This window comes from Streptomyces sp. NBC_01267 (assembly GCF_036241575.1).
Lineage (GTDB): Bacteria > Actinomycetota > Actinomycetes > Streptomycetales > Streptomycetaceae > Streptomyces.
This window is the reverse complement of sequence record NZ_CP108455.1, coordinates 1,012,501-1,070,171: the sequence shown is the minus strand read 5'-3', so window position 1 is coordinate 1,070,171 and position 57,671 is coordinate 1,012,501. Positions and strand designations below refer to the sequence as shown.

At 71.3% G+C, this 57,671-nt stretch carries 44 protein-coding genes (2 of these 44 only partly in view); 24 read left to right on the top strand and 20 right to left on the bottom strand.

Annotation, left to right across the window (positions count from 1 at the left end; all coding sequences use genetic code 11):
• Together OG709_RS04975 and OG709_RS04970 are read left to right on the top strand one after the other, a co-directional pair.
• Positions 1-967 carry the 3' portion of a glycosyltransferase family 87 protein gene (locus tag OG709_RS04975; RefSeq protein ID WP_329164977.1) on the top strand. Its footprint begins 467 nt before the window's first position, so 967 of the gene's 1,434 nt are visible here — the last part of the coding sequence; its start codon lies off the left edge, out of view; its stop codon occupies positions 965-967.
• A gap of 535 nt (positions 968-1,502) precedes the next feature.
• Positions 1,503-5,030 (top strand): discoidin domain-containing protein, encoded by a 3,528-nt coding sequence (locus tag OG709_RS04970; protein ID WP_329164975.1) that lies wholly within the window; start codon positions 1,503-1,505, stop codon positions 5,028-5,030.
• Between the two features lie 158 nt (positions 5,031-5,188).
• On the opposite strand, the gene OG709_RS04965 is transcribed toward OG709_RS04970, so the two are convergent.
• On the bottom strand, positions 5,189-8,887 hold the full coding sequence (locus OG709_RS04965) for a beta-galactosidase (RefSeq protein WP_329164973.1): 3,699 nt from the start codon (positions 8,885-8,887) through the stop codon (positions 5,189-5,191).
• A 550-nt stretch (positions 8,888-9,437) separates the two neighbouring features.
• Between OG709_RS04965 and OG709_RS04960 the strand changes: the two genes are divergently transcribed.
• Entirely contained in the window at positions 9,438-10,079 is a 642-nt protein-coding gene (locus OG709_RS04960) for a TetR/AcrR family transcriptional regulator (RefSeq protein WP_266644054.1), read from the top strand.
• Between the two features lie 77 nt (positions 10,080-10,156).
• On the opposite strand, the gene OG709_RS04955 is transcribed toward OG709_RS04960, so the two are convergent.
• Positions 10,157-11,422: a glycoside hydrolase family 18 protein gene (locus tag OG709_RS04955; RefSeq protein WP_266644055.1), complete on the bottom strand. Its 1,266-nt coding sequence runs from the start codon at positions 11,420-11,422 to the stop codon at positions 10,157-10,159.
• A 304-nt stretch (positions 11,423-11,726) separates the two neighbouring features.
• Here OG709_RS04955 and OG709_RS04950 point away from each other — a divergent pair, with 304 nt between their 5' ends.
• The 3 genes from OG709_RS04950 (at position 11,727) to OG709_RS04940 (ending at position 15,612) form a co-directional block, all read left to right on the top strand.
• A complete protein-coding gene (locus OG709_RS04950; RefSeq protein ID WP_250306517.1) occupies positions 11,727-12,899 on the top strand; it encodes an acyl-CoA dehydrogenase family protein in 1,173 nt (390 codons plus the stop codon).
• A gap of 411 nt (positions 12,900-13,310) precedes the next feature.
• Positions 13,311-14,435, top strand: coding sequence for a hypothetical protein (locus tag OG709_RS04945; RefSeq protein WP_250306518.1), 1,125 nt, complete (start codon positions 13,311-13,313; stop codon positions 14,433-14,435).
• A 40-nt stretch (positions 14,436-14,475) separates the two neighbouring features.
• A complete protein-coding gene (locus OG709_RS04940) occupies positions 14,476-15,612 on the top strand; it encodes a phosphotransferase family protein (protein ID WP_329164969.1) in 1,137 nt (378 codons plus the stop codon).
• Here OG709_RS04940 and OG709_RS04935 read toward each other — a convergent pair.
• The gene (locus tag OG709_RS04935; protein WP_250306520.1) at positions 15,568-15,969 is read right to left on the bottom strand and encodes a hypothetical protein; all 402 of its coding nucleotides are present in this window, start codon (positions 15,967-15,969) and stop codon (positions 15,568-15,570) included. The two genes, OG709_RS04940 and OG709_RS04935, sit on opposite strands and share 45 nt — an antisense overlap.
• 203 nt (positions 15,970-16,172) lie before the next feature.
• On the opposite strand from OG709_RS04935, the gene OG709_RS04930 reads away from it, so the two are divergent.
• The 4 genes from OG709_RS04930 (at position 16,173) to fxsA (ending at position 20,235) form a co-directional block, all read left to right on the top strand.
• Positions 16,173-16,613 (top strand): Lrp/AsnC family transcriptional regulator, encoded by a 441-nt coding sequence (locus OG709_RS04930; protein WP_250306521.1) that lies wholly within the window; start codon positions 16,173-16,175, stop codon positions 16,611-16,613.
• An 89-nt stretch (positions 16,614-16,702) separates the two neighbouring features.
• Positions 16,703-18,343, top strand: coding sequence for an amidohydrolase (locus OG709_RS04925; protein ID WP_266644062.1), 1,641 nt, complete (start codon positions 16,703-16,705; stop codon positions 18,341-18,343).
• Between the two features lie 508 nt (positions 18,344-18,851).
• Entirely contained in the window at positions 18,852-19,619 is a 768-nt protein-coding gene (locus tag OG709_RS04920; protein WP_250306523.1) for a polyprenol monophosphomannose synthase, read from the top strand.
• Between the two features lie 46 nt (positions 19,620-19,665).
• Positions 19,666-20,235, top strand: coding sequence for an FxsA family membrane protein (fxsA, locus tag OG709_RS04915; protein WP_250306524.1), 570 nt, complete (start codon positions 19,666-19,668; stop codon positions 20,233-20,235).
• 159 nt (positions 20,236-20,394) lie between these two features.
• On the opposite strand, the gene OG709_RS04910 is transcribed toward fxsA, so the two are convergent.
• From OG709_RS04910 to yczE, 4 genes are all read right to left on the bottom strand, one after another.
• On the bottom strand, positions 20,395-20,769 hold the full coding sequence (locus OG709_RS04910) for an RNA polymerase-binding protein RbpA (RefSeq protein WP_161311542.1): 375 nt from the start codon (positions 20,767-20,769) through the stop codon (positions 20,395-20,397).
• A gap of 255 nt (positions 20,770-21,024) precedes the next feature.
• On the bottom strand, positions 21,025-22,374 hold the full coding sequence (locus OG709_RS04905) for an MFS transporter (protein ID WP_250306525.1): 1,350 nt from the start codon (positions 22,372-22,374) through the stop codon (positions 21,025-21,027).
• A 17-nt stretch (positions 22,375-22,391) separates the two neighbouring features.
• Positions 22,392-23,156 carry a glycerophosphodiester phosphodiesterase gene (locus OG709_RS04900; RefSeq protein ID WP_250306526.1) on the bottom strand — a complete coding sequence of 255 codons (765 nt, stop codon included), beginning with the start codon at positions 23,154-23,156 and terminating at the stop codon, positions 22,392-22,394.
• On the bottom strand, positions 23,153-23,800 hold the full coding sequence (gene yczE / locus OG709_RS04895) for a membrane protein YczE (protein ID WP_442815334.1): 648 nt from the start codon (positions 23,798-23,800) through the stop codon (positions 23,153-23,155). The genes OG709_RS04900 and yczE overlap by 4 nt, the downstream gene beginning before the upstream one ends.
• A 102-nt stretch (positions 23,801-23,902) precedes the next feature.
• On the opposite strand from yczE, the gene OG709_RS04890 reads away from it, so the two are divergent.
• Entirely contained in the window at positions 23,903-25,402 is a 1,500-nt protein-coding gene (locus tag OG709_RS04890) for an SCO1417 family MocR-like transcription factor (protein WP_250306527.1), read from the top strand.
• 7 nt (positions 25,403-25,409) lie between these two features.
• Here the strand turns inward: OG709_RS04890 and OG709_RS04885 are convergent, their stop codons facing one another.
• Both OG709_RS04885 and OG709_RS04880 read right to left on the bottom strand, forming a co-directional pair.
• Complete coding sequence (locus OG709_RS04885; RefSeq protein ID WP_250306528.1) at positions 25,410-27,017, bottom strand: ATP-binding protein; 1,608 nt, start codon at positions 27,015-27,017, stop codon at positions 25,410-25,412.
• A 37-nt stretch (positions 27,018-27,054) separates the two neighbouring features.
• Positions 27,055-27,249 (bottom strand): hypothetical protein, encoded by a 195-nt coding sequence (locus OG709_RS04880; protein WP_250306529.1) that lies wholly within the window; start codon positions 27,247-27,249, stop codon positions 27,055-27,057.
• 225 nt (positions 27,250-27,474) lie between these two features.
• On the opposite strand from OG709_RS04880, the gene OG709_RS04875 reads away from it, so the two are divergent.
• Positions 27,475-27,867 carry an ankyrin repeat domain-containing protein gene (locus OG709_RS04875; protein WP_250306530.1) on the top strand — a complete coding sequence of 131 codons (393 nt, stop codon included), beginning with the start codon at positions 27,475-27,477 and terminating at the stop codon, positions 27,865-27,867.
• Positions 27,868-28,066: 199 nt separating this feature from the next.
• Positions 28,067-29,485 (top strand): HEAT repeat domain-containing protein, encoded by a 1,419-nt coding sequence (locus OG709_RS04870; protein WP_329164963.1) that lies wholly within the window; start codon positions 28,067-28,069, stop codon positions 29,483-29,485.
• 49 nt (positions 29,486-29,534) lie between these two features.
• On the opposite strand, the gene OG709_RS04865 is transcribed toward OG709_RS04870, so the two are convergent.
• Genes OG709_RS04865 through OG709_RS04855 form a run of 3 tightly spaced genes read right to left on the bottom strand, consistent with a single transcriptional unit; the run spans position 29,535 to position 31,806 of the window.
• A complete protein-coding gene (locus tag OG709_RS04865; protein ID WP_329164961.1) occupies positions 29,535-30,419 on the bottom strand; it encodes a biotin-dependent carboxyltransferase family protein in 885 nt (294 codons plus the stop codon).
• On the bottom strand, positions 30,416-31,036 hold the full coding sequence (locus OG709_RS04860; protein WP_266644071.1) for a 5-oxoprolinase subunit B family protein: 621 nt from the start codon (positions 31,034-31,036) through the stop codon (positions 30,416-30,418). Before OG709_RS04860 ends, OG709_RS04865 begins: the two co-directional genes overlap by 4 nt.
• Complete coding sequence (locus tag OG709_RS04855; RefSeq protein WP_443068531.1) at positions 31,033-31,806, bottom strand: LamB/YcsF family protein; 774 nt, start codon at positions 31,804-31,806, stop codon at positions 31,033-31,035. Before OG709_RS04855 ends, OG709_RS04860 begins: the two co-directional genes overlap by 4 nt.
• Positions 31,807-31,922: 116 nt before the next feature.
• On the opposite strand from OG709_RS04855, the gene OG709_RS04850 reads away from it, so the two are divergent.
• The 3 genes from OG709_RS04850 (at position 31,923) to OG709_RS04840 (ending at position 39,516) form a co-directional block, all read left to right on the top strand.
• Positions 31,923-33,449 (top strand): hypothetical protein, encoded by a 1,527-nt coding sequence (locus OG709_RS04850; RefSeq protein WP_250306534.1) that lies wholly within the window; start codon positions 31,923-31,925, stop codon positions 33,447-33,449.
• A gap of 229 nt (positions 33,450-33,678) precedes the next feature.
• Positions 33,679-34,587, top strand: a complete 909-nt coding sequence (locus OG709_RS04845; RefSeq protein ID WP_250306557.1) for a hypothetical protein — start codon at positions 33,679-33,681, stop codon at positions 34,585-34,587.
• 120 nt (positions 34,588-34,707) lie between these two features.
• Positions 34,708-39,516 carry a hypothetical protein gene (locus OG709_RS04840; RefSeq protein WP_329164958.1) on the top strand — a complete coding sequence of 1,603 codons (4,809 nt, stop codon included), beginning with the start codon at positions 34,708-34,710 and terminating at the stop codon, positions 39,514-39,516.
• A gap of 156 nt (positions 39,517-39,672) precedes the next feature.
• On the opposite strand, the gene OG709_RS04835 is transcribed toward OG709_RS04840, so the two are convergent.
• Positions 39,673-40,089, bottom strand: coding sequence for a hypothetical protein (locus OG709_RS04835; protein ID WP_250306536.1), 417 nt, complete (start codon positions 40,087-40,089; stop codon positions 39,673-39,675).
• Between the two features lie 388 nt (positions 40,090-40,477).
• Here OG709_RS04835 and OG709_RS04830 point away from each other — a divergent pair, with 388 nt between their 5' ends.
• The 4 genes from OG709_RS04830 to OG709_RS04815 are packed head-to-tail and all read left to right on the top strand — an operon-like array spanning position 40,478 to position 44,621.
• Entirely contained in the window at positions 40,478-43,192 is a 2,715-nt protein-coding gene (locus OG709_RS04830; RefSeq protein ID WP_326695247.1) for a sensor histidine kinase, read from the top strand.
• Positions 43,189-43,626 (top strand): roadblock/LC7 domain-containing protein, encoded by a 438-nt coding sequence (locus OG709_RS04825; protein WP_250306538.1) that lies wholly within the window; start codon positions 43,189-43,191, stop codon positions 43,624-43,626. The genes OG709_RS04830 and OG709_RS04825 overlap by 4 nt, the downstream gene beginning before the upstream one ends.
• Positions 43,627-43,636: 10 nt before the next feature.
• Positions 43,637-44,035 (top strand): DUF742 domain-containing protein, encoded by a 399-nt coding sequence (locus tag OG709_RS04820; RefSeq protein ID WP_250306539.1) that lies wholly within the window; start codon positions 43,637-43,639, stop codon positions 44,033-44,035.
• On the top strand, positions 44,016-44,621 hold the full coding sequence (locus OG709_RS04815; RefSeq protein WP_250306540.1) for a GTP-binding protein: 606 nt from the start codon (positions 44,016-44,018) through the stop codon (positions 44,619-44,621). Before OG709_RS04820 ends, OG709_RS04815 begins: the two co-directional genes overlap by 20 nt.
• A gap of 45 nt (positions 44,622-44,666) precedes the next feature.
• Here the strand turns inward: OG709_RS04815 and OG709_RS04810 are convergent, their stop codons facing one another.
• The 4 genes from OG709_RS04810 to OG709_RS04795 all read right to left on the bottom strand — a co-directional run bounded on the left by OG709_RS04810 (position 44,667) and on the right by OG709_RS04795 (position 47,650).
• Entirely contained in the window at positions 44,667-45,857 is a 1,191-nt protein-coding gene (locus OG709_RS04810) for a lipid-transfer protein (RefSeq protein ID WP_266644078.1), read from the bottom strand.
• On the bottom strand, positions 45,854-46,315 hold the full coding sequence (locus OG709_RS04805; protein ID WP_250306542.1) for a Zn-ribbon domain-containing OB-fold protein: 462 nt from the start codon (positions 46,313-46,315) through the stop codon (positions 45,854-45,856). The genes OG709_RS04810 and OG709_RS04805 overlap by 4 nt, the downstream gene beginning before the upstream one ends.
• A gap of 51 nt (positions 46,316-46,366) precedes the next feature.
• Complete coding sequence (locus tag OG709_RS04800) at positions 46,367-46,714, bottom strand: DUF962 domain-containing protein (RefSeq protein WP_250306543.1); 348 nt, start codon at positions 46,712-46,714, stop codon at positions 46,367-46,369.
• Positions 46,715-46,840: 126 nt separating this feature from the next.
• On the bottom strand, positions 46,841-47,650 hold the full coding sequence (locus OG709_RS04795; protein WP_266644080.1) for a M15 family metallopeptidase: 810 nt from the start codon (positions 47,648-47,650) through the stop codon (positions 46,841-46,843).
• Positions 47,651-47,731: 81 nt separating this feature from the next.
• On the opposite strand from OG709_RS04795, the gene OG709_RS04790 reads away from it, so the two are divergent.
• A complete protein-coding gene (locus OG709_RS04790; protein ID WP_266644081.1) occupies positions 47,732-48,286 on the top strand; it encodes an NUDIX domain-containing protein in 555 nt (184 codons plus the stop codon).
• Here the strand turns inward: OG709_RS04790 and OG709_RS04785 are convergent.
• On the bottom strand, positions 48,277-50,628 hold the full coding sequence (locus OG709_RS04785; protein WP_329164952.1) for a glycoside hydrolase family 31 protein: 2,352 nt from the start codon (positions 50,626-50,628) through the stop codon (positions 48,277-48,279). The two genes, OG709_RS04790 and OG709_RS04785, sit on opposite strands and share 10 nt — an antisense overlap.
• A gap of 215 nt (positions 50,629-50,843) precedes the next feature.
• Here OG709_RS04785 and OG709_RS04780 point away from each other — a divergent pair, with 215 nt between their 5' ends.
• The gene (locus OG709_RS04780; protein WP_250306547.1) at positions 50,844-52,820 is read left to right on the top strand and encodes an acetoacetate--CoA ligase; all 1,977 of its coding nucleotides are present in this window, start codon (positions 50,844-50,846) and stop codon (positions 52,818-52,820) included.
• A gap of 36 nt (positions 52,821-52,856) precedes the next feature.
• Here the strand turns inward: OG709_RS04780 and OG709_RS04775 are convergent, their stop codons facing one another.
• On the bottom strand, positions 52,857-54,176 hold the full coding sequence (locus OG709_RS04775) for an aminotransferase class I/II-fold pyridoxal phosphate-dependent enzyme (protein WP_250306548.1): 1,320 nt from the start codon (positions 54,174-54,176) through the stop codon (positions 52,857-52,859).
• Positions 54,177-54,221: 45 nt separating this feature from the next.
• Between OG709_RS04775 and OG709_RS04770 the strand changes: the two genes are divergently transcribed.
• Positions 54,222-55,496: an MFS transporter gene (locus OG709_RS04770; protein WP_284350360.1), complete on the top strand. Its 1,275-nt coding sequence runs from the start codon at positions 54,222-54,224 to the stop codon at positions 55,494-55,496.
• A gap of 22 nt (positions 55,497-55,518) precedes the next feature.
• Entirely contained in the window at positions 55,519-56,403 is an 885-nt protein-coding gene (locus OG709_RS04765; RefSeq protein WP_266644085.1) for a hypothetical protein, read from the top strand.
• 88 nt (positions 56,404-56,491) lie between these two features.
• On the opposite strand, the gene ptsP is transcribed toward OG709_RS04765, so the two are convergent.
• A protein-coding gene (gene ptsP / locus OG709_RS04760) for a phosphoenolpyruvate--protein phosphotransferase (protein ID WP_329164946.1) crosses the window boundary here: on the bottom strand, positions 56,492-57,671 show its 3' portion. Its footprint extends 491 nt past the window's final position; 1,180 of the gene's 1,671 nt are visible here — the last part of the coding sequence; its start codon lies beyond the right edge, outside the window; it ends in the stop codon at positions 56,492-56,494.

Genomic DNA, 57,671 nt, shown 5'->3' with positions numbered 1-57,671 from the left:
CACCCGTCTCAACCGCCCGGCCGTGCACACCGTCTACCCGCCGGTCGCCGAGGCGTACTTCTACGGAGTCGAGCAACTCCCCCCGTCCGGTGCCCGGTTGAAGCTCTTCCAGATCGCCGGAGCGCTGCTCTCCGTCGCGGTCACCGCTGCCCTCGTCCTGATCTCGACCCGGCTGCGGCGCGTCGGTCCGCTCACTGCCGCCTACTGGGCCTGGTGCCCGGCCGTGCCGGTCGAGGCGGTGAACAACGCACACGTGGACGTACTGGGGGTGCTGTTCACGGTCGTGGGGCTGGGACTCCTGGCCGCCGGACGCCGACTCTCCGGCAGTGCCTTCCTGGGCGCCGCCGTGGCGACCAAACTGATGCCCGCCGTGGTCCTGCCCGGGGCGCTGTCCGGCGTGCGGAGGGTGCGAGACGCAGCCGCCGTGCTCGTGCCCGTCACCGCCGTCACGGTCCTCGCCTACGTCCCGTACGTCCTGGCCTCCCACGCCTCTGTCTTCGGCTACCTCGGCGGCTACGTCCAGGAAGAAGGCTACGAGGACGCCACCGCCCGCAACCGCTACGCGGTGCTCCGCCTGCTCCTGCCCGAGGCGTGGACCGTCCCGGCCCTGGTGGTGATCATGCTGCTCGTGACCGGGTACGTACTGTGGCGGGGCGACCCCGAACGTCCTTGGAGCGGTGCTCTCCTCGTCACCGGTACCGCGTTCCTGCTGCTCACCCCCGCCTACTCCTGGTACGCACTGCTGCTCGTCGCCCTGGTCGCCCTGGACGGCCGCTGGGAGTGGCTGGCCGTAGCGGCGGCGGGAGCCGTCACGTACGTCACCAGCCACGCTTTCGACGACGGGGCGACGGTGAGTACCACCGCCTACGCGGTCGCTGCCGCCGCCGTACTCACCGGCTGGGCATGGCGCCGTCAGACGAGGGCTACGTCCTTCGGCGGGGGCCTCGCCACGTACGACCGGTCCTGACTCCGTCCAGGGCCGTTGTGCGGACGCCGGAGGGGACAGCGCCCGCAGTTGCAGGCCCGCTCGGAAGCTCGGGACCTCTGGAGGTTCTGGACTTCTCCCTTCTGACTTCCATGCGGTCGGAAGGCCGATGGATCCGGCGGATACCGAGTAGCTGACGGGATGTTGACTCGTGACACCTGTTGACCTACGTTGCAAATGGATGTCGGTTTCTGGGAGTTTCCGTTTCTTTCGCTGTTCCGATTGCGCCACCTGATTCCGGGCTCTCGCCAGGCGGCGAGCAGTTCGCCCTCATTTCTGCTGACTGATGTGGTCCCTCGCCCTGCCTCGGGCCCGCTCCGGCCCGTTGGGTGCCGGGACGACGACGGACAACGATGTCAGCTTCTTCAGGGGCTCGGGTAGTGCCGTCGGCAGCACAGTGACGTTCGAGTCGAACTGCTCCGAACCGGACAGCCGTCAGAACAACCGCTGCAACTGGATCGAATACCAGATGAGGTCGCGGAGGACGCGCCTCACGAGACGGAAGAGGTCACTGCAGATGGGCGGGAACACGGGCGACCCCGGACGCCGCAATGTACTGATAGCGGGCCTCGCCGGCGCCGGCATGACGCTGGTACCCGGTGGGTTGGCGAGTGCCGCATCGCGGGGAAGTGCGAACAGGGCACCAGGGCGGCGCACCCTCAACCTCGACACGGACTGGGCGTTCTGGCGCGACGATGTCCAGGGCGCGCAGGAGCTGTCCTTCGACGACTCCGCCTGGGCGGGTGTGTCGATTCCGCACACCATGCGGCTGGAGCGCAAGGAGCCGGTCGTCTACGACGTCTTCGCCGGTATCGGCTGGTACCGGCGGTACTTCCGCCCGGATCCCGGGGACAGGGACCGCCGGGTGGTGATCCGCTTCGATGGCGTGCAGACGAACTGCCAGGTGTACCTCAACGGTGAGAAGCTCGCCGAACACCATGGTGGCTATCTCGGCTTCTCCGTGGACGTCACCGACAAGCTCCACCGGGACAGCGACAATCTTCTCGCCGTGCGGGTCTCGAATCTCGATGATCCGCAGACGCCCCCCGGTAAACCCCGAAACCAGCTCGGGTTCCTCACGTACGGCGGCATCTACCGCAACGTCACGGTGGAGACGACCGGGCGCATCCACATCACGGATCCGCTGGAGGCCGACCGCGTAGCCGGTGGCGGGGTGTTCGTCACCTACCCGCATGCCGACACCGGGCGGGCTGTCGTCCAGGCCAGGACCAACGTGGTGAACAGCTCCGATGCGTCTGCCGTCATCCGGCTGCAGACGACGATCCGCGATCCTCGGGGAGAGATCGTCGCCCGGGAGAGCCGGACCGCGACGATCGCGAGCGGCGCCCCTCACGACTTCGAGCAGAGTCTGGAGGTGATCCGTCCGGACCTGTGGCACCCGGACAGACCGCACCTGTACGAGCTCGTCAGCGAGGTCTTCCACCGTGACCAGGTGCTGGATTCACTCACCACGCGCATCGGGATCCGCCGCATCGAATATCGGGCGGACGGTCTCTACATCAACGGTGAGCGCCTCTTCCTGCGCGGGGCGAACATCCACCAGAACTATGCCTACGTCGGCGACGCCGCACCGGCCTCGATGAAATGGCGCGAGGCACTCAGGCTGAAGCTGGGCGGGTTCAACGCGGTACGTGCCGCGCACTATCCGCACGATCCGGCATTTCTCGACGCCGCCGACGAGCTCGGACTGCTCGTCGTCGCATGCGCACCGGGCTGGCAATTCTGGAGCGATGACGAGACGTTCGTGAATCGCACCTACGCGGACGCCGTGCAGATGATCCGCAGGGACCGCAACCGTCCGTCGATGATTCTCTGGGAAACCGCGCTGAACGAGACGCAGTACCCGGAGTGGTGGTCGAAGAAAGTCACCGCGCTGGCCCACGCGGAGATTCCCAACGACCAGATGTTCACCGCGGCCGACTACGGGTTGTGGGGTGAGCAGTACTACGACGTGAACTACAAGGTCGTCAACTCGGACGGTTCGGACCCCGATCCGGAAAAGCCCTTCTTCACACGGGAATGGGGCGACTGGGAGGACCCCGGCCGGGTGGGCCGCGAGAGCGGCGAGGGTGCACTCGTCCGGCAGGTGGAGACCCGGCAGCGCTACCTCAACGGTTCCGGGTACTGGGACTGGGGCGGGCTGGACGCCAACCCCCGGATCGGTGGCTATTTTCTCTGGGTCTTCGAGGACTACGGAACGAACTCGCCCTATCAGAAGTCCGGGGCCGTGGACATCGACCGGTACCCGAAGTACTGCTACTACTGGCTCAAGGGGATGCAGTCGCCGGAGAACCCCAACCACGGCGGCCCGATGGTGTTCATCGCCAGCAGCTACTCGGCGGAATCCAGCCGGGAGGTAACGGTCTTCAGCAACACCGATCACGTGAAGCTGTACCAGAACGGCACCCTGGTCGGTGAGAAGAGCCGGAGCCAGAACGCCGGCACCGCCAAGAACATCGCCGCGAAAGGCGGCAGTCCCTCTTACTCCTTCTCGCTGGATTCGTTCGTCGCGGGCGAGCTGAGGGCGGAGGGCTGCATCGACGGAAAGCCGGCCGCCACTCAGATCGTGAAAACCCCCGGAGCCCCGCACCACATCCAGATCGAGATCGACGACGCGGGTGTCCGGTCGGCACTGCGAGACCTGCTCGCGTACTACCTGGGGAACGTGTCACCGGTTGCGGTGAAGGCCGCTGCTGCGCTGGCCGACGAAGTGCAGCCCGGTACGGTCGAATCGTTGATCGGGAAGCTGAGCGCGAAGCGTGGCAGTCCGCTGCCCGCAGTGGCGGCCGATACGCTCCGCCGTTACGCGCGTGCGCGCACGCGGATCCAACCGGTGGCCGACGGCTCGGACCTGATCCCCGTATACATCAAGGTCGTTGACGTGGACGGCACCGTCATTCCGACGTCGACCGCGGAAATCGAGCTCGCGGTGACCGGGAAGGGCAGCCTCGTCGGCCACGACATCCCCCGTCTCGCGGTACAGACCCAGAAGGCCAGGGCCGGCATCGGCTACGCCCTGCTCGCGGTGGACACGGAGCCGGGCGACATCACGCTCACCGCGACGGCCGACGGGCTGGAGTCCGGCAGTTGGACGGTGGCGACAAGTCGCTATTCCGGCAGGTACATGCCCGACGGGCGTCATCCGGAGTGGAAGGACATCTCGACGCTGGAGTCCCAGGGTGCGCAGAACATCGCTCTGAACATGCCGGCCACCGCCTCCAGTTTCCAGGAGGGCAACATCCCCGGCAACGCTGTCGACGACGACTCGGATTCCAAGTGGGTCGCGAGCGGCGACATTCCTGCCTGGTGGCAGGTCGATCTCGGTCAGCCGTCGGACATCTCGGAGTTCCAGATCGTCTGGGAGTCCGACCAGGCGACCTACCGGTACGCCGTCCTCACATCGGACGACGCGACGAACTGGACCAAGGTGGTCGACGAGGAGTCGAACACCACCACGGGCGGCACCGCCGACCACCGCGTGTCCGTGAAGGCGCGGTACGTGCGGGTGAACGTGCTGTCGGGCGGCGGGTGGTGGCCGAGCATGCGCGAGTTCCGTGTCGTTCCGCCGGGTGGCACGGGCGGGGGTCAGCCGGCCGACCCCGGGCCGAAGGTTCCCCGCGGCCAGATCGGTGAGGTGAGCGCCTCCAGTCACGCGAGCGGCTTCGAACCCGCCAAGGCGTTCGACGACGACATCACCTTCGGTACGGGATGGGTCGCCGAGTCGGCAGCGCTGCCGCAGACGCTGACCGCGCAGCTGCCGGCCGCCCACGACCTGGTCGGAGCTCTCATCCACTGGGGCAAGGACAGCAGTTGGTACACGTACGACCTGCAGGTCTCCGGGGACGGGAATGCATGGACAACGGTGCTTCCCGGGCTGACCCGCGGCGGCCAGTACACGCTGCCGGAGACCTTCACCGCACCAGGCGCACGGTACGTCCGCATCAACATCACCGACGTCGTCGGCGGCGGCGCGCAGTCGGTCGCGGGCATCGCCGAGGTGACCCTGTACGGCTCGCCGAGCTGATCCGGTCTCGGCCGGTGTCTGGACCGGTGTCTGTCCGGGCCGGCCGTCACCGGCCCTGACGACACGGAACCCACCACGGACGACGACGGCCTGTACGACCCGAGCGGGGTCGTACAGGCCGTCGTCGTGCAGCCCCTGGATCTACCAGGAGTACCCGCTCAGCCGACGTTGATCTCGGCCGCCGAGGTGTACGGATTGCCGTTTACCTCGCTGAGCGCGCGAAGCCGGACGTAGTGCGCGCCGACCGGGGTGAAGCAGGCCTTCTGTTCCGCGGAGGTGTTGGTCCAGGTTCCGGTGGCGACCGGGTTGCCCCAGGTGGCGCCGTCCTTGCTGGTGTACACCTCGTACGTGGCGATGCGGCCGTTGGCGCCGTCCTGGCGTGGCAGGTAGTACAGGCAGGACACGGTGTTGTCGCCGCCGAGGTCGAGCTGGATCTCGTGCGGCATCGGTGCGACCGTGCCGGACCACTGGGTGTGCCAGTAGGTGCCCGGGTCGCCGTCGAGGACGTTGGTGGCCGGGGCGTGCTCGCCGGAGGTCTCCTGACTGTCCGCGTGGACCACCGACATCTTCGACTGCGGGAGCCGGAACGGCCCGATGATCCGCTCGTCGGTGGCGGTCTGCGACCGGCCGCCCCGGACGAAGCGCACGGTGGCGATGAGCGGGTTCACCTGACCGGGGGAGGCAGAGGCGGTGACGTGCCAGGTGTACGTGGCCGATCTCCCGCCGGGTATCCGTACGGGGCCGGCGACCGCGCTGGGCGGGCCGACGGTCCAGCCGTCGGGCGCCGCGAGCGCGGCGGTCACCTTGGTGGCCGGGGGTGCGCCGGCAGGCATGCTGACGGTCGCGGTCGCGGTGAAGGACTGGCCGCCCGCCACCGATCCGGGCACCTGGAGGGCGACCGAGGGCTGGTGCGCGGAGGGCATGGCGTACCGCGTCTTGTCGTAGCGGGGGCTGTCGTTCTGCGCGACGGCCAGTGAGGAGGCGTAGCTGCCGTACTTGGTGAGCTCGACCTTGCCCAGGCCGCCGGTGCTCTCGTCGAGGTTCCACACGGCGATGGCGATCCGGTTGTTCCCGTTCGGGTCGAGCACCCCGTTCGGAATCGGGAAACTGTGCTGCGGGCCCAGGTAGTTGACGTAGTTGCCCATGTGCCAGCCGTTGACGTAGATCTCGGCGCGGTACTTGCGGGACGGATCGTCGGTGAGGGTGAGGCCGAGCGAGGTGTCCTGGCCCTTGGGCAGGTGCAGGTTCGCGTCGGTGGTGTACCAGGAGACGCCGGGGGCGGTGTCGGTGGCGGGCAGGGTGGTCGGCTTCCACTGGTCGGTCGGGTAGCCGGGCAGCATCCAGCCGGCGCGCTCGCCGTACAGACCGCCGGTGGCCAGCGGGCCGCGCACGGTGTCGACCGGGGTCTCCCCGCCGCGTACGCCCTGCAGCCGCCAGGTGATGGTGCTCGGTGCGTCCCCGACCAGAGTGGCGCCGGTCAGCCCGCGGACGGTGCTGGGGTCGGACCGTCCCCAGTTCTCGTCATGTCCCATGTTCACGGTGAGGACGGAGATAACGTTGTCGCCCCCGTTCTTGAGGGTGCCCGGCGGGAAGGTGTAGGTCTTCGGGCCGTCGGCGGTGGAGCTGCCGAGGAAGGTGCCGTTGAGCCACACGGAGGAGGCCGCCGCCGCGCCGCTGCTCCGGGTGGACAGGGTGACGCCGGTCGTCCCGTCGTCTCCGGTGAACCGGCCGCGGTACCAGGTGGATCCCGTGTGGAAGCCGTAGTCGTCGGCGGACAGCACCGGAAGGGTGGCCGGAGTGGTGATCTTCGACGTGGTTCTGTCGGCCACCTGCCAGGACGAGTCGTTGAAGCCGGGCTGCGATTCCGGCGACTCCTGGGTGTGCTTCCAGCCGGTGAGCGCGGGCACGGAGACATCGGCGGCGGTGGGGAGCGTGGCGGTGAGGCTGCCGTCCTTCCCGACGCCGGTGTGGACCTTCCGGCCGTTCCAGGTGAGGGAGTTGGCCGTGGACCAGACCTCGACGGAGCCGTCGCTGCCGATGTCGCCGTTGAGGGCGAGGGTTCCTGCCTCGCGCGAGGCGCCGCGCAGCAGGTGGGTACCGCGGACCAGGACCGGGCCGGCCGCGGTGTCCTGCCGCCAGAAGGTCTTGGCGGTCGCGGTGTCGGCGAGCAGCAGCTGGAGCGGGCGGCCGCCGCCGCTGATCTGGACCCGGGTCAGGCCGGTGTGCCGGTAGTCGAGCCGCAGATCGCCGGTGTCCGCGTCCCAGGTGGAGGTGACGCTGCCGCCGGTGGAGGTGACGGTGGGCTTCGTGTCGTAGTGCAGGACCGTCTCGCCGTCCGAGTCGTGGTCGCCGTAGAGGACCGCGACCTCGCGCCCGCCGATGGTGGCGTTCGTCATGATCTGGGAGGTGGAGTAGCGCATCAGGTTGTTGCTGCCGAGGTCGTAGTTCGCGACGACGATCGAGGACTCACGGCCGTTCAGGGTCAGGGACGTGCCGGACTGCTGCGGGACGGTGTACGTGTGCGCACCGAGGTCGAGCTTCAGATGCGCGCTGTCGGTGCTCGTCGCGGTGGAGTCGGTGTGCCGCAGCACGTGGAACTGCGTACCGGTGTCCGGATTGGCCCGAGCGGTGTCCAGCACCTTGGGATTGTCGGTCGGGACCGCGGGCAGCGCGTCGGTCTTGGTGAGCGGGGCGACGGCCTGGGTGAAGTAGCCGATCAGCTTGTCCTGGTCGTACTTCGGGTCGAGCTGGCGCGTCTCGCGGATCGCGGCGCCGTAGTCGTACGACGTGTAGTGGCTCATCATGCCCAGCCAGCCCCAGTTGGTGCCGCCGTAGGTCATGTAGAGGTTCTGCATGGTCGCGCCGACCGCGAGGTTCTGCTTGTAGAACACGTCGGCGAACTTGTCGTTGACCAGCTGCGCGCACTTGTCGTAGCCGGGGCCGCCCCACCAGTCGAACGCGCCGCCCTGGAACTCCGCGGTCACCAGCGGCTTTCCGGCCGGGTGGTCGTAACTGATGTCCGGCACGCCCTCCCAGTGCGACGGGTTGGAGCAGTCGAAGCCCAGCGGGTAGGAATCGACCGCGTCCACGTCCAGGGCGCCCGTGCCGGAATTGAACGTACCGTCGTTGTTGCCGACCAGGGGCACGCTGATGCCGTCCGCCCTGGCCTTGTCCTCCAGGTGCTTCATGTACGCGCGGTCGCCGGGTCCGCTGTCGTAGAACTCGTTCTCGACCTGGTACTGGATCACCGTGCCGGTGCCGTTGGTGAGTTGGTGGCGGGCGATGATGCGGTCGATCTTCGTCATCCACTCGTCGGAGTACTTCAGCCACTTCGGGTCGGTGGTACGGGTCTCGTCGACCTTGTTGTGCAGCCAGGCGGGGAATCCGCCGCCGTCCACCTCGGCGTTGATGTACGGGCCGGGACGGGCGATCACGTAGATGCCGAGCTGGTCCGCCATGTCCAGCAGCTTGTCCACGTCACGCACGCCGGTGAAGTCGTAGACCCCGGGCGCGGACGAGTGGTAGCCCCAGTCGAAGTACAGCGACACCGCGTTGAAGCCGGCCGCCTTCATCTTCTGCAGCACGTCGAACCACTCGCCCTGGCTGGGCAGCCGGAAGTAGTGGAACTCACCGGCCCACAGATAGGTCCGCTTGCCGTCGATCAGATACGAGTAACCGTCGTACGTCACCGAATGCGCCGCACCCGCAGGGCTCGCGGACCGGCCGGTCGGGGCCGCCGTGGGCTGCGACGCCGCAGTCGTACCCGCGGCCACGCTCAGGCCGCCGAGCAGGGCGACGGCCGTACCGGTTGCCAGACAGCGGTGCAGGAGCCGGCGTCTTATACCTCTCGAGCTCATGGGAACCTCCACTAGATGGGTCACAACACGGTGAAGCGCCCCTGCTTGGGTGCCGCGGAATCAGGAGCGATCAGAGTTCGTCGACGCGGTACGTGGGAAAGGCGACGAAAGAGAGCCGAACGCTGAGGCGTACGCCGGCGAGACGCCGGTGGCGAACAACGCGCCTCGTTCCGTGAGCAGTTACGGCGAGGATGCGTTGATCGACGCACCCGGCCGCGTCGATCCGTGGATCATCCGCATGTGCACGCTCCCGTCGTCGCCGCGGGCCTGCGGCCCTACACCCTCAGGGGATGAGTGGTCCGCGGCACATGAGATGGACTCGTCGCGCGCAAATTGAAGCGCAGATCCGCACTGATCTCAATACTTTCCAACAGATTCGCTCACGGGCGGGGTATGCCTTCCCGTTGCCGCCTCTTCGGATGTGAGGTGCTGCTCGCTCGTCGGAACGCCCGGGGATCCCGGCCAACAGCCCTGCGGACGTGCATGTTTGGCCAGAGGTGAGGTCTGCCATACTTCGGGATTCCGAGACGGCGGCAGACTGGGGCCGAAGGTGAAGCAGAGTGGACTCCCCCTTCAACAGCGCGTACCGACCGAGCGGTCCCAGCTCCGCCGCAAGGAGCTCATCGTCATCGGCCGGAGACTGTTCGCCGACACGGCTTACGACGTGCTGTCGATGGATGACATCGCCCAGCACGCGGGAGTCGCGAAAGGGCTCATCTACTACTACTTCAAGAGCAAACGCGGCTACTACTTCGCCATCGTCGAGGATTCGGTGGCCGATCTGGTGGCCCGCGCGGCCGGCGGCACCGACCTTCCCCGCGCCGACCGCGTGCACCGCACCATCGAGGGCTATCTGCTCTACGCCCAGCACAACAAGGCGGCCTTCCGCACCATCGTGACCGGGGGAGTCGGCTTCGACACCCAGGTGCAGGCGCTGCGCGGCGCGGTGCGCGAGGAGCTGATCGCCACCATCGCGGAGGGTGCGTACGGGCACCGGAACATCCCGCCGCTGGCCAGGCTGGCGCTGCTGGGCTGGCTCAACGCGGTGGAGGGGGTCGCGCTCGACTGGCTGGGGCAGCCGGACATGGTCCGGGAGACGGTCCGTGAACTGTTGGTCAGGATGTTGCGCAACACCCTCGACACCATTGGCGAGTTCGTCCCCGAGTGCCCCTCGCCGCCACCCGCGGAGTGACGGGCCGCGCACGGCGTGAGCGGAAGGGGGGTGGGGAGCCGTCGGGCTCCCCACCCCCTCGTTCTGCGTGAGCGGTGTCAGCTGATGGCGTGGATCAGCTCACCGTTGGAGGTGTCACCGCTGAGCTCCCAGAGGAAGGTCCCGCCGAGGCCCTGCTGGTTCTTGTAGGCCATCTTCCCGGCGATGGTGGCCGGGGTGTCGTAGCTCCACCAGTTCGAGCCGCACCTGGCGTACGCGGTACCGGCGACGGTGCTGGTGGCGGGGCAGGTGTTCTTGAGGACCTTGTAGTCCTCGATGCCCTGTTCGTACGTGCCGGGGGCCGGTCCGGTGGCCGTGCCGCCGGGGGCGTCCTGGGTGACGCCGGTCCAGCCGCGGCCGTAGAAGCCGATGCCGAGCAGCAGCTTGTCCGCCGGGACGCCGAGGCCCTTGAGCTTGGTGATGGTGGCGTCGGTGTTGAAGCCCTCCTTCGGGATGCCGGTGTAGGAGGTGAGCGGGGAGTGCGGGGCCGTGGGGCCCTGGGCGTCCCAGGCTCCGAAGTAGTCGTACGTCATCGGGTTGTACCAGTCGACGTACTGCGCGGCGCCCGCGTAGTCGGCGGCGTCCATCTTGCCGCCGTCCGAGGCGTCAGCGGTGATGGCCGCGGTGACCAGGCTGGACGAGCCGAACTTGGCGCGCAGGGCGGCCATCACGTTCTTGAAGGCGGCTGCCCCGCTGGTGTCGCAGGTGAGACCGCAGGCGTTGGGGTACTCCCAGTCGATGTCGATGCCGTCGAAGACATCGGCCCACCGCGAGTCCTTGACCAGGTTGTAGCAGGACTGTGCGAAGCCGGCCGGGTCCTGGGCTGCCTGTGCGAAGCCGCCGGACCAGGTCCAGCCGCCGAAGGACCAGATGATCTTGAGGTTCGGATGCAGCTTCTTGAGTTCGCGCAACTGGTTGAAGTTGCCCGCGACGGGCTGGTCCCAGGTGTCGGCGGTGCCGTCCACGCTGGAGGACGCGTCGTAGGTCTTCTGGTAGTCGGCGTAGGCGTCGCCGATCGCGCACTTGCCGCCGGTCACATTGCCGAAGGCGTAGTTGATGTGCGTGAGCTTGTCGGCCGAGCCCGAGGTCTGGATGTTCTTGACCTGGTAGTTGCGCTGGTAGACGTCCCAGTCGGCGAAGTATCCGACGACCTTGCTGCCTGCGGCTACCTTGCTGCCCGCGGGGGCCTTGGCGGCGACCGGTGCGGTGTTCTCGCCGGCCGACGCACTGCCGGCGCCCGCGAGCAGGGTGAAGCCGAGAGCTGCCGTACAGGTGGCGGCGAGAAGGGCCCGGAACCGGGCCCGTGGATGGAATCGTCCGAACATGCTGTCTCCTCGTGGGGGAGGGGAACGGAAGGTGGGGGAACTGAGCGGTAGCGCCGTTTTGGCATGAACGCGAAAAGCCGCTAGGGGGAAGGTAGAAGGACTAGACCAGTGAGGTCAATGGTTCGGACCAATCTGGCCCCCGTGACGGAAGTCCGCCGATCGGGCATACTCAAGCCGCCACAGCCTCTGGTCAGCCCCTTCCGCGATCCGGGAGGGCAGCATCGGCCGAAGGTGAGACCCGGCGGCGTCGCCACACCCTGGCCGCGCGTACGCCGCAGTGCCCGACAGGGAGGAGAGCGTCGCCATGTCCGACCGCGCCCCGCAGTTGGTGGACCGGCAGTTGCCCACCGAGGAGTCCCGAGACCTGATCGCGCTGGTGCGCGACATCGTCCAGCGGGAGATCGCGCCCGGTGCGGCGGCCGAGGAGGAAGCCGGCCGGTTCCCGCGTGAGATCTTCACGCTGCTCTCCGAAGCCGGGCTGCTCGGCCTCCCTTACGACTCCGCCCACGGCGGTGGTGACCAGCCGTACGAGGTCTACCTCCAGGTCCTCGAAGAGCTGGCTTCGGCGCGGCTGACGATCGGTCTGGGTGTCAGCGTCCACTCCCTCGCCTGCCACGCGCTTGCCGGGTACGGCACCAAGGAGCAGCAGGCCGCCCAGCTGCCCGCGATGCTCGGCGGCGGGCTCCTCGGTGCGTACTGCCTCTCCGAGCCCGCATCCGGTTCCGACGCCGCCTCGCTGCGGACGAAGGCCGTGCGCGAGGGCGACGAATGGATCATCACCGGGACCAAGGCGTGGATCACCCACGGCGGAATCGCGGACTTCTACACGGTCCTGGCGCGTACCGGCGGAGACGGGGCCCGGGGCATCTCGGCCTTCCTGGTGCCGGGTGATGCCGACGGACTGGACGCCGCGGTTCCCGAGAAGAAGATGGGGATGAAGGGCTCGCCCACCGCCCAACTGCACTTCGACGGGGTCCGGGTGTCCGATGCGCGGCGGATCGGCGAGGAGGGCCAGGGCTTCGCCATCGCGCTGTCCGCGCTCGACTCCGGGCGGCTCGGCATCGCCGCCTGCGCCATCGGCGTCGCCCAGGCGGCACTGGACGAGGCGGTCGAGTACGCGACCGGGAGACGGCAGTTCGGCCGCCCCATCGCGGACTTCCAGGGCCTGCGCTTCATGCTCGCCGACATGGCCACGCAGATCGAGGCGGGCCGCGCGCTCTACCTCGCCGCGGCCCGGCTGAGGGACGCCGGGCGTCCCTTCTCCCGGCAGGCCGCCATGGCCAAACTCTTCTGTACGGACGCGGCGATGCGGGTCACCACCGACGCCGTTCAGGTGCTCGGCGGCTACGGGTACACGGCGGACTTCCCGGTCGAGCGGTTCATGCGGGAAGCCAAGGTGCTGCAGATCGTCGAGGGCACCAATCAGATCCAGCGGATGGTCATCGCCCGCCATCTCGCGGGTCCGGAGTCGCACTGAACTGCCCCGGCCGCACACCGGCCGCGGTCAGGCGTGCCCATTCCTGGTCCCGGCGGCCCGGCAGGGTCCTGCCCGCGCGCACCCACTGGCTGACCAGCGCCTGGTAGATGGGCGCGTCCACGACCTGCGGAAGCGATTCTTCAGGCGCGGCTGCGACGAGCCGGCGCCGTCCTGCCCCGGCCCCGTAGTGCAGAAGAGTCATGCCGGGTCAACGGGGGACGGCGGCGCCGGGTCACCGCCCGCCCGCGTCGGGCGTCTGTTCGCGCGGTGAGGGTGCGCGACGGAGCGACCCGTCCGCCCTCGCGCGATCCGGCGCCCACGCCCGCGCCGGTGATTCCGGTGGCGGTCCGGGTATGGCCGCCCGCACGCTTTCTGACGTACCGTCATCTCCCCTGCCGCCAGGAGGATGCCGTGACCGACGACCGTCCGGTAGCGCTCGACGAATACCCCGTCCACCAGGTGCCGTTGTCGATGAAGCATGTCGCGACGGGCGACCGCAACGCCTACGACCGGTGCATCTTCCACGTCTTCGACCATCACGGCACGGCGCTCCTGATCGTGGGCCTCGGCGTCTACCCCAACACGGGTGTGATCGACGCCTATGCCACGCTGCGCAGCGGCGACCGGCTCCTCGCGGTGCGCGCGTCGGACGCCCTCACCGACGACCGGACGAACCTCGCCGTGGGCCCGCTGCGCATCACGGTCGACACCCCGCTGCGCCGGCTGTCCCTGCACTGCGACGCCGATCCCGCCGACCCGGACTCGCTCTCGTTCGACATCGAGTGGACCGCCGACTTCCCCGCCGTCTGGGAGCCGCACCACGTCCAGCGGCGCGGCGAGCGGCTGATGCTCGAAGGCCGCCGCTTCGTCCAGGCGGGCAGCTGTACCGGGACCGTACGGGCCGGTGGTACGGAGATCCGGCTCGCGGCGGGGGAGTGGACGGGCACCCGCGACCGGAGCTGGGGCGTGCGGCCCATCCCCGGCGAGGAGGGCGGGCGTGCCGCCGCCGAGCAGCGCCCCGAAGGCTTCCACTGGATCTGGGCCCCGGTCCGGTTCGAGGACAGATTCATGATGGTCATCGCCCAGGAGGACGCCGACGGCTACCGCACCCTGAGCGAGGCACTGCTCGTACGGAACGGCCGGCGCGACGTCCAACTCGGCTGGCCACAGGCCGACATCGGCTACCGGCCGGGCACCCGCCACCCCGAACGCGCTGTCATCCATCTCACCGGCCCCGGCCGCGAACCACTGGAACTGGGCGTCGAGATCCTCTGCTCCTCGCCGCTGGCGCTCGGTGCGGGCTACCCGCCGGCCACCGACTGGCAGCACGGCACCTGGCAGGGGCGCGGCTGGACCGACCGGCGCGCCTACGACCTGAGCGACCCGTCGGCCCACCCGGCGGCGGCCTTCGGCGTCACCGATCACGCCGCGCGTTTCACCCTCGACGGGCAGGTGGGCCACGGCATCTTCGAGCACGGCAGCTTCGGCCGCCACGACCCCAGCGGATTCACCGGATACGAATCGGTCGCGCCCTGAGCGGAGCCGCGGCACCCGTCCCCGAGCGAGGAGCACCGCCATGACCACGGCACCACGCCCCCGCACCACCACCCGCGATCCGCAGGACCTGGGCCGCAGGATCACCCGGTGGCTCGACGCCCGGCTGCCGGGCGTCCGGGTCACGGACCTCTCCACGCCCGCTTCCAACGGCATGTCGAGCGAGACGCTGCTCTTCACCGTCGACCACCCGGCGGCGCCGGTCCGCGCCTGCGCGCTGCGCCTGGCCGCCGACCCGGCCGCGTACACGGTCTTCCCCGCCTACGACATGGAGCGTCAGTACCGGGTGATGCGCCTGGTCGCCGAGCACACCGGCGTCCCGGTGCCGCGGGCGCTCTGGCTCGAAACGGATCCGGGCCCGCTGGGTGCGCCGTTCTTCGTGATGGAGCAGGCACAGGGCCGGGTCCCTCCCGACGTCATGCCCTACACGTACGAGGGGAACTGGCTGCACTCCGCCACGGACGCCGACCGGGCAGCCCTGGAGGAGGCGATGCTGGGCGTCCTGTCCGGGCTGCACGGGCAGTTCCCCGCGGCGGAGGCGGAGTTCCTGCTCCCGGACGGCACCGGCAGCCCGCTGCGCCGGCACGTACAGGAGCAACGGGCCTACTACGCCTGGGTGGTGGACGGGCTGCCCCGCTCACCGCTGATCGAGAGCGCCTTCGACCGCCTGGAGTCGCTGTGGCCGCTGGACGAGGGCCCGGCGGTGCTCTGCTGGGGAGACGCCCGGATCGGCAACATCATGTACGACGGCTTCGCGCCCGCCGCCGTGCTCGACTGGGAAATGGCGGCATACGGCCCGTGCGAGCTGGACCTCGGCTGGACCGTCTATCTGCACCGCTTCTTCCAGGACCTGACCGAGGGGACGGGACAGCGCGGACTGCCGGACTTCCTGTGCCGGGAGAACATCGAGCGGCGCTATGCCGAACTCACCGGCCACACACCGCGCGACATGGAGTTCCATCTGCTCTACGCGGCCCTGCGGCACGCGATCGTGATGCTGCGGATCGCCTACCGCCAGGTGTACTTCGGTGAGGTCCGGGTCCCGGAGGACCCGGATGGGCTGATCCTGCACCGCGCCTCTCTGGACGCCCTGGTGCGGGGAACGTACGACTGGTCAGGCGGCTTCGCGGCCCAGCCGCGGGACCCTGACGGGGCGTGAGCCGGGACCGCCGACGTGCGAGAAGGGCTGCTTGCGCCAGTCGAGGCCCTGGGGGAGCGTCAACAGCAGTGCGGTGTCCTGCTCCTGGGCATCCAGGGAGTCGTCGGCGGGCACGGCCTCCGAGGCCGCGCGGCCGGTTCCCGCGCACACGGTGAGTCCGAACGGATTCCAGGGGCTGGCGCACAGCGCGTGCTCCGGCAGGACGTCCTCGTCCGCGAGCAGTGCGATCGGCTGGGCACAGTCAGGGCAGATCACCCGGTACATCTCACAGGTGTCGTAGGCGTCGGAGCCGACACCGTCCTCGATGGCGGCGAGCTCGGCGGGCTCGATGGAATCAACGCTTTTAAGCTTCTGCATGGAGAATCTCCCCCTCGGGTGGGCCGACCAGAAACTGTGGTCTCGACCACAGCAAGCACTTCCCGCCCCGTCCGCGCGGTAATCGCGCGTTCCCCGCGGACACGGCTCCAGGCCTGTGGTCTTCGTCACATGGCTGCCGCAGTTCCCCCTTACCGGCCGCTCCGGCTGTGCCTGGAGTGACCTGGGGCCATAGGTTGATCCGTATGGAGGAGCTGGATCGCCGGATCGTGGAGTTGCTCGTCAAGGACGGGCGGATGAGTTACACCGACCTGGGCAAGGCCACGGGCCTGTCCACATCGGCGGTGCACCAGCGCGTACGCAGGCTGGAGCAGCGCGGTGTCATCCGCGGGTACGCCGCGGTCGTCGACCCCGAGGCGGTGGGGCTGCCGCTCACCGCGTTCATCTCGGTGAAGCCCTTCGACCCCAGCGCCCCCGACGACATCGCCGAACGGCTCGCCGGGGTCCCGGAGATCGAGGCGTGCCACAGCGTCGCGGGTGACGAGAACTACATCCTCAAGGTGCGTGTCCCCACCCCGCTGGCGTTGGAGAACCTCCTGACCAGGATCCGGTCACTGGCCGGAGTCTCGACCCGTACGACCGTCGTCCTGTCCACCCCGTACGAAGCCCGGCCACCGCAGATCTGACGCGTTCCCCGCCTGCTCCCGGTCCCTGATCCACGCCGTACCGGCCCCCCCTGCGCCGGGCACCGGCCCGCAGGCGGGAGACTGTTCCCATGAGTGAGAGCACCGCCCCCCAGGCCGAACACCGCACCGTACTGCTGCGCGGTGGAGACATCCACAGCCCCGCCGACCCCTTCGCCACCGCAATGGTCGTGGAACGCGGGCACATCGCCTGGGTGGGCTCCGAAGGGGCGGCGGACGCCTTCGCGAAGGGGGTCGACGAGGTCGTCGACCTCGAAGGCGCCCTGGTCACCCCGGCGTTCACCGATGCGCATGTGCACACCACGGCCACCGGTCTCGCCCTCACCGGCCTCGACCTGTCGGCCGCCCGCACACCGGGCGAGGCGCTCGCGCTCGTACGCGCCCACGCGGCGGACCGCCCCGGCGACCGGGTGCTGCTCGGCCACGGCTGGGACGCGGCGCGGTGGCCCGGCGAGCAGCCGCTGTCGCGCGCGGAACTCGACGAGGCGACAGGCGGCCGGCCGGTCTATCTGCCGCGCGTCGACGTCCACTCGGCCGTGGCCTCCACCGCCATGCTCGATCTGGTGCCCCGGATCACCTCGATGGCCGGATACCACCCGGACGCCCCGCTCACCGGCGCCGCGCACCACGCCGTCCGCGCCGCCGCCTACGCGGAGATCACCCCGCAGCAGCGCACGGAGGCGCAGCGCGCCGCCCGCCGGAGGGCGGCCTCCCTCGGCATCGGCGCGCTCCACGAGTGCGGTGGTCCCGACATCTCCGACGAGGAGGACTTCACCGGCCTGCTCCGGCTCGCCGAACAGGAGCAGGGGCCCCGGGTCTTCGGCTACTGGGCCGACCGGGTCGCCGACGCCAAGGACGCCCGGCGCATCAGGGAACTCGGCGCGATCGGTGCGGCGGGCGACCTCTTCGTCGACGGCTCCCTGGGCTCGCACACCGCCTGCCTGCACGAACCCTACGCGGACGCCGCCCACACCGGCACCGCCCACCTGGACGCCACCGACATCGCCGCGCATGTCACCGCCTGCACCGAGGAAGGGCTCCAGGCGGGCTTCCACGCCATCGGTGACGCCGCGGTGTCCGCGGTCGTCGACGGGGTCCGGGCCGCCGCTGAAAAGCTCGGTACGGCCCGGGTGCGCGCCGCCCGGCACCGTGTCGAGCACGCCGAGATGCTCACCCCCGAAACGATCGCCGCCTTCGCCGAGCTGGGGCTGACCGCCTCCGTGCAGCCGGCCTTCGACGCGGCCTGGGGCGGCCCGGACGGGATGTACGCACAGCGCCTGGGCGCCGAACGGGCCGGCACCCTCAACCCGTTCGCGGCCATGCTGCGCGCCGGGGTCCCCCTGGCCTTCGGCTCCGACAGCCCCGTCACCCCGCTCGACCCCTGGGGTACGGTGCGCGCCGCGGCCTTCCACCGGACCCCGGACCACCGGATCTCCGTACGGGCCGCGTTCACCGCCCACACCCGGGGCGGCTGGCGGTCCATCGGCCGGGACGACGCGGGCGTTCTGGCGCCCGGCGCCCCCGCCGACTACGCGGTCTGGCGTACCGCGGACCTGGTGGTGCAGGCCCCCGACGACCGGGTGGCCCGCTGGTCGACCGACCCGCGCTCCGGTACCCCCGGACTGCCGGACCTCACCCCCGGAGCCGAACTCCCGGTCTGTCTGCGGACGGTGGTCCTCGGACGAACGGTCTACGTGAGGCCGAACGAATGACATCCGGGCATTTCTTGCCGCCGATCGATGCGCCGAGGGCTCTCCCGTCACCTGCGGATCTTCGGCACTGACCTGCTGATTCGTCAGAACACCGCAGGTCGGACGACTGTTGACAGAAAGCGGCCACCGGCGGGTAGGTTCGGCCGAGTCCACCACAGGACGTCCGACCGGGAAACCTCCACGCAGTCGTCGAACGCCGCTGGGTCATGGGGCGGCGCGCCGGCAGGTGCGCCGCCACCGGGAGCCAGGTTCAGCGCCCGCGCCTCGGGGGCGAGGGAGATTCCGCCCGGCCGGAAGGTGTGACCCGGGTGGGGCCCGGACGTTCAGTAGACAACGGCTCTCGGTCGACCCGCAGCCAGCGGGCCCCAGGTCGGCCCGAAGGACACCGGGCCCCGATCCGAAGTTCCTTCCCTCCTGCGGCAGTCCGATCGACCGAGTCGGCTGCAATTCGCTGCCCGCGCGGTCGATAGGGTGATGTCTCTGCGTTGGGACACAGTGAGGGGCAGTAGTGAACGACGGCGGTGAGCGGCGTTTCGGTCCGCTCGGCAAGGCCTTGGTCATCATTCCGACCTACAACGAGGCCGAGAACATCAAGCCGATCGTTGCCCGGGTGCGCGCCGCGGTGCCGGAGGCGGACATTCTGGTCGCCGACGACAACAGCCCGGACGGCACCGGAAAGATCGTGGACGAGATCGCCACGGAGGACCACCAGGTCCACGTGCTGCACCGGCAGGGCAAGGAAGGTCTCGGCGCCGCGTATCTCGCAGGCTTCCGCTGGGGCATCGAGCACGAGTACGGCGTTCTGGTGGAGATGGACGCGGACGGTTCGCACCAGCCCGAGGAACTGCCCCGGCTGCTCACCGCGTTGAAGGGCGCCGACCTGGTGCTCGGCTCCCGGTGGATGCCCGGCGGACGTGTCGTCAACTGGCCCAAGTCCCGCGAGATGCTCTCCCGCGGCGGCAGCACGTACTCGCGGCTGCTTCTGGGCGTACCGATCCGCGACGTCACCGGCGGTTTCCGCGCCTTCCGCAAGGAGACCCTCGAAGAGCTGGGACTCGATGAGGTGTCCTCCCAGGGGTACTGCTTCCAGGTGGACCTCGCCCGCCGCGCCGTCGAGGCGGGCTGCCACGTGGTGGAAGTTCCGATCACTTTCGTCGAGCGAGAGATCGGCGACTCCAAGATGAGCCGTGACATCGTCGTCGAGGCGCTGTGGCGGGTGACGGCCTGGGGCGTCGGCTCCCGGGCCGGCCGTCTGCTGGGACGGCAGCCTTCCTGAACCCCTCCGTCCGCCGCCCGCGCGTGCCGCCAGGCACACTGGGAGCATGACGACCGGCACACAGCCCCCGACTGCTTCCAGGCGCTCCCGCGCACGCACCTACGTACCGCTGGGCATCGCTGCCTGGCTGGTACTCGAAATCTGGCTGCTGATCCTGGTGGCCGGCGCGGCGGGCGGACTCACGGTGCTCTTCCTGCTGGTCGGCGGCGTCGTGCTCGGCGCCGCCGTCATCAAGCGGGCGGGGCGCCGGGCCTTCCGCAATCTGACCGAGACGCTTCAGCAGCAGCAGTCGGGGGCGGAGCCCGCCAAGGACCGGGGAAGCGACGGGAACGGCTTCCTGATGCTCGCCGGCCTGCTGATCATGCTGCCCGGACCCATCACCGACGTGGTGGGGCTGGTGCTGCTCGTACCGCCGGTGCGTTCACTGCTGAGCCGGTACGCGGAGCGCTCCCTGGAGCGCCGGATGAACAAGGCGGCGCCCGGCACCCTCGGGGGCGCCTTCCAGCAGGCCCGGATGCACCGTCCGGACGGCAAGGTCGTCCAGGGCGAAGTCATCCACGACCACGAGCCGGAGCCCCGCAAGGACGACGGTCCGCGCCCGCCGCTCACCCCGTGACCTGCCCGTCGTAGCGACGAAAACCGTGGCCCGCCCCGCCGTACCGGCGGGGCGGGCCACGCGTACAACACGGAGAGCCACGGGCTCCGGCACACCCTGAAGTGTGCCGGAGCCCGTGGCTCTTGTCCGTGCTGTAGCAGTACGCGAAACGCCTGGGCGTTACGCGGACTTGCGGCTGTCCCGCGGATGCACAGCAATGTTCATGGCGCCGGAGCGGAGAACGGCCAGCCTCTCGGCCAGCACCTCCTCCAACTCCTCGCGGGTGCGCCGCTCCATGAGCATGTCCCAGTGTGTGCGCGCAGGCTTGCCCTTCTTCTCCTCAGGGCCGTCCCCGTCTACCAGGAGTGCTTGGGCGCCGCACGCCTTGCACTCCCACTCCGGCGGAATGTCCGCCTCTACAGAGAACGGCATCTCAAAGCGATGTCCGTTCTCGCATGCGTACTCCACCGCCTGGCGCGGGGCCAGGTCGATGCCGCGGTCGGTCTCGTAGCTGGTCACCACGAGGCGCGTACCGCGAAGAGCTCGCTCACTCATGAATCGTGCCTCCCGGGCTTGTCGCCCACAGGACAGGTGTCGCTGTCGTCGTCATCCGGTCAACGTCCGGTCGGCGGTAAAGATTCCCGTTGCGGGTCATGCGTCGCCCGTCGTGCCGCCCCTTGTTGTACCCACCAGTGCCCTGTTTGTCACATCTGGTCAAAGACGTCACCCTGCGTTTTCGATTGATGATCACGCAGTAACGGTCCGCCTGGTAAGTCAAAGGCGTACACTACCGGCCTTTGACTTCAATGCCTAAACCCGGTCCGGTACCGCGTTTCCCGCCGCTGTCACGGCCTCCCTCACAGGTACCCGCGCCAGCAGGAAGAAACCCAGTACGAAGAAGATCAGCAATGAGATGATCGCCACCCGGTAACTGCCGGTCAGCTGGTACGCGAGCCCGAACACCAGAGGTCCCAGCCAGCTCAGTCCGCGGTCGCTCATCTCGTACGCCGAGAAGTACTCGGCCTCCTTGCCCGGCGGCACCAGGTGCGAGAACAGCGAGCGGGACAGCGCCTGGCTCCCGCCGAGCACCGTCCCGATCGCCGCGGCCAGCAGGAAGAACCAGACCGGTGCGCCTCGGGGCAGGAAGTACCCCGCCCCGAGGATCAGCGTCCAGACGGCGAGCGAGCCCAGGACGGTGTGCTTGGCGCCGTACGTCCTGGCCAGCCGGCCCATGCCCAGGGCGCCCGCCACGGCCAGCACCTGCACCAGCAGGATGGCCGTGATCAGCGTGGTCTGGCTGAGGCCCAGCTCCTCGGATCCGTACACGGAGGCCTGCGAGATCACCGTCTGGATGCCGTCGTTGTAGACCAGGTACGCGAGCAGGAACGACAGCGTCAGCGGATATCTGCGCATGTCCCGGAGCGTCGCCGTCAGCTGCCGCCACCCGGCGCCGACCGTGGCGCGCCCGCCGCCCGTGGTCGCCGTCCGGTCACGCAGCCGGCGCAGCGGCACGAGGGTGAACGCGCCCCACCAGACCCCGGCCGATGCCAGACAGATCCGTACGGCGGTGGACTCCGGGATCCCGAAGTGGGCGTGACCCGAATACAGCACCAGGTCCAGGACGAGGACGAAGGCGCCGGAGGTGTATCCGAAGGCCCAGCCCCGCGAGGAGACCGCGTCGCGCTCGTCCGGTTCGGCTATCTGCGGGAGGAAGGCGTTGTAGAGCACCATCGACACGGCCAGCGAGGAGTTGGCCACGATCAGCAGCAGCGCGCCCAGCAAATAGCGGTGGCCGTCCAGGAAGAACATTCCGGCCGTGGCGGTGGCGCCGATGTACGCGGCCGTCGCGAGCAGCGGCTTCTTGCGCCCGGTACGGTCCGCGACGGCGCCCGCCAGCGGCATCAGCACCACGGCGACGACGACGGACACCGAAACCGTGTAGGGGAAGACCGAACCGGCCCGCAGGGGGACGCCCAGCGGATGGACGTATCCGTCGGCGTCCGCAGCCGCCTTGGCGACCGACGTCAGGTACGGGCCGAGGAAGACGGTGAGCACACTCGTCGAGTAGACCGAACACGCGAAGTCGTAGAAGTACCAGCCGTGCTGCTCGCGTCTGCGGTCGGCCGCTCCAGCCGTGCGTACCGCGGTATCAGCGCTCAACCCGCGCCCCCTGATCGTCAGTTCCACGCCCCCCGCTCGGTCAGAACCGTGCGCAGTGACTCGAGATGATCGGTCATGATGCCATCCACGCCGAGGTCGAGGAGGGCCGCCATCCGCGCCGGATCGTTGACCGTCCAGACGTGCACCTGGAGGCCGCGGGCGTGGGCGGCCCGTACGAAGCGGCGGTCGACCACCCGGATCCGGCCCTGGTACTCGGGGACCTGGGCGCACACGGCGCTCGCGCGCGGGGCGGCCGGGATCCCGTACGAGCGCAGTCGCAGCGCCAGGACGCCGCTCACCCCGTACGAGGTGGCGAGGCGGGGGCCCGCGAGACGGCGTGCCCGGGTCACCCGGCGCTCGGAGAAGGAGCCCACGCACACCCGGTCCCAGGCGTCGGCCCGGCGGATCAGCTCGATCAGCGGGGCCAGCGCCCGCTCGGCCTTGACGTCGACGTTCCAGCGGGCTTCCGGGAACTCCTCCAGCAGGTCCGCGAACAGCGGCAGGGGTTCGCTGCCCGCCACCCGTGCCCGGCGCACCTCGCTCCAGGGGAGTTCGGCGATCCGGCCCCGTGCGTCCGTGACCCGGTCCAGCGTCGCGTCGTGGAAGGCGACCAGCCGGCCGTCCGAGGTGGTGTGCACGTCGGTCTCGAAGTAGCGGTAGCCGGTGCGGGCCGCCCGCCCGAAGGCGGCGGCGGTGTTCTCCAGGCCGTCCGCCGAGCCGCCGCGGTGGGCGAACGGGATCGGGCCCTCGTGGTCCAGATAGGGGTGTCGGGTGCGAGTCACTCCGGCAGTATCACCCGCTCCGGGACGCGCGCCGCTGCCGGACCGGTGTCGTCGCCGGGGGGCGGGGCGGTGAACATCCGCAGGAAGACCTGGGCGAGCGGTCCGATCGCCAGGGCGTACGCGACCGTGCCCACGCCGACCGTCCCGCCCAGCGCGAAGCCGGTGGCGACGACCGCGATCTCAAGGGCCGTGCGCACGATCCGGATCGAGCGCCCGGTGAGCCGGTGCAGCCCGGTCATCAGGCCGTCCCGCGGGCCGGGGCCGAAGCGGGCGGAGATGTAGAGACCAGTGGCCGCGCCGTTGAGCAGGATCCCGGCCGCCATCAGCGGGACCCGGCCGAAGAGGCCGTGCACGTCCGGGACCAGGGCCAGTACACCGTCCATGGCGATGCCGACGACGAAGACATTGGAGACGGTGCCGAGCCCCGGCCGCTGCCTGAGCGGGATCCACACCAGCAGGACGACCGCGCCGACGGCGATGGAGACGGTGCCGATCGACAGGCCGGTCAGCTCCGCCAGGCCCTGGTGCAGCACGCCCCAGGGCTCCAGACCGAGGCCCGCCCGGACCAGCAGGGCCGAACTCGCGCCGTACAACGCCAGGCCGACGTACAGCTGAACCAGTCGAAATATCAGATTCCTGGACAAAATTTCCCCCGAGTGGTGGTGGTAGTGGACTGATGCATGACACTCTGTGGCGTGGAATTGAGAGCCAACCATGGCCAATTCCAGGAAGGTGGACTGGATTCCATGGCGCAGTGGACTTCGGCGGTGGGTGCGGCTCAGCTCGCCCGTCAGCTCAGCACCCAGCAGTCCCGGCCCGCCGGGCCGGGCACCCGCAGGCCCCCCGCCTACCGGGCACTCGCCGACGGCGTCCGGCTGCTGGTCCTCGAAGGCCGGGTCCCGGTGGCCGCGCGGCTGCCCGCGGAGCGGGAGCTGGCGGTGGCCCTGGCGGTCAGCCGTACGACCGTGGCCGCGGCGTACGAGGCGCTGCGCACCGAGGGCTTCCTGGAATCCCGCAGGGGCGCGGGCAGCTGGACCGCGGTTCCGGCCGGCAACCCGCTGCCCGCCCGGGGCCTCGAACCACTGCCGCCCGAGGCCCTCGGCTCGATGATCGACCTGGGCACCGCCGCGCTCCCGGCCCCCGAGCCCTGGCTCACCCGCGCGGTCCAGGGCGCGCTGGGTGAGCTGGCGCCGTACGCGCACACCCACGGCGACTACCCGGCAGGCCTGCCCGCGCTGCGGCAGAAGCTCGCCGACCGCTACACCGGGTGCGGCATCCCGACGATGCCCGAGCAGATCATGGTGACCACCGGCGCGATGGGGGCCATGGACGCCATCTGCCACCTCTTCGCCGGGCGCGGTGAACGCATCGCCGTCGAATCGCCGTCGTACGCCAACATCCTCCAGCTCATGCGCGAGGCCGGTGCGCGGCTGGTCCCCGTCGCGATGGCGGAAGGGCTGAGCGGCTGGGACCTGCCCCGGTGGCGGCAGGTGCTGCGCGACGCCGCTCCCCGGCTCGCCTACGTCGTGGCGGACTTCCACAACCCCACCGGCGCGCTCGCCGACGAGGACCAGCGGCGCGGGCTGGTGGACGCCGCACGCTCGGCGGGGACCGTCCTGGTCGTCGACGAGACCATGACCGAACTGCGCCTGGACGAGGACACCGAGATGCCGCGCCCGGTCTGCGCCTTCGACCCGGCGGGCAGCACGGTGCTGACCGTGGGATCGGCGAGCAAGGCGTTCTGGGCGGGCATGCGCATCGGCTGGGTGCGGGCCGCGCCGGACGTGATCCGCAGCCTGGTGTCGGCGCGCGCCTACGCCGACCTGGGCACCCCGGTGCTGGAGCAACTCGCCATCAACTGGCTGATGAGCACCGGGGGATGGGAGGAAGCCGTCGGGATCCGCCGCACTCAGGCCAGGGAGAACCGCGACGCGCTGGTCGCCGCGGTGCGCAGGGAACTGCCCGGCTGGGAGTTCGAGGTCCCGCACGGCGGGCTGACGCTCTGGGTGCGGACGGGCGGGCTGTCGGGCTCGCGGCTCGCCGAGGTCGGCGAGCGGGTGGGCGTCCGGGTTCCCTCGGGGCCCCGTTTCGGGGTGGACGGGGCCTTCGAGGGGTACGTCCGGCTGCCGTTCACGGTCGGCGGTCCGGTGGCCGAGGAGGCGGCGCAGCGGCTGGCGGCTGCCGCGCGGCTGGTCGAGACGGGCGCGGGCACCGGCGCCGACACCCCGCGGACCTTCGTGGCCTGACCCCCGGTCAGTTCTCGGCCGCCACCGGATCCGCCGCCTCCATCGGCCGGGGCTCGGCCTCCACCGGACCGGGGACCGCGTCCACCGGAGCGGGCGTCGCCCCGGCCACGCCTTGGCGGCCGGGCAGCAGGTCCAGTACGGCCTTGCGGTGCGCCTCGCTGGTCGCGTCGTCGTACGGGTCGGGGGTGGCCGGCACCTGGAGCCGCAGTACGGACCCGGAGCCCAGCCGTGCGTAGCCCCGGCCCGGCGGGGTTCCGGGGGCCGGTGTGGTGTGCGGCGGGGCCCCGAGCACGGCCTCGATCTGCGTGTGGGTCGCGGAGCCGAGCACCACACGGGCACGGGTGTGCCGGTGGACGGTCTCGGTGAGTGCGTCCAGGGTGTCGAACTGCTCGGCCACGACGACCGTGACCCCGGCCGCCCGGCCGTGCCGCAGGGGGACCTGCAGCAGTTCCTGGGGGTCGGTCCGGCCGTCGGCCGCGGCCAGATGCCCGAGGACGCCGGGCCGGTCGAACAGGATCCACAGCGGGCGCCGGGTGTCGGCGGGCGCGGGATGCCCGGACTGCCTCGCGCGGTTCGCGGCGATCAGTCGGCGCTCGGTCTCGTGCGCCGCCCACTCCAGGGTGGCCAGGGCGCCCGCCAGCCCGCATTCGACGGCGAGAACTCCCGTACGTCCGGTGAGGCAGGCGTACTCGCCCGTGCCGCTGCCCTCGATGACGACCACGTCGCCGTACCGGAGGGTCTGGAGTGCGATGGAGCGCAGCAGGGTGGTGGTTCCGCTGCCCGGCTCGCCCACGACCAGCAGATGGGGCTCCGTCGAACGGCCTCCGGTCCGCCAGACGACCGGCGGCGCGTCACTTCTCTCCTCGCCCGACCGGACCGGCACGGTGCGCTGCACCGAGCCCGCGTCCGTGAAACCCAGCACCGTCTCGCCGGGGGAGGTGACGAAGGGCTGCGCCGCGATCGAGGTGGACAGGGCGGGCAGCACGCTCATCGCGAGCCGGTTGCCCTCCTCGTCCCAGTCGAAGTGGTACTCGCGTCCGCGACCGGACTTGGCGTGCAGCAACTGCTCGATCCGGGTGCGGGACGCGGCTTCCCCGTCGGTGAAGTGCGCCGGGTACCTGACGTGCAGCGCGGTGAGCCGCCCGTCGTCGTCGAACGCGTAGTCACTGAACACGGCGTCCCACTCGCCCCCGTGGGCGAAGAGCGGAGCCGGGTCGTCCGGTACCGAGAAGTACGGCACCAGGGCCTCGTACAGCGCCTGGAGCCTGGCGGTCTCCGCCTCGTCGGGCCCGGTCTTCACCGCTGCCCGCTCGTGCCCCTTCCAGGCAGCCGCGGCCATCACCGTGATCAGGGCGAGCAGCGGCCCGTACGGGATGAGCGCGACCACCAGGACGCAGGCCGCCACCAGGAACAGCACGGGACCGCGCCGGTCCTTGGGCGTCGCGGCCCACCGTCGGCGCCCCGTCGAGGCCAGCCTGCGCAGGCCGCGCCCGATGGTGATCAGCGGATGGAGGACATCGGTGGCACTGTCGGCGGCCGTCCGCGCGATCTCGCGGCTGCGGGTGATCGATGCGCTGCTGCTGCTCAGAATGCGGGGGAGCGGTCGCCGGGCCACATCTGTCTCCTGGGTCGATGAGAGCGGTTACTGAGGGTCAGAACTTGATTCCGCCCAGCATGCTGGCGAGGCTTGCGCCGCCTGCCGTGATGCTCGGGGCGATGGCCGTCCCGGCGAGATAGAAGCCGAAGAGGGCACAGACGAGTCCGTGGGACGCCTTGAGTCCGTCCTTCCGGAAGAAGAGGAAGACGATGATTCCGAGCAGTACCACGCCGGACATGGAAAGGATCATGAGTGTTCTCCTGGTTGGGGGGACAGTCACCATGAGTTCTTCCAGATTCACAGAAAGTATCTATGCGATAAAAGGTGCAAATGGGTGAATTATCCTCATTTTCACTGGACTGGCGTACATCGACTTGCGCGTCGAGCTGGAACCGCCGGGCAGTACCCTGTCGGTTCACTCGTACGGCTGTCATGCCGTACCCCGAGGTCAACGGTGTGGAAGGCGGTACGCGTGATGAGCGAGGCTCCGGACCCCGAGGTGGTCGAACTGGCGACGAAGGTCTTCGACCTGGCCCGGCAGGGAGAGGTCGAAGCGCTGGCCGCGTACGTCGACGCGGGCGTGCCGGCGAATCTCACCAACGACCGCGGGGACACGCTCGTCATGCTTGCCGCCTACCACGGCCACGCCCCGGTGGTGGAGGCCCTCATCGCACGGGGCGCCGACGCCGATCGCGCCAACGACCGTGGCCAGACCCCACTGGCCGGGGCGGTCTTCAAGGGTGAGGACGCGGTGATCCGCGCCCTGCTCGCCGGTGGCGCCGACCCGGCCGCAGGCACCCCGTCAGCGATGGATACCGCGCGGATGTTTGGGAAGACAGAGCTGGTGGAGCTGTTCGGCACCCGCTGAACGGGCTGTCGTAAATGTGGTCGCGGTGGCGAAATGACTGGGTCATCATGACGTCGCGGGTCCATATCGGGCCACCGACGAGAGGCAGAGGAAGATGGACTGCACCGAGCAGAAGACAACGGGCGGCCGGACATGTTGTTGCGCGGCCAGGTAATCCACGTTCCCGGTCGCGTCTACAGCTTGATGTGAGGCTTCTTCCATGATCGATCCAGTCATAGCGCCGAGCGGCACCTTGCTCGGTCTCCTCCAGAGGGGCCGTGGTGACGGCACGCTGCACGCGCTCGCCGCACCGCGCAAGGAAGCACTCGCTGCCCTGGACCACTGCGTACTGAGCGACCCCCGCCACGACTGGCAGGTCGAGAACCGCTCGCTCTACTACGCACGTCTCTATCTCGATCTCGACGGCGGGCTCGACGAGATCGAGCAGCACCTCTTCCTGGCCGACGACCACATCGTCACCGAGGACACCAGGACCGGGCTCGCGCTCGCCGTCCTGGGCCACCTCGCCTCGTACGACAGGGCGGACGCCCTCGCGCTCCTGCGGCGGTACGCGGCGACCGGGGCCAACTGGGCCTGGGCGCTCGACGAACTCGCGCTGCGTGACGACGACGCGGGACTGCGCACCCTGGCCGAGCCGGTACTCGGCCGGTTCCCCGCCACCCCGCAGGGCGAGGCCGAACTGGCGGCGGCGGTACGCGACGCCTACGAACCCCGGCCCTGGCGGCTGTGGGCCGACGACCCGCGCGAGACGGTCGGCGCCCGCGTCCGGACCGCCGGGGAACAGGGGTCGTTCGACCGCTGGCAACGGCAGATGCGCCCCACCGGTCCCCGGCCCGGCTGGAGCGTGCACGCCGTCTTCGAATGGGCCCAGCAGGGCCTCGACCGCGGCACCGAACTGCACCTGCCGGCCGCCCGCTGCCTGACCGCCGTGGCCGGCCCCGGGGACCGGGCCACGATCGTCGAGGCCGCACGGAGCGGTACGGACGGTGCGCGCTGCGCCGCGCTGCACTATCTCGCCGAAGCACGGGACCCGGCTGTGCTGGACCTCATCGAGGCCGCCGTGGACAGCCCCTCCCGTACCGTCGGTGAAGCGGCCGTCGCCGCCTTCGAGCGGATGTGCGGCGAGGAAGCGGTCGACCGGGCACGCAGCTGGGTGCAGCGGCCCGACGCACTGGGCTCCGCCGCCTCGGGGGTGCTCGCCTGCCGCGGCGGGGTACGGGACACCCAGCTGGTCCTCGGCGCTCTCCGGGAGACCGTCCGGGCCGACGGGCCCGACGCGCCGCCGCTCTGGAAGCTCGTCGACGGGGCCGGCCGGCTCGGCATCGCCTGCGCCGCGCCCGTACTGCGCCATGTGTACCGCGAGACCACCTCGTCGCATCTGCGCGGCAGCGCGGCCCGCGCACTGGCCGCGACCGATCCGTCCTTCGGCGCGGGCTTCGCCGTCGAATGTCTCTGGGACTGCGAGGAGACGACCCGGGAAGTGGCCGCCCTGCACGCCGAGACCGGTGACATCCGGGTCGTCGACCGTCTCCGGCGGCTGGCGGCCGACCCCGCCGAGGAGGCCGAGGTGCAGACCGCTGTACGCAGCAGGATCGGCACCGAAGGGACCGCTCACTGACGGGCGGGTGCGGCGGCTTCCGCCACCGCGGCCGGTACGCGCCGCGCGCTCACGGCTCGTACGGAGCGCCGGCGGACCGCCCCGCAACCGGCAGGAGGATCAGCGGAGTTCCGGGCACGGCCTGCGCCGCGGCCCCGAGCCGGTCCTCCGGCACCACTCCGATCACCGGGTAGCCGCCGGTGACCGGATGGTCCGCGAGGAAGATCACCGGCAGCCCGTCCGGCGGCACCTGCACAGCCCCCAGGACCATGCCCTCGCTGGGCAGTTCGGCATCGCCGGAGCGCTCCAGCGGCGGCCCCTCGGTGCGCAGCCCGATGCGGTTGCTCGCCACCGACACCCGGTAGACGGCCCCCGGCAGGCCCCGGAGCGCGGCCTCGGTGACCCGGTCGGCGCGCGGGCCGAGGATGAGGGGCAGCACCAGTTCGGCCGGGGGAGCCGGGAGCGGCAGGGCATCCACCCCGCCGGGCAGCGCGCCCGCCCGCCCCAGCGGCAGTCTCCGGCCGGTTTCCAGCGGCGCGGGCCCGAGCCCGGAGAGCAGGTCGGTCGAACGGCTGCCGAGCACCGGCTCCACGGCGATTCCGCCGCCGAACGCCACATAGCTGCGTACCCCGCCGACCGCGCGGCCCACATCGAGGACCGCGCCGGACGGCACCAGCACGGGCGCGCCCCAGGCAGCAGGACGGCCGTCGATCCGTACCGGACAAGGAGCCCCGGTCACGGCCGCGGTGACGTCGGCGGTGGCCCGTACCGCGGTCCCGTCGAGCGTGGTCTCCAGGGTGGCAGCCTCCGGCGCGTTGCCGGTGAGCAGATTCGCCAGCCGGTGCGCGGCCCTGTCGAGCGCGCCCGAGTGCGGTACGCCGAGATGCGCGTAACCCGGACGCCCGAGGTCCTGAACGGTCGTGAGCGCTCCCGGGCGTACGACCTCCAGGCTCATGCGAGGTCCTCCCCGGTGAACCGCACCCGCGTGCCGGGGACCAGCAGGGCCGCAGGCTCGCGGGCCGGGTCCCACAGGACCGCGTCGGTGGATCCGATCAGCTGCCAGCCGCCGGGGGAGGAGCGCGGGTAGACACCCGCGTACGTGTCGGCGAGGGCGACCGATCCGGCCGGAACACTGGTGCGCGGTGTGGCGCGGCGCGGCAGCCGCAGCCGGTCGGGCAGCCCGGTCAGATAGCCGAAGCCGGGGACGAACCCGCAGAAGGCGACCCGGAATTCGAGCCCGCCGACGATACGCGGCACCTCGGCGGGCTCCACGTCCCAACGGCGCGCGACCTCCGCCAGGTCCGGGCCGTCGTAGCGCACCGGAATGTCGACCCCGGCCTCCGGTGACGGTGCCAGGGGAGGCACGGTCCAGGTGACGAGCCGCGCGGCGAGCGCTGCCGGCCGCTCCAGACCGTCCAGCAGTACGGTCCGGGCGGCAGGCACGATCTCCCGTACCCCGGGCAGTTCGCCCGCCGCGCGACGGCGCAGCAACTCCGCGTGGAACGCCTCCGTCTCCTGCGCCGAGTCCAGCTCGATCAGCAGGGCGCGCTCTCCCACCGGGAGCGTCCTCACGCGAAGGGCTCCAGGACCACGCCCCCGGCGAGCAGTTCACGGCGGACCCGTAGTGCCAGTTCCGCGGCCCCGGGGGTGTCGCCGTGCAGACAGAGCGAACGGGCGTCGACGACGAGCCGCTCGCCGGTGACCGCGGACACCGAGTGGTCGCGCGCCATGGAGAGGGCACGGGCGACCACCGCCTCCGGGTCGTGCACCACGGCGTCGGGCCGGGTGCGCGGAACGAGCGTGGCCTGCGCGGTGTACGCGCGATCGGCGAACGCCTCCTGAACCGGCACGAGCCCCGCGTCACCGGCGGCCTCCAGCAGCCGTGACCCGGGCAGTCCGAGCACCGGCAGGCCGCCCCCGGCGAGCCGTACGCCCTCGACGACCGCAGCGGCCTGCTCCTCGTCGTGGACGGTGCGGTTGTAGAGCGCGCCGTGCGGCTTGACGTAGGCCACCCAGGCTCCGGCGGCCCGCGCGAACACCTCCAACGCACCGATCTGGTAGGCCACTTCGTCGGCGAGTTCACGCGACGGTACGTCCATCGCGCGCCGCCCGAAGCCGGCCAGGTCCCGGTACGAGACCTGGGCCCCGATCCGTACTCCGCGTGCGGCGGCAAGCTCGCAGACGCGGCGCATCGTCGAGGGGTCACCGGCGTGGAAGCCACAGGCGACATTGGCACTGGTGACGACGGAGAGCAGCGCCTCGTCGTCGGTGAGTGTCCAGCGGCCGAACCCCTCGCCGAGGTCGGCGTTCAGGTCGATCGTGGTCATGGCGGTCGCGGTCATACGGCTCCCTCCGGGGGCAGCAGCCTAGCTGTCGCCGGCCGTGCGGGCCCCCTGGAGCAGCCGTCCCATCCGCGCCGTTTCGACCGTTGTCGGTGCGAGGACCTAATCTGTGCAGCGTGACTTCGCCTGCCTCGACGGAATTCGTTCCGCCCCAGCTCAGCGCGGGGCCGCGGCCCGCACCGGGCCCGGCCGCCGACGAAGGGCTCGCGCGGCGGCTGCGCGCGCTCGCGTGCACCGCGCCGCTGCACGATCTCGACGTGCGCAAGGCCAATCTGGCCGGTGAGTTCACGGTCTACGCGATGGCGGAAGTCGCGCTGGCCGCCATCGATCTGGTCACGCTCAACATGGACTTCGACACCGGGGCCGACCACGACCAGATAGTGGCCAGGCTGCTCCCGCGCGTCGCGGCCCAGGCACCGCACCGCCCGGCGGAGGAACACGAGCGGGTGGCCCGCTGGGTGCTGGAGAACCTGATCAACGTCGGCAGCGTGGACCGGGGGTTCCGCGCGGTCTACGGCACTTTCGGCCCCGACGGCGCCTATGTCCGGCGGGACTACGACTTCAAACTTGTCGAGGAGGTCCCCGGACACGGCGGGACGGTCTACCTGCGCACCACCGACGAGGCGGTCAATGTCCTGGTGGGCGCCCTCGACACCGATGTGACCAGCGCGCAGATCGCCGCCGAGGTGAAGCTCGAAGTGCTCATCAGCCGGGGCAGGCTCGCGGACGCGCAGCTCGCCGCCGAGCAGGCCAGGTACCGGACCGTGCAGTACGCGGAGACGCTGCGCAGGACCCTGGAGGCGACCCGGCGCAACGTCCGCGCGGTCGACTGGCTCAAGGCCGTCCCGGACATGATCGACGAGGCGCTCGACCACGTCGCCGACCGCTACCGCCACGAGAACGCGATCCTCACCAACATCCGCAAGGCCAGGGACGAGGCGGAGGAGCCGGAGAACAAACGGCGCGCCGCCGAGCTCGTGGACATAGTCAAGGACTGCATCCGCCGCCACACCCAGCTCCAGTCCCGGCTCCTGGAGGCGGGACCGCTCTTCCGCGCGGAGCAGGACCGGCAGGCCTTCGCCGCCCCGACGGCGAGCGCGGGACTGGATCTGTACGGACAGCTGGTGGCCCCCGTGCTGCCGTTGCCGCTGGAGCAGGCCATCCGGGTCACGGACGCCTTCTTCGCGCGCGGCACCGGACTGCGTACACCCGTATCGGTACGGGTCGGGGACCTGGTCGACATCCTGCTGACCCCGCCGGCGGAACGGGAGCACCTCGGCGTGGAGATGCCCGAGCCCGATCTCATCGCGACCCCGGACGACAGCCGGTTCAGCGAGGAGCAGCTGGCCGGTGCGACGGAGCTGCTCGACCTGGAGCACGACGCCCCCCGACGGCTCTCCGGGCTGCTGGCCGACGCCCGGCGCCGTGATCCAGAACTGCCGTACCTGGTCGCCCTGCTGGCCATCCACGCGGCGAGCCCGCCGGTCGGCACGGCCTATCGGCAGGGAGAGCAGCGGCTGCTCTTCGCCGTGGACGACGGGACCGAGCTGGACGACCCGGAGTTCGGCGGCGCCGACCTGATCGTCGGTACGGCGCTGCTCGACACGGTCGGAATGGCCGCGGGCCGTACGGAGGCGGGATGAGGGCCGAGCCACGACCGGTGCCCGGCCGGACGACACCGGCACCGGCACCGGCACCGGCACCGGCCCGGACACCGACCGGCTGCGTACCGACCGCGTACGGACCCGTCCCGTGCGCAGCCACCCCGTACGTACCGACTTCGTATGCACCGACCGCATCCGCATCCACCGCATCCACCGCATCCACCGCGTGCGGGACACCCTCGCGCGTACCGACCCAGGAGCCGCAGCCGTGAGCGAGACCCACGCCGAGTACACCGCGTGGAGCGAGCCGGACCAGGCCGACAGCGCCACACCGTCCGCCGCCGCGGCCGGTTCCGCGGTGACCCCGGCCGATGCCGCCGACGCGGCGCGGCTGGTCGCCTTCGGCCTGCAGCCCAAGCTGCTGCCCGCCCGCGACGCCGAATACGCGGAGCTGCTGCGCCGCTACCGCGAAGCCCCGGCCTTCGCCCGTCTCGCCGACGCGATCGCCACCGGACTCGGGCTGGTCGTCCTGGAGGTCTCGACCCGCGCCGGAATGGCCGTCGCCGCGGGCGAGGACTCGGTCTTCGCCGTACGGATGGGTGACTACGCCCGCCGGGCGGCTGCCGACTCGGCCGACCGCTTTCTGCACGGACTGGCTCATCTGGCCGTCGCCGCCATGTCGTTCCCGCGTCCGGAAGACCTCGCCGACGACGGCTACATCGGCCGCATCACGGTCAACGGCGTCGACGCGTTCGTCCGTCAGGCCTGCCGCCGTCTGGAAGAGCGCGCCGAGGAGCAGGGCGAGAACAGCGACCCGGCCACCGAGGCACCTGGCCTCGAAGCGGCCTGGCGCATCTATGCCCGGCGCAGCTCCACCGGCGCCACCAAGGACGCCAGACGACTGGCGGGTTCCACCACCGGAATCGTGGCCAAGGCCGTCGTCTTCCTCACGGAATCGGGATTCCTCCAGCGCACCGGTGACGACGCCGGAGGCGCGTACCGCACCACTGCCCGCTATCAGCTCCAGGTACGCGACATGGCGGGCAGTGCCGCCATGGCCGAGCTGTTGGAGCTGGGGGTCGTACCGGTGGGCGACGGCACGGCGACACTCGTGCCGCCGTCCGAGGCGGACGACCTCGAACTGGCCGCCGACGCCGGCCTGCCCTTCCACACCTGACCGCTCACCGACCCGAAACCGCCCCGAACGCCAACTGCCCCACTTGCACTGCTGCCTGACTGTTCCTGACCGATACCGCCTGATCTCCCTTCTCCCTGACAACGACGAGAGTCCGCCGCCATGTACGAGCTGTCCCGGGTCCGCCTCTACTCCATCGGACCTGCCGGTGCGCGCTACGCCGACACCGTGCTCGACCTGCGGGGAGTGGGCTCTCCCGTGCCCAGCCCGGCCCCGATGCAGGCGGAGTTCTTCGAGGCGGAGCCGGTCGGTCCGCCGCGCCGGCCGGCTCCGGCCGGGGTCCTCTTCCTGGAGAACGGCGGTGGCAAGTCCGTCCTGCTGAAGCTGATCTTCTCGGTGATGCTGCCCGGCCACCGCAACACACTGGGCGGGGCCAGCTCCGGTGTGCTGCGTAAATTCCTCCTCGCCGACGACTGCGGCCATGTCGCCCTGGAGTGGCAGCACACCCTCACCGGCGAGCTCGTCGTCGTCGGCAAGGCCAGCGAGTGGCGGGGGCGGCAGGTCTCCAACGACCCGCGCAAGTTCGCCGAGGCCTGGTACTCGTTCAGGCCGGGGCCCGGCCTGAGTCTCGACTCCCTCCCGGTCGCCGAATCCACCGCCGTACGTCCGCCGGTGGAAGGTGTGTCGGGGGCCCGGGGCCGCCGCCGGACCATGAAGGGCTTCCGCGACGCGATCACCGAAGCGGGCAAGGCGTATCCGCATCTGGACGTGCAGTGGGAAGAGATCCACGACCGCTGGAACGAACACCTCGGTGACCTGGGCCTCGACCCCGAACTCTTCCGCTACCAGCGTGAGATGAACGCCGACGAGGGGGAGGCGGCCGGTCTCTTCGCGGTGAAGAAGGACTCCGACTTCACGGACCTGCTGCTGCGGGCCGTCACCGACACCCGTGACACGGACGGCCTGGCCGACCTCGTCGCCGGCTTCGGCAACAAACTCGGCCGCCGCGCGGAGCTCACCGCCGAACGGGACTTCACCGCGGGCTCCGCCGATCTGCTCGGCCGGATCGTCGAAGCCGCCGAAGCCAGGTCGCGGTCCCGGGACATCCACGCGGGCGCCGAGCGCCGTACCCGCACGCTCGCCCGCAGGCTCTCCGCGCGCTCCGCCCAGGAGCGCGGCCGGGCCGCCGACCTGGCCCAGCAGGTCACCTCCGCCGCCCACACCGTCACCGAGGCCGAGGAGGTCAGGGGACGCAGCGCGCTGATCGCCGCCGAACTCGCCTACCGGCACGCCTCCCTGGCACTCGCCGTCGCCGAGAAGTCCGCGGCGGCGCAGCGCAGGGAACTGGCCGACGCGCGGACGTTCCACTCGGCCTGGCAGGCAGCCGAGGCCGTACTGCGTCACCGTGCGGCGGCCGACCGTTCCGCGCGCGTCGCCGTAGCCATCCGTGAGGCCGAACGGGACGCGGCGCCCGCACTGGCCGCCCGGGGCACGGCCGCGGCCGACCTCGTCCGGGCGCTGCGCACGGCCGCCGAGGCCGGCGAGCGGCGCGCGAACGAGGAGGAGGAGCGCGCCGCCGCACTCCAGGAGGCGGGCGAGGCCGCGCACCGCGACGCCACGGCAGCGGCCACCGAAGCACAGCGTGCCCGCAGCGAGGCCGGACATCTGCGCCAGCGCCTCACCGAGGTCGGCCAGGAGACCGCCGAAGCCGTCCGCGCGGGCTGGCTCGACGACACCGCACCCGACGCCGACCCGGCGCGCGCCGCACTGGCCGCCAGCGACGCGGAGAAGTCCGCGGTCGCCGCGTGGGACAGCGCCCGCGAACAGGCCCGCACCACGGCCCAGCAGGCCAAGGAGGCCGCCGCCGACGAAGCCCGCGCCGAGCTCGCCGCAGCCCGAGCGGCGGACGCCGCGCAGGCCACCGAGCGTGCCTACGCGGCGGAACTGCGCGAGGCCGGGTCCATCGCCTCGGAGTACCGCCTCGCCGAACTGCTGAGTCTCCCCGGCACGGCGACCGTGGGCCTGCCGGGCCCCCGCAGCGGCGCCGGGACCCCGCAGCAGGACCGCGCGGGCACGGCCGAGGACCCGCCCGCACGTGCCGCCGGCGGCGCGGCCCAGGGCGCTGCCGACGACAGGACCGAAAGCTCCGCCCGTACGCTCACCCGGGGTTCGCTCACCGCCGAGGAACTGGACCGCAACGCGGAAGAGCTCCAGGCGCTGCTCGACCGCGGTGTCACCTCGGCCGAGCGGCAGCTCTTCGAGCTGCGCACCGCCGCCGCCGACGACGCCCGCATCCTCGGCGCACTCGGCGACGGCGGGCTGCTGCCCCCGGGACCCGATGTGCTGGCCACCGTCGAATTCCTCGGCGAGCACGGCATCCCCGCACTGCCCGGCTGGCGCTATCTCGCCCAGGCGGTGGACCCCGCCGACCACGCAGCGGTGCTGGCCACCAGGCCCGAGCTGGTCGACGGCGTGGTCATCACCGACCCGGCCGCCCACACCAGGGCCCGCGAAGCACTCACCGGAGCGGCCCTGCTGCCGCGCTCCGCCGTCGCGGTCGGTACCGCTGCCGCCCTGCTGGCGCCCGTTCCGGGACCGGGACCGTCGGGGACCGGGAGCGACATCTTCCTCGTGCCGCCGAACCCGGCCATGCACGACGAGCACGCCGCCGACGAGGAACGCCAGGCACTGCGTACCCGCGCGGGCGACCGCGACGAGGAGATCCGCCGACTGGCCGCCCGGCTCGGCGGCGACCGCACGCTGGCCGCCCGGCTCGGATCCTGGCGTGCGGACTGCCCGCCGGGAACGCTCGCGGAACTGGCCGCCGCGGCGAGCGCTGCCGAGGAGGCGGCCGGGACCGCGGGGACGGAACTCGAAGAGGCGCGTACGGCCCGCGCGGAGGCCGACGAGGCGGCAGCCGACGCGGCGCGGGAGCGGGACGAACGGCAGGACGTCGCACAGCGCGCCCGCCGGGTGGCCGACGCCCTCGCCGGACTCGCCTTCCGGCTCCGTGAACGGGCGGGCTGGCAGGTCACCCTGCGCGAACTGGCCGACGAGGCAGCCGAGTCGGAGACCCGGGCAGCGACCTGCCTGGAGCGGGCCAGGGCCGCCGACGAGGACCGCAGGGCGGCGCAGCGCGCCGCCGACGACGCGCACCGCACCGCCCGCGCGCTGCGCGCCGAGCGGGCCGAGATCGCCGGGGTGCCCGAGGACCTCCCCGAACCGGACCCGGACACCCCGCGCCCCGCACTGCCCGACCTGCGCGAGGCCTACCGCGCCGCCTCCCAGCTGTACGAGAAGGTCGGCGTCGGAGCGGACCTGCGCGCCGAACAGGCCAGGGCGGAGAGTGACGAGAGCGCGGCCCGCACCGAACTCGACCGGCTCAGCAACAAGGTCCGCACCCGCGCCGCCCAACTCCTCGAATCCACCGACGGCGCGGACGGCCCCTCCCGGCAGGCCGCGGCGGCCCGCGCCGAGTCCCTCGTCCAGATGCTGGAGTCGCGGGCGTCGGCCGCCAGCGAGCAGCTGGGCAGGCTGCGCGGCGAGGCCGAGCGGCTCGCACCGGCGGACGGTACCGAGACCCACACGGCGCTGCCCGCTGAGCGGGTGCCCGCGGACGCGGACGCCGCACAGGCCCTGCTGCGTACCGCAACCGCCGAACTGGCCGCCGGTACCGATGCGTTGGAGGCCTCGCGCGCGGCCCACGCCGAGCTGCTGCACGCCCACCGGGCGTCGGAGGATGCCGCAGGCGGCTTCGACGAGGCCGCGGCCCTGCTGAGGGACCTGCTCCGCGACCCGCACCGCGACGACGAGGGCGCGGCGGGCCCGGCGGCCACGGAGAACGCGACCCCCGAGCCGTTCCCCGGCACGCTGGAGGAGGCCCGCCGGTCGGCGGCCGAGGCCCGCCGCTCACTGCGCGGCTGCGCCGGTGACCTCTCCGGCGCCGAGTCCGCCGTGCGTGAGGCGAGCGACGTTCTCGTACGGCACGCCAACGCGACCCGCTACGAACAGGTCCGCACCCCGGCGCGCCAGCAGATCCGTGAACTGCCCGCCTCCGCGCTGCCCGAGCACGCCGCGAAGTGGGCGGCGGCCTTCGCCCCCCGGCTCCGGGTGCTCACCGACGAGCTGGAACAGCTGGAGCGCAACCGCGACTCGATCGTGGACCGGCTGCGCGGGCTGGTCGAATCCGCACTCACCACCCTCCGCTCGGCACAGCGGCTCTCCCAGCTGCCCGAGGGGCTGGGCGAGTGGTCCGGCCAGGAGTTCCTGCGGATCCGCTTCGACGAGCCCGACCAGGCCACTCTCGCGGAACGGCTGGGCGAGGTCATCGACGAGGCGACCAGGGCAGCGCTGAAGAAGAACTCCGACCTGCGCAGGGACGGGATGTCACTGCTGCTGCGCGGAGTCCACGCGGCGCTCGAACCCAAGGGCGTGGCTGTCGAGATCCTCAAGCCCGACGCGGTGCTGCGCGCGGAGCGCGTCCCGGTCGGGCAGATGGGCGATGTCTTCTCCGGCGGCCAGCTGCTCACCGCCGCCATCGCCCTGTACTGCACGATGGCCGCGCTGCGCAGCAACGACCGGGGTCGCGACAAGCACCGGCACGCGGGCACGCTCTTCCTCGACAACCCGATCGGCCGGGCGAATGCCACCTATCTGCTGGAGCTCCAGCGGGCGGTATCCGACGCCCTCGGCGTCCAACTGCTCTACACGACGGGCCTGTTCGACACCACCGCGCTCGCTGAATTCCCCCTGGTGATCAGGTTGCGCAACGACGCGGACCTGCGGGCCGGGCTGAAGTACATCAGCGTGGAGGAGCATCTGCGGCCCGGACTGCCCCAGCAGGACCCCGGCGGGGAGCAGGTGCACGGCGAGATCACCGCGACCCGGATGTTCAAGCGGACCCCGGCGGCCACCGAGCAGACCCCGGACGCCATCGACCGGGCCCCGGCGGGCGTACCCGTGCGGGAGTAGCGGCGGGCGCCCTGGGGCGCGGGCCCGGGGCCGCGCCGCCCGAGAATCCGTACGCCTCAGGGGCCGAGGACTCAAGACAGCGGGGCGAAGCTGCCGGACCAGGACCTGCCGGGCTCGGACATACCGGGTTCGGACTTGGGCTCGGACCTGCCGGGATCAGATCTGGGTCGAGAGCCTCGCCGAGCGGTTCGCCCGTATCCGCTCGGCGTCCCGCTCCTGCCGACGTGCCGCGCGGCGTTCCCTGCGCCGCTCCCTGCGCAGCCGGCGCGCCGTGCTGCTGGGAACCGAGGTGACGCCGTGGCGCTGGTTCCACACCTGCCGGGTGATCCAGACATCCAGTACGGCCCACGTCGCGACGACGGTACTGGCCACACTGCTGAGCACCATCGGGAAGGCGAGCCAGGAGTCCGTCACGGTGGACAGGAAAGCCGTCACCGCCTGGATCAGCGTCACGGAAACGATGAGCACGGCGCGCACCGCGCTGCTGCGCACCGGGTCCGGCATCCGTGGCCGCACCGCGGGCTCTTCGACCCACAGGGGCCGCACGGGGACTTCGCCCTCTTCGACGGCCATCCCTCTTCCCCTTCTCCCTCGACCCGCGCACACGGCCCAGGCGCTGTCCGACTCCAGAACGGATGCCCGGCTTGAGCCGGTTCAAGCATCCGCTGCCTCTCCTGCGCCCCTCGTACGCAAGGACGAACAACTTCCGGTAAAGATTCCCGCCATGCAGAGAATTCCGGCCATCCCCGCGGGTGTGGAAAGTGACGTACTGCCGGAGTTCTTCCGCCCGGTCGGGGAAGGCGATCTGCTGGGAAACCAGGACATGGCGTGATCAACTCCCGTACAGGAGGCCGAAAATAGTCCGGACGTCCCTTCGAGTTGCCTGTGAGGCAGTAGTAGGCTCGCGCCGTTTATTGCCGGAACACCACCCCCGCCGGGCGGGGTTGAGCTGGGGGAGGCCATGCGCTTTCGCGGGAGATCCGTCCGCAGGAAGATCGTGGCGCTGTTGCTGGTCCCACTCGTCGCGTTGACAGCGATCTGGTCGTTCGCCGTCTACCTCACCGGTCGCGACGCCCTGCAACTGATGCGCACCGGAACCGTCGTGAAAAAGGTGGGTCGCCCGCTGGTCGATTCCTTGCAAGAGGTGCAGAAGGAACGGTCGTTGACGCTCCGCTACCTCGTCGACCCGGGCGCCTCGGACGTCCTTGCCGCGCTGCGCGAGCAACGTGCGAGCACCGACGCCTCCCTGGCCACGTTGCGGCACGACACCGGAAGCGGCGACGTCCGTTCGGCACTCGACGAGGACGCGGGCCGGCGGCTGAGCGGCCTCATGGACGGGTTCGCCGGACTCGGTTCGCTGCGGCGCAACGCGGGCGACAACGAAGTGACGCGCCGCGAAGCGTACGACCAGTACAACCGCCTCTGCGACCAGGCGCTCGACCTCCTCGCCGACCTGCCCACGCTGCAGAACTCCAGTCTGGCCGAGCAGTCGCGTGCCCTGATCGGCGTCAGCCGGGCCCGTGAGGCGCTCTCCCGTGAGGACGCCCTGCTCGGCTCGGCCCTCACCGGGGGCCGACTGGACAAGCGGGATCTGCGGGACATCTCGGACCTGGTCGCCACTCGCAAGATGTACTACACCGTCAGCCTTCCCGCACTGCCCCGCCAGGACCGTGACGCGTTCAACGCCTACTGGAGCGGCCCGGCGACGACCCCGGTGCGCACCGCCGAGGAATCAGCGGTCAGCAGGAACCCGGGAAGCACCACCATCACCGGATCCGCCTCCCGGTGGAGCACGGACGCCGGACGGACGCTCGACCGCCTCGACGTGATGGGCGCCGACGCCCGCAAGGAACTCCAGGACCGGGTGCGGCCCGCCGCCTTCCGGATCTTCGCCAAGGCCGGGATCGCCGCGCTGCTCGGCATCGGCGGACTGCTGGTGTCCCTGATGGTGTCCGTACGCATCGGCCGGGAGCTCATCCGCGACCTGAGCCGGCTGCGCAAGGAGGCCCACGAGGTCTCCGGGGTGCGGCTGCCCAGCGTGATGCGCCGTCTCGCCGCCGGTGAACAGGTCGACGTCGAGACCGAGGCGCCCCGTCTGGAGTACGAGAAGGACGAGGTCGGCCAGGTCGGCCTCGCACTCAACACCGTGCAGCGGGCCGCCGTCGAAGCCGCCGTGCGCCAGGCCGACCTGCGCCGTGGTGTCTCCGAGGTCTTCGTCAACCTCGCCCGCCGCAACCAGGTACTGCTGCACCGGCAGCTGACGCTGCTGGACAGCATGGAGCGCCGCACCGAGGACACCGAAGAGCTCGCGGATCTCTTCCGTCTCGACCACCTCACCACCCGTATGCGCCGGCACGCCGAGGGCCTGGTGATCCTCTCCGGCGCCGCACCTTCCCGGCAGTGGCGCAAGCCGGTCCAGCTGATGGACGTCGTACGGGCCGCGGTCGCGGAGGTCGAGGACTACGAACGCATCGAGGTACGCCGGCTGCCGAGGATCGGCGTCGGCGGTCCCGCCGTCGCGGACCTCACTCACCTCGTCGCCGAACTCCTGGAGAATGCCACGGTGTTCTCGCCTCCGCACACCGCGGTGCAGGTGCACGGCGAGCGTGTCGCCAACGGGTTCACCCTGGAGATCCACGACCGTGGACTCGGGATCACCCCCGACGCGCTCCTCGACGCGAACCTGCGTCTCGCCGAGACCCCCGAGTTCGAGCTGTCCGACACCGACCGGCTCGGCCTCTTCGTGGTCAGCAGGCTCGCGCAGCGGCAGAACGTCCGGGTCTCGCTCCAGACATCGCCCTACGGCGGCACGACCGCCGTCATCTTCATCCCGGTGGCGCTGCTCACCGACGCGCCGGACAGCGAGGGACCCGACGCCGTCGGAGCCGGTACGGAGCGGCCCGGTACCGACGGAACCGGCTTCCGCGCCGACCGGCGCAGCGCACACAGGACCGGATCACGTTCCGTGCTCTCGCCGGTGCCCGGCGCCGGACGGCCGCCCGCGTCCGTACTGGACGGGCCGGTCGAACTGGAGCCGCCCGTCGAGGTGTTGGCGTTCGACGAGGCGGCGGACCTGGCCGACGAGGACAGCTCACCGGGCGGCATCTTCCGCAATCGCGCCCCGGCCGCTCCGCGTGACCAACATCAGCAGACCCCGGACGAGGGCACGGCACCGTCCGAGTCCGCGCGTCCCACCGGGCCCGTCGGGCTGCCCCGGCGCCGCAAGCCGCCGACTCTCGTCTCCGACCACGGACGCCGGGTCGACGGACCCGGGCGTACGGCGGAAGGGCCGGTACGCAGGACCGACGGGCCGGTACGCGTGACGGACGGGCCGGTACGCGTGCCGGAAGGGCCCGGCCGCACGGGGGACAGGCCCGAACCGCCCAGGGCCGTGCCCGCCCCCGGCAGTCCCGGCGGGCTGCCCCGGCGGGTCCGTCAGGCGAACATCGCCCCGCAGCTGCGCCGGGCGCCCGCACCCGCGGCTGAGCCGTCCGGCACCGCGGCGGACGAGGAACGGGACGCCGACGAGGTACGCAGCCGCATGGCGTCGCTCCAGCGTGGCTGGCAGCGGGGCCGCCGCGACAACTCGGCACAGGAATCGGCAGAATCAGCCGCCGTCGGCACCGGACCGGCCGACGGAGCACCAGGAACCACATCGGAGGGGACCGGTCGATGACCGTACCGAACGCAGTAGTACACAACGCCGCAGGGGGACCCGGCGAGCTCAACTGGCTCCTCGACGAGCTGGTGGAGCGGGTCGGCAGTATCCGCAAGGCACTGGTCCTGTCGGGCGACGGCCTCGCCACCGGCACCTCGAAGGATCTGACACGTGAGGACGGCGAGCACCTCGCCGCCGTGGCTTCCGGCTTCCACAGCCTGGCCAAGGGGGTCGGCCGTCACTTCGAAGCGGGCCGGGTCCGCCAGACCGTCGTGGAACTGGACGACGCCTTCCTCTTCATCACGGCCGCGGGCGACGGGAGTTGTCTCGCGGTGCTGTCCGACGCCGACTCCGACGTCGGCCTGGTGGCGTACGAGATGACGCTCATGGTGAAGCGGGTCGGTGCCCACCTCGCGACAGCACCACGGACCGGGCTCACCGCCGGAGGGTGAGGGGAACGCCATGAGCGACGGGGGCCGACCACCGGCACACCACTGGTTCGACGACGACGCAGGACCCGTAGTACGGCCGTACGCCATGACGCGCGGCCGTACCGGCGCCGAGGGCGGCCACCGGCTCGATCTGATCGCGCTGGTCGTCCCCGAGCCGGCGGCCGAGTACCTGGGCAGGGACCAGACCCTCTCGCCCGAACACGTGGACATCGTGGAGCGGTGCAGCGCCGCACCGCAGTCGATCGCCGAACTCGCGGCCGACTTCGATCTGCCCGTAGGAGTAGTACGTGTCCTGGTCGGCGACCTCGTCGACGACGCCCTTGTCCGTGTGACCCAGCCCGTACCGCCGGCCGAGCTGCCGGACGTCAGCATTCTTCGCGAGGTAATCAATGGCCTTCGGGCGCTCTAGCCGCAACCAGCAGCTCGTCGAGCCGGTGACCCTCAAGATCCTGGTGGCGGGCGGGTTCGGCGTCGGCAAGACCACCCTGGTGGGCGCGGTCAGCGAGATCCGGCCGCTGCGCACCGAGGAGACCCTCAGCGAGGCGGGCCGTCCCGTGGACTCCACCGACGGGGTGGAGCAGAAGACCACCACCACGGTCGCGATGGACTTCGGACGGATCACCCTCCGCGAGGACCTGGTCCTCTACCTCTTCGGTACACCGGGGCAGGACCGGTTCTGGTTCCTCTGGGACGAACTGGCGCAGGGCGCGCTGGGCGCCGTGGTGCTCGCCGACACCCGCCGTCTGGAGGACTGCTTCGCCGCGGTCGACTACTTCGAGCGGCGCTCCATCCCGTTCACCGTCGCCGTCAACTGTTTCGACGGGGCGGACCGCTACCCCGGGGACACCGTGCGCTCGGCCCTCGACCTGGACCCCGAAGTGCCCGTCATGATGTGCGACGCACGCGAGCGGGAGACGGTGAAGGACGTGCTCGTCGCGGTCGTCGAGCACGCGATGGACCTCGCCGGGAAGGCCCGCGCGCACGCCGTCACCTGAGACCGTCCGGCACCTGGGGCACCCCTCAGGTGCCGGACGTCCGGGTCAGCGGACGGCGATCACCGACGAACCGTGCCCGAACAGCCCCTGGTTGGCGGTGATCGCGGCGCGTGCGCCGGGCACCTGCCGCTCCCCGGCCCGGCCGCGCAGCTGCCAGGTCACCTCGCAGACCTGGGCGATGGCCTGGGCCGGCACCGCCTCCCCGAAGGAGGCCAGCCCGCCGCTGGTGTTGACCGGAATGCGCCCGCCCAGCGCGGTGGCGCCCTCGCGTACGAGCTTCGCGCCGTCACCGGCGGCGCAGAGCCCGATGTCCTCGTACCACTCCAGCTCCAGCGCGGTCGACAGGTCGTAGACCTCGGCCAGGGAGAGATCTTCCGGGCCGATCCCCGCCTCCTCGTAGGCGGTCCGGGCGATCGAGGCGCGGAAGGACTCCGGGGAGGGCGGTACGGCGGTGGTCGAGTCGGTGGCGATGTCCGGCAGATCGAGAACGGTCCTGGGGTAGACCGGCGTGGGCGTGGACACCGCCCGGATCCGGACCGGGTCGGCGACCCCGTGGCGCCGCGCGAAGTCCATGCTGCTGAGCACGAGCGCCGCCGCGCCGTCCGAGGTCGCGCAGATGTCGAGCAGCCGCAGCGGGTCGGCGACGACCGCTGAGGCCGCCACGTCCTCGGCGGTGACCTGCTTGCGGTAGCGGGCCTGGGGGTTGAGCGCACCGGCCGCCGCGTTCTTCACCTTGACCAGGGCGAAGTCCTCGGGCGTATCGCCGTACAGGGCCATCCGACGGCGCGCGTACAGCGCGAAGTACGCCGGGTTGGTCGCCCCGAGCACCCGGAACCGCAGCCAGTCGGGGTCGTCGGGACGCTCGCCGCCCGCCGGGGCGAAGAACCCCTTCGGCGCGGAGTCGGCGCCGACCACCAGCACCACGTCCGCCATACCGGCGAGGATCTGGGACCTGGCCGTGTTGATGGCCTGCGCACCGGACGCGCAGGCGGCGTACACACTGGTGACGCGCGCTCCCTGCCAGCCGAGGGCGCGGGCGAAGGTCGCACCCGCCACGTACCCCGGATAGCCGCTGCGCACGGTGTCCGCGCCGACCACCGACTGCACGTCCTGCCAGCCGATCCCGGCGTCGGCGAGCGCGGTCCTGGCCGCGACCGTCCCGTACTCGACGAAGCTGCGCCCCCATTTGCCCCAGGGGTGCATACCGGCTCCGAGGACCGCTATGTCGGCCGTCATGACCGCACCTGCGGTGTCCGCACCGGCTGCCAGTGCCAGGTGGCCCAGGTGGTGCCGGTGTCCTCGTCGAGGACACCGGGGACGGCCTCGGCCGTCATGCCGACGGCCAGATCGCCGATCCGTACCCCGGGCGCCGCCTGGCCGAGCACCACCATGCCCTCGGCTTCGAGTTCGACCGCGACCAGCACGTACGGCTCCCACGCCACCTGCGGGTCGGAGACGTACGGAGCGGGCGGGCGGTAGCGGCCGTCGGTGAACGACCAGATCCGCCCGCGCCGGGAGAGCGGGACCTCCGCCAGCTCACCGCCCGCGCAGCCGGGATTGCGGCAGAAGGTGTCCTCGCGGGGGAAGAACACCGCGGAACAGGCCGAGCAGCGAGTGCCCAGCAGCCGGAAGTCCTCCGGTGCGGTGTCGGCCGTGAACCATCCGGCCACCACGGGTGTGCGGGTGCGCGTCAAGACCCCTCCCGGCATCAGCAATCTGACGGAACGTCAGAAGTGTGCCACGGGTCAGTGGTTCCCGGCGAGCCACTTGGCGGCGGTCTCCGCCAGTTCGTGGTCGCGGCCCGTCAGCATCATCCCGATCATCTGCGCGTCCCCGCGCAGTGACCAGGACGGATGCCCGAAGGAGGCCGGATTGTTCCGCTCGATGAGAAAGTGCGCGGGCCAGGCGGTCCCGTACCCGATGAGCGGCAGCGCCAGCGCATACCGCTTACGGCCGCGCGCCAGACCGTACGCGCTCACCGCGAGCCCGGTGAGCGTGCCGGTCAGATGCACCCAGCGGGTCGCGGCCCGCGAGTGCATCGCGACGTAGTACGGCCAGAATTCCTCGTACGTGTCGAACGTCTGCTGCGTCATGCGGAAACGGTAGTCCCCGATCCGAGAACCGGATACGGCTGTTCCGCGTCCGTCAGGAGTGGGAGAACGGCCGGAGCCGACGGGGGTGGTCCCGGCCGTTCCTCCCCGCTCCGTGGGACCCGGGCCTCAGTGGCGCCCCGCCACCGAACGCCACGCCACCGGGAAGTCGAAATAGCTGTCCGGGTAGGTTTCCGGCTGATAGGTGAAGTGCCACCACTCCTCGGGCAGGTTGACGAACCCGACCGCGCCGAGGGCGTCGCGCAACTGGTCGCGGTGGGCGCGCTGGACGCCCTTGATGCGGGGGTCGTCGGTGTGCGCGAGGGTGTCGAAGCAGTCGAACCCGGTACCCATGTCGATCGAGTTGTCCGGGAACCGCTGGTCCTTCGGGGCGTAGCAGGGGGCGAGCGGCTGACCAGGACGGTAGGGGCGGGTCGGTAGCGCCGGGAGCTTCACCAGGGTGAGATCCATCGTGCTGCCACGGCTGTGCCCGGACTTCTCCGCGATGTAACCGTCGTCGAACAGGCGGGACTTGTCGACCCGCGGATAGAACTCGGCCTTCATCTTCTCGTCGTCCAGGTCCTTGGCCCAGCGGACGAAGTGGTCGACGGCGCGCTGCGGCCGGTAGCAGTCGTAGACCTTCAGCGAGTAGCCCTGCCGCAGCAGCTTCGTCTGGGCCCGGTGCAGGGCCTGCGCGGCGGGCCGGGTGAGGATGCACAGCGGCTGGTCGTAGCCGTCGACCGGCTCGCCCATGAAGTTGTGCGGGTACGGATAGCGCATCTCCTGGATGATCGTCGGGTCCACGGCGCGCAGGGCGACGAAATCCCCCGGTGCCCCCGGCCCGGTCCTCGCCTGAGCGGTGGGGGAGACGGCCGTGCAGGCGAACAGGGTGGCGGCGGCGACGGCGAGGGACCGTACGGCGGAACTCAGTCGTGTCATGTGCACTCCATCTATCTGGTGCACGGTATCTATCAGGTGCACGGCCCGGAAGGAAAGCGCGGTCGGATACAGTCCGCGCCCATGGATACGCCCGCGAACCCGCCCACCAGCCCGCCCCCGAGCCCGCCCGTCGAGCCTGTCAGGGATTCCCACTGCCCGGACTGCGGCGCCGCGTTCGCCACCACCGGATGGCCCCGCACCTGCCGGGCCTGCGGCAGCACGGCCTACCGCAATCCGCTGCCCGTCGCGGTCGCACTGCTGCCCGTACGGGACGCCGAGGGCACCGGACTCGTCGTCATCACCCGGACCATCGAGCCGCAGAGCGGCGGAATCGCCCTGCCCGGCGGCTTCATCGACGCCGCCGAGGACTGGCGGCACGCGGTCGTGCGTGAACTCGGCGAGGAGACAGGGATCGCGGCGCGGGAGCAGGACGTACGGCTGGCCGACGCGCTCAGCTCCCCCGACGGCCATCTGCTGCTCTTCGGACTGCTCCCCGCACGCGAAGCAGCCACTCTCCCGGCCTCCGTACCCACCGACGAGACCGCCGGCTGGCACATCCTGCGCGCCGCCACCGAGCTGGCCTTCCCGCTGCACACCGAAGCCGTACGCGGCTGGTTCACCGGCCGCTACCGCTGAAGACCCCGCACCCGCACCGGGCACCCGGGCTCCACGGCCCCCTCCTCCACCAGCCGCTGGACCACCACCCGCCCCTCGTCCAGCGCGGTGGTCCAGCGCTCGACCTCCGGTTCCTCCCACCCGTCCCCGGCGTCCCGGACCACAACCCCGCCGCCCGTACGCCCGGCGGCGGGCGCCCACACCTCCAGCTCGGTGCCACCGTCGTCGCCCCGCACCGGAATCACCGAACCGGCGCGCGCCAGAACCGGGATCCGCGAGAGCGGCGCGTCCAGCAGCACCTGCGCGGGGCCCTCATGGGCGGTGCCGGTCGCCGTGTCGTACCACCGCCCGCGCGGCAGCCGCACCGCACGCCGGTCGGCCCCCCGCTCCAGCACCGGCGCCACCAGCAACGCGTCCCCGAGCAGGAACGCGTCCTCGCAGTCACGCAGCGCCCGGTCCCCGGGCGAGCCCCACCACACCGGCCGTACGTACGGGGCGCCGGTGAGCCGGGACAGCTGCGCCAGCGTCACGAAGTACGGCTGCAGCCGCTCCCGCACGGCCAGCGCGGCCCGCGCGTGCTCCAGCGTCCCGGGACCGAACTCCCACGGCTCCCGGCGCCCCGCCCAGAGCGCCGAGTGGGTCCGCAACAGCGGCAGGTACGAAGCGAGTTGCAGCCAGCGCAGATACAGCTCGGGCGACGGGCTGCCGTCGAAACCACCCACATCGGGCCCCGAGTACGGCACCCCGCACAGCCCCAGCCCCATCACCAGGGACAGCGAGGCCCGCAGCCCCGGCCATCCCGTACTCACATCGCCGGACCAGGTCCCGCCGTACCGCTGCATCCCCGCCCACCCGGAGCGCGAGAACAGAAACGGACGCTCGTCGGGGCGCAGCCGGCGCAGCCCCTCGTACCCGGCCCGTGCCATGGTCAGGCCGTAGACGTTGTGCGCCTCCCGGTGGTCACCGCCACGGCCGTCCAGATCGTGCCGCGCCGAGCGCGGCAGCGTCGGATCGCCGAACGGGGCGAAGGAGGCGGGCTCGTTCATGTCGTGCCACACACCGGAGAAACCCTGCGTGAGCCGCTCCTCGTACAGCCCGCCCCACCAGGCACGCGCCCGAGGAGCGGTGAAATCGGGATAGACGCACTCACCCGGCCACACGACCCCGCGCACGGGCCCGCCCCGCGGATCGCCGACGAAGGCCTCCGCGGCCAGCCCGCTGTCGTACACCGCGTTGCCGGGCTCGGCCTTCACCGCCGGATCGACGATCGACACCAGCCGCACCCCGTCCTCGCGCAACTCCTCGGCGAGCCCGGGGAGATCGGGGAACCGCTCGCGGTCGACGGTGAAGACCTGATGCCGGTCGTAATGGTCGATGTCCAGATGGAGTGCCGACAGCGGCAGCCCCCGCTCGCGGTAGCCGGCCACGACCCTGCGGACCTCCTGCGCACTCCCGAAGCCCCACCGCGCGTGCTGCGGACCGAGCGCCCAGGACGGCGGCAGCGCGGGCCGGCCGGTCAGCGCGGTCCAGCCGTGGAGCACCCGAGCCGGTGTCCCGACGACCACCCAGCAGCGCAGCGGACCACCGCTCATCCGCACCTCGCTGGAGCCCGGCCGGTCGTGCCCGGACCCCGCGCCCTCCTCGCCCTCGGCGATGACCACCCGGCCGTCCCAGCTGTTGTCGTAGAAGGACAGATGGGTACCCGCGTCCGCCACCACCACCTGCACCGGCATCGTGATGTACAACGGGTCGTCCCCGGGACCGAAGCCGCCCCGCGGGTCCGTGTTCCACAGCCGGTACGAACCGTCGCGCAGCCGGGGCCCCGCGGCCCGCCCGCCCAGCCCGAAGAACCGCGCGTCGGCCGGTACCTCGGCCCGCTGCACCCAGCGGGCACCCCCTCCGGCGACCGGCTCCCACCAGCGGGGCGGCAGCTCCTTACGGATCCTGACACCGCCCGGGGTGAGGATCTCGACCGCCCCGTGCCGGGACACCACGACGGTCACCCGCTCCGAGACCACCCGCCAGCCGCCGTCCTTGTCCGGCTCCAGCACGGCACGGGGATCGGGTCCGGGGCACTCGTCCAGGGCGTACGAAGGCGTCGGCTCCGCGCCGTCCCACCCCCAGAAGACCGCTCCGCCCACGGCGACCCTGACCAGCAACTCCGAGCGGGCGAACCGGACGACCCCGCCGCCCGGACGGGGCTCCACACCCGTCACCACGCCGGGCACCCGCGCGCGCTCCGGCCCGCGCGGCGGAAGCTCCCGGCCGTCCGTACGCCGTCTGCGCCAGGCGGAGCGCAACGCGCGCCGTCCCTGCGCCGTACCCACCGCTTGCACCGAGCGCACCAGGTCACGACCGTCCATGCCGCTCAGACTGCCATCCCGGCACCGGAACGCAGGGGCCGTTCAGCCGCCGTTCACCCGGGACAGGACCACATGTTCACCCCGGCGACCACAGGTCTCCCGCTCTGGTGCACAAGTCGATCACATGGCATCGTCCGTGTCAGCCGTGTCACGCGCACACCCCTCGCACGTGCGCGCCCACACGCACACCACGCGTACAGTCCGGGAGCCGCCCCATGAACTCAGCGAACGCCGCACCACCCCTCTGGCAGCCCAGCCAGGAACGCATCGACGGCGCCACGATCACCCGCTTCCAGGCCTGGGCGGCCGAGCAGTACGGCGCACCCGCCGGGGGCGGCTACGCCGCGCTGCACCGCTGGTCGATCGAGGAGCTCGACACCTTCTGGAAGGCCGTCGCCGACTGGTTCGGCGTGCGGTTCACCACCCCGTACGAGAGCGTCCTCGCCGATCGCTCCATGCCGGGCGCCCAGTGGTTCCCCGGCGCGACCCTCAACTACGCGGAACACGCCCTGCGCACCGCCGAGGACCCGGACCGTGCGGACGGCCCCGCCCTGCTGCACGTCGACGAGAGCCACGAGCCGAGGCCCGTGAGCTGGTCCGAACTGCGCCGCCAGGTGGGCGCGCTCGCAGCCGAACTGCGCGCGCTCGGCGTACGCCCCGGCGACCGGGTCAGCGGCTACCTCCCGAACATCCCCCAGGCCGTCACCGCCCTGCTCGCCACCGCCGCGGTCGGAGCGGTCTGGACCTCCTGTGCCCCCGACTTCGGCGCCCGCAGCGTCCTGGACCGCTTCCAGCAGGTCGAACCGGTCGTGCTGTTCGCCGTCGACGGCTACCGCTACGGCGGCAAGGAGCACGACCGCAGCGACACCGTCGCCGAACTCCGCGGTGAACTGCCCACCCTGCGCGCCGTGGTGCACATCCCGCTCCTCGGCACACCGGCGCCCGAAGGCGCACTCGACTGGTCCGCCGTCACGGCCGGCGACGCGGAGCCGGTGTTCGAGCAGGTTCCCTTCGACCACCCGCTGTGGGTGCTGTACTCCTCCGGTACGACCGGGCTCCCGAAGGCGATCGTGCAGTCCCAGGGCGGCATCCTGCTGGAGCACTTCAAGCAGCTCGGACTGCACTGCGACCTCGGCCCGGACGACCGCTTCTTCTGGTACACCTCCACCGGCTGGATGATGTGGAACTTCCTCGTCTCCGGCCTGCTCACGGGCACCACGATCGTCCTGTACGACGGCAGCCCCGGCTTCCCGGACACCGGCGCCCAGTGGCGCATCGCCGAGCGCACCGGGGCCACCTTCTTCGGTACCTCGGCCGCCTACGTCATGGCCTGCCGCAAGGCGGACCTCCACCCGGCCCGCGATTACGACCTCTCCCGTGTCACCTGCGTCGCGACGACGGGCTCCCCGCTCCCGCCCGACGGGTTCCGCTGGCTCCACGAAGCGGCCGGGGAGAGCGTCTGGATCGCCTCGGTCAGCGGCGGCACGGACGTCTGCAGCTGCTTCGCCGGCGCCGTCCCCACCCTGCCGGTGCACATCGGCGAACTCCAGGCGGCCTGCCTCGGCACCGACCTCCAGGCCTGGGACGCACAGGGCAGACCGCTCGTCGGGGAGGTCGGCGAACTCGTCGTCACCCGACCCATGCCGTCCATGCCGATCCGCTTCTGGAACGACCCCGACGGCAGCCGCTACCGGAGCAGTTACTTCGACACGTACCCCGGAGTCTGGCGGCACGGCGACTGGATCACGATCACCGGCCACGGCTCCGTGATCATCCACGGCCGCTCCGACTCGACCCTCAACAGACAGGGGGTCCGCATGGGTTCCGCCGACATCTACGAAGCGGTCGAACGGCTCCCCGAGATCCGTGAATCCCTGGTCATCGGAATCGAGGAGCCCGACGGCGGGTACTGGATGCCGCTCTTCGTCCACCTCGTCCAGGGCGCCACGCTCGACGACGGCCTCCGCGACCGCATCAAACGGACCATCCGCGAACAGCTCTCCCCGCGCCACGTCCCCGACGACATCATCGAGGTCCCCGGCGTCCCGCACACCCTCACCGGCAAACGCATCGAGGTGCCCGTCAAACGCCTGCTCCAGGGCACGGCGCTCGACAAGGCGGTCAACCCCGGATCGGTCGACAATCTCGAACTGCTCGCCTTCTACGAGGAACTCGCCCGCAGCCGCCGCTGACCGCCGCACCGGCAGTCACCCGCTCAGGCGGTGACGTCAACCCCCGTACATGGCCTCGGACTCGCCCAGCACCTCGGCGAAGTCCGAGGCCAGCCGCGCCGCGTCCTCCTCCGCCAACGTGGCCGTCGTGATCCGTACGGCGGGTGGCGCGGCGATCCGGAACCGGGCTCCGGCGGCGAGCCACCACCCCCGCGAACGCACCCCGTTGACCACCGCCGACTCGTCCCGCACCGGCACCCAGACGTTCAACCCGCTCGCCCCGTGCGCCGCGATCCCGTGCTCCGACAGCCGCTGGATCAGGCCGGTCCGCCGCTCCGTGTACGTCTGCGCGGCCCGCTCCACCAACGCCCCCACCTCCGGGTCGGACATCGCCCGCGCGACCGTCGCCTGGAGCAGATGACTGACCCACCCGGACGTCACCAGCATCCGCCCGTCGTGCCTGGCCAGCGTCGTGGCATCACCGGCGACCGCGGCCCAGCGCAGATCGATTCCGAGATGCTTGGAGACGCTCCGCACCTGCGCCCAGCGGGGGAGACCACCCGCCGCCAGCGTGAACGCGGGTGCGTCCGCCACATCCGCGTTGTGATCGTCCTCCACGACCAGGACATCGGGGAACGCAGCCAGGACCGCCAGCAGCGCGGTGCGCCGCTCCGCCGAGAAGCAGCCGCCCATCGGACTCTGTCCCCGCGGGCTGCACACGACGGCGCGGGCACCGGCCCGCAACGCGGTACGCAGCGCGGCCGGCTGGATCCCTTCGTCGTCCACCGCGACCGGCGCCGTCCGAAGCCCCAACGCCGGTACCAGATCGAGCAGATGATGAAAGCCCGGATCCTCCACGGCCACCGTGTCGCCCGGCTTCAACTCGGTCGAGAGCAGCCGGCTCATGCAGTCGAGCGCACCCTGCGCGAAGGTCACCCGGTCGTGCGGCACCCCGTCCCGGGCGAACCAGGTACGGGACAGCTCCTCCAGGTTCGCGAGGCGCGGCGAGCCGCGGTGCGAGCCCTCGACCGGGTCCACCGGCCCGGGGGGAATGAGCACGGGAAGCAGCGCCGGGTCCGGGTATCCGCCCGCCAGGTCGCGCACCCCTGAGGGAACCCTGGGAGGCCGCCGCGACCCCACCGCCGGGGTCCGCGCCACCACCGTTCCGCCCCGCCCGCGTGTCATCACGATGCCCCGCAGCCGCAGTTCCTTGTACGCGGCGGCGACCGTGCCGGGACTGACCCCGAGGTCGCCGGCGAGCCCGCGCACCGGAGGCAGCGCCGCTCCTGGCCCCAAGGAGCCCTGGGACACGGCCTGTTCGACCGATGCGGAAATCTCCTTGGCCGTCGTACCACTGATCGCATATTGTGTTGCCACGTAGCGAAGTATGTACTGATACATAAATCGAGTCAAGGGGGACCGGTGACTCTCAGCCGCCGCCGAGCCGCACTGTACGCACGCATCCCGGGCGGCCGGGACGGGCGCCGGATGCTCTGGATCGCCCTCGTGAACAAGACGGGCACCGGCCTCTGGATGGGCGCGGCAGCGCTGTACTTCACCCTGGTCGCCCACCTGCCGATCGCCGAGGTCGGCATCCTCATGGGCATCGCGGGAGCCGCCGGCATCGCGGGCTCACCACTCGCCGGCCACCTCGCCGACCGGCTTCCCCTCACCCGCATCCTCGTCGCGGCCCAGATACAGCAAGCCATCGCCCTGCTCGCCCTGCTGACCACCCACAACTTCGCACTCCTGCTGGTCTACTCCGCGGTCGGCAGCCTCGGCGACCGCGGATCCAACGTCCTCACCAAGCTCTACTCGGCCCGGGTCAGCGGAGCGGACCGCATTCGGTACCAGGCCGTTCAGCGCACGGTCTCCAACGCGGGCTGGGCCATCGGCGGCCTCGCCGCGGCGATCACCCTCTCCGTCGGCACCACCCACGCATACCAGGGCCTGCTCATCGGCAACGCCGTGTCCTACGTCGTCATGTCGGCCCTCACCCTGCGCTGCGCGGAACCCCCGGCACCCTCACGGACGGTCGCCGGCTCGAAGGAATCGGGCCCGCCGGCCCGGCCGCCGAACCCCTGGCAGGACCGCACGTACCTCCTGTTCACCGCGACCGAAACGATGCTCTTCCTCGACGACGCGGTGCTCCAGGTCGGTATGCCCCTCTGGATCGTCCACGCCACCCACGCCCCGCACGGGCTCGCTCCGTTGCTGATGGTTCTCAACTGCCTGATGGTCGTCTTCTGCCAGGTGCCGCTCTCCCGCTTCGCCGGTACCCCCGAATCGGCGCGCAGGCTGCTGATGCCGCTCGCGGGCTTCTTCGTCGTCGGGTGCATCGCCACGAGTGCATCGGCCGGTGGCGGTACCGCACTCGCGGTGTCCATGCTCGTCCTCGCCGCGATGGCACTGACCGTCGCGGAAATGCTGCACGCGACGGCCTCCTGGGAACTCTCGATCGCGCTCGCCGCCGATGACGCGCAGGGCGCCTATCTCGGGGTGCACGGACTCGCCTCCTCCGCTCAGCGCAGCGGAGGGCCACTGCTCGTCACCGCGGTGATCGCGGCGGGCCCGCTGGCCTGGCCCGTGCTCGGCGCGGGTGTCGTCGCGACCTGCGTGGCACAGAGCCGGCTCGTACGTACCCGGCTGCCCCGGCCCGCGTTGTCAGTGCCGCCGGTTACTGTGAGTGAGCATTGATCCACCGTGCTCAGGGGGAGCCATGGCGCAGAGCAATCAGAGCAGTTCCATGCGGCGGGCGTTGCGCCGCGAAGCACCGAGCACCGTCGGCCTGCTGGCCGACGAGCGGGACTTCGCGTCGATGAGGCGGTACCGCAGCTTCACCTTCGACGACCACACCACCTATCTCCAGCAGATCGAGGGCCTGTTGCGAGCCCTCACCGAAGAGGGGGTGCACACGACGGTCGCGTTGTTCGACCCGGAAGAGTTCGCGGAATTCTGCGAGGCCGCCGGACTGGACCCGGACTCGGCGGACAGCCGTACGCGCTTCACCGCGGGAATCGTGTCCGCCGGGGCGGCCCTGCCGTATGCCGGACAGCCGATCGACCGGCTGGTTCCGCTGCTCATCGACGAAGCGGTCCGCCAGGCCACGTGGGAGTACGCGACCATGGTGCTCGCCGAGAGAGGGGAGTGCGCCGACTGCGGCCAGGACATCGGCCGGGCCTCGTTCGACCGGGCCTCCCGGGCGCTGAAGAGCCTGCTCGACAGCGCGGGATCCGGCAGCCACCACCTGGTGTGCAGCGTGCCCGCCGAGGGCGAGCCACTTCTCGCCGTCCTGCACGCGGAGAGTCAGGAGGGCGCCGTCGCCCGTCTCGACCACACCGAGGGCGCGGCCTTCGTGACCGTCCTCGCGGCAGGCATCGCGCTGGAGAGTCCGGGCGGGGTGGTCATCCGTACGACAGCCTCCGGCCAGGACGACAAGGTCCGCGGCTGGCGGCTCCAGCGCGGACATCTGGTGCCGCTCACGGCAGGCGAAGTGTTCACCGCGTACTGCACGGACGCCGAGACCGGCGATCCCGTGTCACCCGAATCCGGTGTCGACTACTGCGCGGGATATGCCCTCCCGCAGGAGGACACCCACCACTGAACGCTGTGAGGGGCTTCCCGCCGACGTGGCGGGAAGCCCCTCACGGAGCTACGGGACAGCGCATCGGCTTTGTTCGCCCGTGCGCTCGCTATTCGCCGGACAGCACCGCCTGTGCGGCCAGCCGGGCCTCACCCGCGGAGTCCGCGGCACGCGCGGCGGCAGCCGCACGCTCGCACTGCGCGAGCGTGTGCTTCGCGAGCGTCGTACGGACATACGGAATCGAGGCCGCACCCATGGACAGGCTCGTCACACCCAGACCGGTGAGCACACACGCGAGCAGCGGATCGGAGGCGGCCTCGCCGCACACACCACAGCTCTTTCCCTCGGCCTTCGCGGCGTCCGCGGACAACGCCACCAGGTCGAGCAGCGCGGGGTGCCACGGATCTTGGAGCCGGGACACGGCGCCGACCTGGCGGTCGGCGGCAAAGGTGTACTGCGCGAGGTCATTGGTGCCCAGTGACAGGAACTCGACCTCCTGCAGGATGGAGCGCGCCCGGAGCGCGGCGGACGGGATCTCCACCATCGCGCCGAACTTCGCCCGCAGACCTGCCTCACGGCAGGCGTCGGCGAATGCCTTGGCGTCGATCCGGTCGGCCACCATCGGCGCCATGACTTCCAGATACACCGGAAGCCCCTCGGCGGCCTTGGCCAGCGCCGTCAACTGGGTGCGCAGTACCTCGGGGTGGTCCAGCAGGGAACGCAGCCCCCGCACACCGAGAGCGGGATTCGGTTCGTCGGCCGGCGTCAGGAATTCCAGCGGCTTGTCCGCCCCGGCGTCCAGCACCCGGACGACCACCCGGCTCTCGGGAAAGGCCTCCAGCACCTTGCGGTACGCCTCGACCTGCTTCTCCTCCGACGGCGCCTTGGCCGAGTCGTCGAGAAAGAGGAACTCGGTACGGAAGAGCCCGACGCCCTCGGCGCCGACCTCCAGCGCGGCAGGCACATCACCCGGCCCGCCGACATTGGCGAGCAGGGGAACCTTGTGCCCGTCGGACGTGGCTCCGGGGCCGGTCGAAGCGGACAGGGACGCCTTGCGCGCGGCGGCAACGGACTCCAGTTCGGCGCGCTTACCGGCGTCCGGCTCGACGAACACCTCGCCCGTGCTGCCGTCCACCGCCACGACCGTGCCCTCGGCGAGCTCACCGGCGCCGGGCAGAGCGACCACGGCCGGCACTCCGAGCGCCCGCGCCAGAATCGCGCTGTGGCTGGTCGGCCCGCCCTCCTCCGTCACGAAGCCGAGCACCAGCGTGGGGTCGAGCAATGCGGTG

Bases quoted from the DNA above. Each gene is read 5' to 3' on its own strand.
- OG709_RS04815 (WP_250306540.1), top strand. From the start codon at position 44,016: ATGGCCTTCGGGCGCTCTAGCCGCAACCAGCAGCTCGTCGAGCCGGTG.
- OG709_RS04855 (WP_443068531.1), bottom strand. From the start codon at position 31,806: ATGACCGCGACCGCCATGACCACGATCGACCTGAACGCCGACCTCGGC.
- OG709_RS04835 (WP_250306536.1), bottom strand. From the start codon at position 40,089: ATGGCCGTCGAAGAGGGCGAAGTCCCCGTGCGGCCCCTGTGGGTCGAA.
- OG709_RS04820 (WP_250306539.1), top strand. From the start codon at position 43,637: ATGAGCGACGGGGGCCGACCACCGGCACACCACTGGTTCGACGACGAC.
- OG709_RS04940 (WP_329164969.1), top strand. From the start codon at position 14,476: ATGACCACGGCACCACGCCCCCGCACCACCACCCGCGATCCGCAGGAC.
- OG709_RS04910 (WP_161311542.1), bottom strand. From the start codon at position 20,769: ATGAGTGAGCGAGCTCTTCGCGGTACGCGCCTCGTGGTGACCAGCTAC.
- OG709_RS04790 (WP_266644081.1), top strand. From the start codon at position 47,732: ATGGATACGCCCGCGAACCCGCCCACCAGCCCGCCCCCGAGCCCGCCC.
- OG709_RS04840 (WP_329164958.1), top strand. From the start codon at position 34,708: ATGTACGAGCTGTCCCGGGTCCGCCTCTACTCCATCGGACCTGCCGGT.
- OG709_RS04875 (WP_250306530.1), top strand. From the start codon at position 27,475: ATGAGCGAGGCTCCGGACCCCGAGGTGGTCGAACTGGCGACGAAGGTC.
- OG709_RS04970 (WP_329164975.1), top strand. From the start codon at position 1,503: ATGGGCGGGAACACGGGCGACCCCGGACGCCGCAATGTACTGATAGCG.
- OG709_RS04800 (WP_250306543.1), bottom strand. From the start codon at position 46,714: ATGACGCAGCAGACGTTCGACACGTACGAGGAATTCTGGCCGTACTAC.
- OG709_RS04795 (WP_266644080.1), bottom strand. From the start codon at position 47,650: ATGACACGACTGAGTTCCGCCGTACGGTCCCTCGCCGTCGCCGCCGCC.
- OG709_RS04890 (WP_250306527.1), top strand. From the start codon at position 23,903: ATGGCGCAGTGGACTTCGGCGGTGGGTGCGGCTCAGCTCGCCCGTCAG.
- OG709_RS04785 (WP_329164952.1), bottom strand. From the start codon at position 50,628: ATGGACGGTCGTGACCTGGTGCGCTCGGTGCAAGCGGTGGGTACGGCG.
- OG709_RS04935 (WP_250306520.1), bottom strand. From the start codon at position 15,969: ATGCAGAAGCTTAAAAGCGTTGATTCCATCGAGCCCGCCGAGCTCGCC.
- OG709_RS04925 (WP_266644062.1), top strand. From the start codon at position 16,703: ATGAGTGAGAGCACCGCCCCCCAGGCCGAACACCGCACCGTACTGCTG.
- OG709_RS04810 (WP_266644078.1), bottom strand. From the start codon at position 45,857: ATGACGGCCGACATAGCGGTCCTCGGAGCCGGTATGCACCCCTGGGGC.
- OG709_RS04965 (WP_329164973.1), bottom strand. From the start codon at position 8,887: ATGAGCTCGAGAGGTATAAGACGCCGGCTCCTGCACCGCTGTCTGGCA.
- OG709_RS04865 (WP_329164961.1), bottom strand. From the start codon at position 30,419: ATGAGCCTGGAGGTCGTACGCCCGGGAGCGCTCACGACCGTTCAGGAC.
- OG709_RS04955 (WP_266644055.1), bottom strand. From the start codon at position 11,422: ATGTTCGGACGATTCCATCCACGGGCCCGGTTCCGGGCCCTTCTCGCC.
- OG709_RS04880 (WP_250306529.1), bottom strand. From the start codon at position 27,249: ATGATCCTTTCCATGTCCGGCGTGGTACTGCTCGGAATCATCGTCTTC.
- OG709_RS04870 (WP_329164963.1), top strand. From the start codon at position 28,067: ATGATCGATCCAGTCATAGCGCCGAGCGGCACCTTGCTCGGTCTCCTC.
- OG709_RS04780 (WP_250306547.1), top strand. From the start codon at position 50,844: ATGAACTCAGCGAACGCCGCACCACCCCTCTGGCAGCCCAGCCAGGAA.
- OG709_RS04950 (WP_250306517.1), top strand. From the start codon at position 11,727: ATGTCCGACCGCGCCCCGCAGTTGGTGGACCGGCAGTTGCCCACCGAG.
- OG709_RS04825 (WP_250306538.1), top strand. From the start codon at position 43,189: ATGACCGTACCGAACGCAGTAGTACACAACGCCGCAGGGGGACCCGGC.
- OG709_RS04930 (WP_250306521.1), top strand. From the start codon at position 16,173: ATGGAGGAGCTGGATCGCCGGATCGTGGAGTTGCTCGTCAAGGACGGG.
- OG709_RS04830 (WP_326695247.1), top strand. From the start codon at position 40,478: ATGCGCTTTCGCGGGAGATCCGTCCGCAGGAAGATCGTGGCGCTGTTG.
- fxsA (WP_250306524.1), top strand. From the start codon at position 19,666: ATGACGACCGGCACACAGCCCCCGACTGCTTCCAGGCGCTCCCGCGCA.
- OG709_RS04765 (WP_266644085.1), top strand. From the start codon at position 55,519: ATGGCGCAGAGCAATCAGAGCAGTTCCATGCGGCGGGCGTTGCGCCGC.